We start from the raw sequence: 57,671 nt of genomic DNA, 5'->3' as shown, positions 1-57,671 counted from the left end.
GTTATCCTATAAAACTGGAGCTACCCATGTGGATTCCTGGGTGGATATTGAAGGAGGTTTTGGGACTTTCTTTACCTACTCGGGGTTGGCAAAAAGAATGTTGCCTAATACTCCATTCTGGGTAGATGGAGATACACAGAAAATTTCAGCGAACGGAACTCATTTAGGAACTCATATCCTTACTCCAAGTGAAGGAGTATCTATACAAATCAATGCGTATAACTTTCCGGTATGGGGAATGCTGGAAAAGCTTTCTACTTCATTGTTGGCAGGTGTTCCGTCCATTGTAAAGCCGTCACCTTTTGGATCTTATCTTACCAATGCGGTATTCCAGGACATGATTGAAAGTGGTTTTCTTCCGGAAGGTGCTGTACAGTTGGTTTGTGGCGAACCCGGAAATATTCTTGATTATGTTCAGGATGGAGATTCCGTATTGTTTACGGGTTCTGCGAATACAGGAAGAAAACTGAAATCATTGCCTTCCGTGGCAGGTAATGCAGTTCGTTTCAATATGGAAGCAGATTCGTTGAATTGTTCTATCCTGGGACTGGATGCAAAACCAGGAACTCCGGAATTTGATTTATTCATCAAAGAGGTTCGTAATGAAATGACAACAAAAGCTGGCCAGAAATGTACCGCTATAAGAAGAATAATTGTACCGGAACACCTTATCGGTGATGTACAGCATGCATTGGCAACAGCATTGGATCAAACTAAAATAGGAAATCCTCTAAGCCGTGAAACCAGAATGGGATCATTGGTAGGAAAGCAACAGTATGATGAGGTTCTCCGAAAAGTAGATATTCTGAAAACTGAAACAGAACTTGTTTATGATGGTAAACATGAGCTTGTAGATGCAGACTATGAAAAAGGATCATTCATGAGTCCTAAATTATTCCTGAACGATAAGCCTTTCGAGAAAAATATTTCTCATGATGTAGAAGCTTTTGGTCCGGTTTCTACTATGATGCCTTACAAAGATGCGGAAGAAGCCGCAGCACTCGCGAAAAGGGGGAAAGGAAGTTTAGTAGGATCAATTGTTTCCCACGATGATCAATTTGTAGCTGAAACTTCTTGGAAAATGGCATCGCAACATGGAAGAATCTATGTACTGAACAGAGATAATGCTAAAGAGAGTACAGGACATGGTTCCCCACTTCCTACATTGATGCACGGAGGACCGGGAAGAGCAGGTGGAGGAGAAGAAATGGGAGGATTAAACGGGCTGCATTTCTTTTTACAAAAAACAGCTATTCAAGGGTCACCTGATATTTTGACGGCAATCACCAAAATTTACCAACAAGGGGCAGAGAAAAAATATGCAGATAAGCATCCATTTCAAAAATACTTTGAAGATGTTGAAGTTGGAGATTCTCTGGAAACAGCAGGACGAACAGTTACCGATGCAGATATTGTGAATTTCTCCAATGTTTCGTGGGATCACTTCTATGCACATACAGATGCTACAAGCTTAACGGGAACTATTTTTGATAAGACGGTTGCTCACGGATACTTTATCCTTTCTGCTGCTGCCGGACTATTTGTATCAGGTAAAAAAGGACCGGTAATAGCAAACTATGGTCTGGAAAATTGCAGCTTCTTTAAACCGGTATATGCTGGAGATACAATTACTGTTTATTTGACAGCTAAAGAAAAAATAAACAGGGGAGTCAAAGGAAGAAATATTCCATCGGGAGTCGTTAAATGGTTAGTGGAAGTAATTAATCAAAGAGATGAGGTGGTTTGTGTGGCTACTATTTTAACTTTAGTTGCAAAAAAATCTCCTTTTGTTGATCTTAATATTAAAAATATTCAGAAAATTTTAGGAGGCCTGACCCAAAGTACAAAACCAAGCTGGGGTAATATGTCTCCACAACAAATGATTGAGCATCTTGAGCATGGCGTTTTGGTAAGTATGGGAGAACCTGAAGCTGAAAAATGCTTTACTCCTGAAGAACAGCTCGAAAAATGGCAGGATTCCCTTTACAATCACAGGAAAATGCCTAAGGATTTCCCGGCACCTTACTTGGCTGAAGATGAAAAGCTGTTGGAATTAAGACATAAAAATTTTGATGCGGCAAAAGAATCATTCATAGAAAACCTGAAAAGATTTTCAATTTATTACAAAGAAAATCCTCAAGCAGAACATCTGAATTTTGTGTTCGGAAAACTAAATAAAGAAATGTGGGAATTGATGCATAGGAAGCATTTTACTCATCATTTTGAACAATTTGGATTGATCTGATAATATTAAAAGGAAGCTTTATAAAGCTTCCTTTTTTTGGGTACTGATGTCTTGTTTTTTTAGATATCTCAGATACCAGTAAACCAAAATGGGAAGTGCAAAGATTTGAAATAGAAATATAAAAAGTGAGATGAGACCTTCAGGCTTATGCTCATTGGCTTTAATCAAAACCTGTTGTCCCAGAGGTCCGTTTGAGAAAATAACAATATTAAAGATATTCCATCCCAGGTGAAGTCCAAAAGGAAGATAAAGTGATTTTGTTTTTGCAAATGCAAATGCAAGCATCAATCCAAATATTCCGGTCATAAAAAAAATAATCACCATTTGAATAGGGTTTCCAAATGCATTATAAGAAAACAAATGGTAGACACCAAAGCAAATGGCAGAAAGATAACAGGCGATCTTAATTCCCAATTTTTCAATGGCTAAGTAAAGTAATGCTCCCCTAAAAATGAGTTCCTCAAATATGACTGATCTTAAAGTCCACCAGACGCTGGTGAATATTGTCTGTAAGGTCATATGTTTATTTAATATCCAGCTGTTATCGCTGAAAGTCTTATTCATTACATGATAAAGTAAGCACACCAATGCTGCTAACAGGAAGCCTGTTGTCCAGTTCATAATTCTATTTCTGGTGGGTTTAAATCCTAAAACAAAAAGTGTTTTTTTATCGATATACCATAGCAAGAGCCCTGAAATAATAAGTTCAGCAAGAATTCCGATCATGGGTAAATAGTTTTTATATCGTATTTTCAGCACGATAAGTTCGATGACTAAAATAATTAAAATAATTGAAAATCAGTAGGTAATAGTATTTTGTATATATTTTTGTTTTTCAAAGTCCGTCTTCATTTGATCCGGATTAAATAAATAGTAATTTTAATTTTTAAATGAATTGATAAAAAATAATATCATGAATGAAAGCTGGCTACAAAAATGGGATGAAATGAAAGACCTTCTGGTTTGTCCTACAGATTTAGAAGCTTATTTTACTTCAGACGAGATTTTCGGAAAAAAAATGGAAGTAATACATGTTGGAAATGTTTCTATGCCTTCTGGAAAAGTAATAGTAAGAGATCCTTTGGTCTATTTGAATGCAGCAGAAAAACCTTACTTTATTAACTCTCCGAAAGGAAATTTTCCGGTACAAATAGCAGTAGTAAAATCTGAAGATTGGGGGAATCGCTATGCAGCGGTAAAAGTTTCATTTACGGATAAAAGGCCTGTAATTTATCGTGAGGCTTTAATAGGACATGAAGAACTGGAAGGAGTGGGAGAAGGAGAATATTTTGGATTTTCTGTAGACGCTGGTCTTGCTTGTATTACTGATGCGGAGGTATTGCCTTATTTCGATAAGTTCCTTACCCAAAAAAATGTGGGTAACATTTACGATGATTATTTTGCCGATATCTTTGCTCAGAGTTATAAAAACAACCCCAAAAACCAGAGGGAGTTAGGGGATTGGATCAATTGGACAATACCAGGTACATCTTATCAAATTCCGATGTTTGCCAGTGGGTTCGGTGATGGCGCTTATCCTGTATACTTTGCTTACGACGAAGATAATCAGGTATGCGGGTTATATATTCAGTTTATTGACATTGAACTGGCCCTTTCCGAAGAGCAGGAGGATGAAGAAGATTGCTAATGATGGGAGCTAGTTTTGCTGATAAAGTTATTGACTTTAATAGAAACCTTAATTATAACGGTAAGCTGCCACATAATTTTGAGGTGTTGAATCCATATTTTGACAATCCGGAAACGATGGCTGTTATGGAACAGTTTTATAAAAAGTATTATAATGATTCCATACAAAGAAAGTTTATGGTAGGAATTAATCCCAGCAGACATGGAGCTGGTGTAACTGGAGTACCATTTACAGATACAAAACGACTTGAAAGTGTTTGTGGGATAGCAATGCAATCTGCACGTACGCATGAGGTTTCATCTGTTTTCATGTATGATATGATCGAACAGTATGGAGGAGCCACTGAATTTTACAAAGATTTTTATATAAACTCTCCTTTTCCCTTAGCAATCGTAAAACGATCCGGAAATGGCTGGCTTAATGCCAATTACTATGATGATAAGGAGCTATTTTCTGATGTTAAAGATTTTATGATTGAATCCTTAAAAAAGCATATCAGTTTAAATCTTGATACTTCAGAAGTATTTGTTTTAGGAAAGAAGAATGCAGATTTTATCTCAAAACTGAATAAAGAAGCAAATCTCTTTGAAAAAATGACCATTCTTGAACATCCCAGATATATACAGCAATATAAACTAAAAGAAAAGCAAAGCTATATTGATAAATATATACTTGCATTAAAAAACAAATCCCTTGAATAGCTCAAGGGATTTTCCATTTGTGCAGTAGAATCTTTCACGGTACAATGATAGCTTATGATATTATTTTCACGGTTATTAGTTTTTATCGTCGTAAGCTATTTCTTTATGATCTTATTTGATCCCAAAGGAATTTTAATTAGATATGCTCTTGCAGGGAACTTAGAGATATCTTTTTCATTTACTCCTTTTTTAATTTCTGTGCTTTTTAAGAGCTGGCACTGTAGCAGGAAAAAAGCAGCATATTTAGTATCTCAAAGGAACAATAATAATGGGACCCGAAAGTAGAGTAGAAAGTACCAAATTGATGCATCCGTATTTCTACGTAATAGGCTTAAAATAGAATGACATGCTGATCACTATTTTGCAGGTCAATTTGTTGTGGTTAAATTTTCGTTAACAGGCTGTAATTCGTATTTTTGTAAGAATCCAATTTAAATTAAAATGAACGAATTTGTAGTCTCAGAACTTAAAAACAATATCGCAGAAATCACCTTTGGGACCCCTAAAAGTAACTCACTTCCTGGAGCGATTCTGGAAAAATTAGCACAAACGATCTTAGATGAAGGTGCAAAAGATGAAGTAAAAGCTATTCTTGTAAAAAGCAGTGGTGAAAAAGCTTTTTGTGCCGGTGCCAGTTTTGATGAACTTCTTGCTATTGAAGAATTAGATGCATCTACAAGGTTTTTTGGAGGATTTGCTAAGGTACTGAATGCGATGAGAAATTGTGGTAAAATAGTTGTGGTAAGAGTTCAGGGAAAAACGACAGGTGGAGGAGTAGGTATTGCCTGTGGAGCTGATTATTGTTTTGCAACAAAGGATTCTGCCTTGGCTTTGACTGAAATTAATTTAGGTATTGGTCCTTTTGTAATAGGCCCGTATGTTGAAAGGAAAATAGGAAAATCACAATTCTCTGCAATGGCGATTGATGCCGATTTCAGATCTGCTGAATGGGCTGAACAACATAATGTTTATCATTCTGTTTCAGAAAATATCGAAGAAATGGATGCTAAACTGGATAAATTTCTACAGATATTAGCTTCCAGAAGCAGTGATGCTCTTGCACTTATTAAAAAGGTATCATGGGAAGGAACAGAACACTTCAATGAATTAATGCCGGAAAGGATTCATATGAGTGCTAGTCTCATCCTGGAAGAATCTGCAAAGAAAAATATTGAGTCTATTAAAGAAAAATTAAGAGTTAAGTAAAGGCTTACTTCATAAATAAAAAAACCGTTGAAATAATCAGCGGTTTTTTTATTTAAATAATCTTCGAAATATTTTTAAGTTTCAGAAAAATATTTAACTTTGTATTTCAAAGTTCTTTATATGGATTCAAAAAACTACCACGAAGATCTATCCCACATCCGGTCTATGATGGAACGATCTTCCAGATTTATTTCATTGAGTGGATTGTCTGGTGTTTTTGCCGGACTTGCTGCCATTGCAGGTGCAGTGTATGTGTATTTTGTTTTTCAGAGAGAAGGAATCGATTATTTTGATGGTGATCGAAATATCTACAATCCTTCTTTAGTGAGAGAATTAGTGATTATAGGAACTTTGATCTTATTTGTTGCGGTACTGAGCGGATACTTTTTTACAGCGAATAAAAGCAGAAAGCAAGGATTGAAAATATGGGATGCTACGACAAAACGTCTGCTATTAACGTTTTCTGTTCCATTAATAACAGGAGGCGTGGTATGTCTTGGTCTTTTATATCATCACCTTTTTCCATTGATTGCCCCAGCGACATTAATTTTTTACGGTTTAGCACTGGTGAATGCTGAGAGATATACTTTAACTGATGTCAAATATCTGGGCTATTGCCAGATTATACTAGGGTTGGTTTCCCTTTTCTTTCTAGGATGGGGATTAGTAGCATGGACGCTGGGATTTGGTTTTTTACATATAGTGTATGGCCTCATCATGCATAAAAAATATAAATAATGATTTAAATTTGCAGCTCTAAAAAAGTAATACTGTATACTATACCTACCACCAAAGATTATGATTAAAATAAATCAGCTCAACAAAGAATTTGAAAGTCGGGTAAGATTAGGCATTATGTCTGTTCTTATGGTTAAAGATTGGGTTGATTTCTCGGAAATGAAAGGATTATTGGAGATTACTGATGGTAACTTGGCCAGTCATAGTAACGCTTTGGAAAAGGCTGGATACATAGAAATAAAGAAGGAATTTGTTGGGAAAAAACCTAAAACCTCTTATAGGGTTACACAGAGTGGAAGACAGGCTTTTTCTGATCATTTAGATGCTCTTGAAAAATTAATAGGCAGATAAAACTATATTTTTTTATCAATTAACTTTGTAATTCAAAGTTCTTTGTTTTAATTCAATATGTGAAAATAGTACATGACAAGAAAAACATTTTTAAAAAAGCTCTTTCAGCTCGCTGTAGTAGGATCCTTTCCTGCTCTATACTCATGGCAGGTAGAGCCTTTTTGGGTGGAGTTTGTTGAACGTAAGCTTCCCATTAGAAATTTACCGGTGAACCTTGAAGGTAAAATTTTGATGCAGATTTCCGATTTGCATGTAGGTAACCGATTTGACTGGAATTTTCTTATTGAATCTTTCCATAAGGCTAAAAAATTTAATCCGGATTTTGTAGTGTACACCGGTGATTTTGTAAATCACGGAACACTGGAAGAACAAAACGATTTAAAAATAGTAATGGAAGAAGCCGTATATGGAAACCTTGGAACATTTGGAATTTTGGGAAATCACGATTATGGACCAGGGTGGAAAGACATTGAGCTCTCCAGGAGTATTTGTCGGATTTTAAATAGCTACGGAATTGAAATGCTAAATAATGAGCAAAATAACCGGTATGGAATCAACTTTATTGGATTTGAGGATCTGTGCTCACCCAATTTTGATCCCTTGAAGGTTATGAAAGATTTAGATCAGTCTAAAGCGAATCTGGTTCTTTGCCACAATCCTGATGTTTGTGATAAAGATGTATGGAACGGATATCAGGGATGGATCCTAAGCGGGCATACCCATGGCGGACAATGCCGGATTCCCGGTTTGATCACTCCCATACTCCCTGTTAAAAATAAGAAATATGTTTCCGGAGAAATTGATTTGCAGGATGGCAGAATGCTTTACATCAACCGGGCAATCGGACATTCTTATCAAGTTCGGTTTATGGTTCGTCCGGAAATTACTGTTTTTACCTTAACAAAAGCTTAAAATAATATGGATAATAAAGAAATTGTGAATATAGGAAAATATGTTTTCTGGCTTTCATTTTTGCTTGGGAATATATGCCTGTTCGGATACCTTGTCAGCAGAATTGATGTATTTGCGATAGGAGGCTTCTTATTGCTCATTTTTGGATCTATCTTGAATTTATTGGTCATCGCCGGACTTTTAATTTATGGGTCGATATATCATGCCAAGCTTCATGCTTGTTTACAATCAATCGGAATATTATTAATCAATATCCCTATCGCCTGTCTTTATACTGTTATTGGAGTTAATCTTAATTAAATAATCAACTATGAAAAAATTACGTGTTCAGTTTTTACTTTTTGTATATGATAAAACTCAAAAGTTTTACAGAAGATATTTTAAGAAAAAGAAAAGACAATGGCAGTTCAACGAAAAACAACTGCTTAGTTTCAATGAAGATACCTTAGGCCGTAAACTGGGGGAATTTTATAAGCGTCATGGATTTACCATGATTCCTAAAATGGAAAATCACGATGTTCATCATTTGATTACAGGTTGCGGAACTAATTTCGAAGATGAAATTGCCATGCAATATCTGCTGTTGGGAAATGGAAAACTTAATGCCCATCTTCTGGCAGCAATCATATTAGGAACTTTGATTTTACCGGAATATTCAAAAATGTACCTGCAGGCATTTCGGAAAGGTCAAAATATGAGGTCCTTTCATCATTGGGATTTTGAAGCTTTGCTATGGCAAAATTTTGAAAATCTGAAAGATTTTATTCAGCAAAAAAATACAATAACTTATTATTAAATATCATGAAAACACATCACTATATACTCCTTACAACCGTCTTATTTATTATTCTTTTTTATAACGAAAATGTAGGTTTAAATCTTGGACTGTTAGGTATTGCTTATGCGTTACTAACATGGTACAAAACACCAAAGTCAAACAAAACAAAAGTATTTTTCATGCTTTTTTTCACAAGTATTTTTTCTTCAGTAGCTTTTGCCTGGTATGGAGATTTTGCTTCTTTTGTGGCGGTTGTAAGTTCACTTCTGCTTTTATCTTACAGATCAGGAAATAAAAGACTAAAAATTCTCTTCTTGATTCCTGTTTTTATAGTGAACTGCTTTACTTTTTTATGTCGATTTTTTAATTTTGATAGTTGGCTTCCCCAAAAAAATATTTCGGGGTTAGGACAGAAAATATTTGCCTTTATCCTGATTCCATTGGTATTAGTTGCTGTTTTTTTTGGAATTTACTCTGTAGGAAGTGATCATTTCGCCAGCTTGTTTACGGATATCAAAATAGATATTGATATTTGGCAACTGTTCTGCATAACAGTATTGGGGATGTTTATCGCTTTCAATTATTGGAATTATGCTGTAGAAAAAATCATTTATAAACAAAATCATTTTTTAGATGATACTTTTCACACGAAAGATCGAATCGTACAATCAACATATTCTTTTCTTGATATTGATGCAGAAAGGATGAGCGGCATAATCTCGTTTTTAGCATTAAATGTATTATTGATCTTTTTTATCATCACTTATAATTACGAACTATTCTACGAAGATTCAAAAACTCCCGGCCAGCTTTCAGAAGAAACCCACCAAAGAGTAAATGCTGTGATCATGTCTATTATTATGTCTATTCTGGTGATTATGTTTTATTTTAAATCCGGATTTAATTTTGATCCGAAAGCCGGGCTTATGAAAAACCTGGCTAAGATCTGGATTTTTTTAAATGCGGCACTGATTATTTCCACGATGATAAAGAACTCCGAATACATTATCAATTATGGTTTTACATATAAAAGGCTTGGAGTATATGCTTTCCTGACTCTTTCATTGATTGGTTTGACAATGACGTATATTAAAATTCAATACAGAAAAAGAAATGCTTTTCTGTTTAATACAATGACATGGTATTTTTATGGAACAATTTTGGCTTGTAGTTATATCAATTGGGGAGGATTAATTACTTCTCACAATATGAAGCGCAGTGATTTTAATGCAGGTTATCACTTCACAGAAATCAACTTTAGTGAGAAAAGTTTACTGAAGTTTGCTGCCGAAAAAAAAGATATTATACTAAAAAAACAAATTATAAGTAAAGTAAAACAAAAGAAATCATTTTCTTTCTTGTCAGAAGTGCTTTACTATGAAACACTAAAAGAATAACTATTATGAAAAAGTCCTTATTGCTGATCCCATTGATTATTGTTTCTTGTAAAAAAGAACCAAATGTAAACGAAACAGCCAACAAAGATTCGATCATGATTTCAGAACAGCCGGGTCCAGAACATTCAGTAGATTCAGCTGCTATAAGAAAAAAAGATTCTATCATTAATAATTCTCCCGTCACCAAACATGTCTTAAAAAAAGGTGTGATGAGAAGTGAGAAAGATGGGCAAATAATAAGAACTGCCGATGCCTCACAGCTTCCATTTACAGTAGGAGAGCAATTTACAAAAGAAGGACAGGAGCTGATTCTCAAAATCACAAATTATAATAAAAGTGATATCAAGGCATCCATTTCTACAAAAGAAAAAGATTTTAATATTCGTTTCAATCAGATAAAATTGCCAAATGGAGAATACGATGGTCCTTTTGGAAGAGATATTTTTTATCAGATGGCGGGCAAAGGTGAAGTATGGTTAATTATAGGCAAAAGTAACATGGCTTCCGGAAACACAAAAGGAAGTTTTTCAGTAAGCGTCGAATAATAATTCTTTGGTATAGTTTCTGCAAGATAATTTTTGTATTAAGATTTATTATTATGAAAAATATATTTTTAACTGCAGTGGCAGCTTCTGTTGCCCTTGTTAGTTGTGGAACAGTACAGTCATTGGTTCAGAATACGTTTCCTTATACGGCTAATGTATTAGTATCCACAGGAGTGCCTGCTGATAAAGAGGTGTCTTCTACGGCTACTGCTTCTAATGTACAGACTTGGTTTGGTGGGAATAATAATGCTAAAATAAAAGATGTGAGATTGGCAGATGCAAAAATCTCTGTGGTTTCTCCTTCTGGTGGCAACTTAAGTGCTTTTAAAAACATTAAAGTTTATATTTCTTCAAATGGTACGGGTGAAAGACTTGTTGCATCAAGATCCAACATCTCTTCAAATAGTTCCAGCTTAAACCTCGATCTTAATAATAATGGATTTTTGGATGAGGTCGTAAAGAGCAACGGACTTACAGTAAGAACAGTTTATGAACTGAAAAATCAGACAAGTTCAGATATGAACTTAAAAGTAGCATTGAATTTCAGCAGTATACCTGCGAATTAGTTTTTATAAAAGTTTATTAGGAAAAAGGTCTTTCAAATTTTGAAGGACCTTTTTTATTTGGGATTAAATATAATTTAATGTATTGATATAAAGTGTCTTACATTTTTGTTTGGCTATCCATTACAATAGTGACAGGACCATCATTAACTAAAGAAACCTTCATGTCTGCACCAAAAATTCCGGATTCTGTTTTTAGTCCTGATTTTGCAATTTCTTCTTTGAAATAATCAAAAAGGGGAATTGCTTTATCGGGTTTTGCTGCCTTAATAAAGGATGGACGATTTCCCTTTTTATAATCAGCTATCAACGTAAACTGGCTGATACAAAGGATTTCTCCTGAAATATCTTTTAATGAAAGATTGAGCTTATCATCTTCATCAGCAAAAACTCTAAGGTTCAATATTTTTTGTACGAGCCAATCTGCATCTGCTTTCTCATCATTTTCATCAATTCCAATGAGTAGCATAAAGCCCCTATTGATCTCGCCGACGATTTTCTCTTCTACTTTTACATGAGCTTCTGAAACTCTCTGTATTACAACTTTCATAAATTAATAATAAACATTTAATACTCTGGTATTGGGATTATAATTGTAAGGATAAGTTTTCGGAGGTACATTCGTTCCTGACGAAGGTTGGCCGGTAAGTAAAATCCATTTAGCGTTATCCTTTGGACAAATGATACTAATATTGTCTTTTACTTCAAGTGTAGTATCATTATCAGGGCATATATGAGGTGCATTTCTATCAAATACCATAAACTGATTATCTGATCTACGGACAATAATTAAACCCCGTGTTCCTGATTGTTGCTCATCCACATAGATCCATCCACCTACATAGTTCAAATTATTATATGCAGCTAAATTAAGGTTCAAGGTTACGTTAATTGGAGTATTGGGAAAGCAGCTTACCGTGTCTTCTCGACTTCCGCAAGAATTAACAGATATATTGCTGATTATCAGTAAAGTGGAAAAGAATAAGATTGAAAAAGTTTTTTTCATTTCAATTTAAATTTTTATATATTTGTAAAAATTAAACGATTACAACACGAAAACATTGTCCGGCAAATGTCGGATTATTTTTTTATACTAAAACTAAATTTTGAAAATTATGGCAAGCTATGTTACAAAGGAGGGGTTAGATAAAATGAAAGCTGAGCTTGAGCAGTTGGAAACTGTAGAAAGACCTAAAATTACTCAACAGATTGCAGAAGCTAGAGACAAAGGTGATTTGTCTGAAAATGCAGAATATGATGCGGCAAAAGAAGCTCAGGGGATGCTTGAAATGAGAATTTCTAAACTGAAAGATGTTATTTCAGGGTCTAAAATAATAGATGAAAGTCAGCTAGATACTTCAAAAGTTTCCATTTTAACAACTGTGAAACTAAAAAATAATGCAACGCAACAACAACAGATATTTACTTTAGTTCCTGATAATGAGAGCGACCTTAAAAGCGGCAAGATCTCTGTAAATACACCTATTGCAAAAGGTTTGCTAGGTAAAGTTGTGGGAGAGACCGCAGAGATTGTTTTGCCGAACGGAAATAAATTATCTTTTGAAGTACTTGAAATTACCCTGTAAGGATAAATTTATACATGTATAATTCTCTGAAGTAAATTTTTTGATGCATATGAGTACTATATTCACAAAAATCATTAATGGCGAAATTCCTTCCTACAAAATAGCAGAGGATGAAAATTTTGTTGCGTTTTTAGATGCAATGCCTTTAGTTAAAGGACATACATTAATAGTCCCTAAAAAAGAAGTGGATCTGATCTTTGATCTGGAAAGCGAGGAGTATAAAAACCTTTGGGGATTTTCACAAAAGGTTGCCAAGCAGATTAAAAAAGCAATTCCTTGTATTAGAGTAGGGATTGCAGTGGTAGGCCTGGAAGTTCCTCATGCACATATTCATTTAATACCACTCAATACAGTGGAAGATATGAATTTTAAAAATGAGAGACTGAAATTAACGGATGAAGAGTATACCGAAATTCAAAAATCAATTATTAATTCTTAAAAAATCAAGAAATCGTAAAAAAGAAATTTTTTACGATTTTCTTTAACATATATTTATATAAATAGTATGAATTCAAACCAATGTTCTTTTTGTGGCAGAAAAAGAAATGAAGTGCAGATGCTTATTTCTGGTCAGAATGGCTTTATCTGTGAAAACTGTATAGAACAAGCTCATGCGATAGTAAAAGACAGTGCTACTAAAACTGAATTTTCACCTGCGGAAAATATAGATACGCTAAAAAAGCCAAAGGAGATTAAAGAGTTCCTTAACCAATATGTGATCGGACAGGATCAGGCAAAAAAACAGCTTTCGATTGCTGTATACAATCATTATAAAAGATTGCTTCATGCACAGGATGAAAATAGAGAAGTAGAGCTTGAAAAGTCCAATATTATCATGATCGGTGAAACAGGAACCGGAAAAACTTTGCTGGCCAAGACTATAGCAAGAGAACTTAATGTTCCTTTTTGTATAGTAGATGCTACGATTTTAACCGAGGCCGGATATGTAGGAGAAGACGTTGAAAGTATTCTTTCAAGACTTCTTATGGTTGCAGATTATGATGTGGAAAAAGCTGAAAAAGGAATTGTATTTATTGACGAAATAGACAAGATTGCCAGAAAATCTGATAATCCAAGTATTACCAGAGATGTTTCTGGGGAAGGTGTTCAGCAGGGGCTTTTAAAATTGCTTGAGGGAAGTATTGTAAATGTTCCACCACAAGGAGGAAGAAAACATCCGGATCAGAAATATATCCAGGTTAATACCCAAAACATACTATTTATTGCTGGTGGTGCTTTTGATGGTATAAAGGAAATTATCGAGAGAAGAATGAACAAACAGGCAATAGGTTTCAGTGCTGAAAAGATAAATAATGTAGATGAGGATGAATATGTATTAACAAATATTAATGCAATAGATCTTCGTTCTTTCGGATTAATTCCCGAACTTTTGGGAAGATTTCCAATCATTACATACCTCGAAAAATTAACAAAAGAAACGATGGTACGTATCATGAAAGAGCCCAAAAATTCAATCGTCAATCAGTTTATTGAGCTTTTTAAAATGGATGGCACAGAATTGGTATTTACGGATGGTGCTATTGAAAAGATCGTGGAGGAAACCCTTGATAAAGGATTGGGAGCCAGAGGACTTAGAGGAACTACCGAAAAAGTCTTGGAAGACTACATGTTTGCAATAGGTGAGGAAAAGAAAATAGTATTAACTGAAGATAATATTATTGTTAATAAATGAAAATAATTTTTTTATTATGAAAAAAATCATACCTTTGCGGGTGAGATTGTATTATAACACACACAAATAATTTATACAATGAGAAAAAGTTTATTTGCTATAGGTCTTTTAGCAATTAGTTATTCTGTTCAGGCGCAGATATTATGTCACGTAGACGCTAATGCTAATATGTATGTAAGTAAAGGTACCCTAGTTTATAGCGGGGGAGGTTTACAAATGAAAGCTAATGGTACTATAGAAAACCATGGAAACTTTATGGTTTCTGGTACAGCAACTGATCTTGTCAAGACGATTGATGCGTCAAATGCTGATAAGACAGAAGCAAACGGCGGAGGTAATTTTATTAACAAACTTAATGAGCCTACGGCTTATGCATCTGTTAATACCAATAGCTCTACTGCTACTCCCGTTTATACTTACGGACAATTATTCATCACAGGTATTCCACAAGCAAACATTACTGGAATTGTAGATCAGGAATTCAGACAAGTTCGTCAGGGTGATTATCAACAAATTGGGATGCCGTTCTATTTTAAAACTCCAGCTACTTTAAATGCTGAATTTGGTAAAACATTCACCACAGTAAGAAAATCAAAGAATGATATCCTGTATTGGAATAACAATACGGTACAGTTTGTTCATTTATCACCGATCAATGGTATTTACAAGTTTGGTGATGCAGCACCTACCTATTCTTATTGGGCATTAGGTGGAGCCGGCTTAGATGTTAGTTCTATTACACGTACCGTAAAAGGGCGACCTGTGAGTGATATTGCAACAGGAGTTATTGGAACTAGTGTTACATTACAAAATGCTGGAGCTGGAATCAACTTTGGGGCAGGTGGAAATAATCTAAATTCATTTAGAGAAAAATACAATACCTATGCATATGACCCATTCGAAATTCCTTCAGGTGGAGCATTGTGGACAGGTAATTATGCTAGAAACATGTATCAATTTGGTAATCCATTCCTAACCAACCTTGACTTATCAAAAATTGCATATAACGAACCGGCTGCTAATGGTGACGGAGTAAACCTTAGTAATATATATGGTGTAGTACTTGATGTTTCCGGGGTTGTAAATAATCAAGGTGGAACAACTACCGGAGGTTATAAATCGGTTACGTTTAATGCTGGTGTTCCAACAGGGGATGTTGATTATTTGATGATCAGACCATTTGGAACTTTTACGATTAAGCTTAATAACAATAATAATACGGATGTTCTAAACTTTGGCAATCTTAGGAGGTTTAATTATTATAGCAGAGCAGCGAATACTGATTATAATGTTAATGCAAGCAGAAGTGCTGCAGGTAGCATGAGTCAAGGCACTGTAAAGCAATTAGGAATTATTGCTCTTGATGCTAATGGTGTAGAAATTGGTAAAACTTATTATGTGGTTTATCCAAATGCAACTACTGGACATTCAGCAGCTGCTAAAACACAGTATGCTGCATCAACAGCAGATGTTGTGGGTACTTTTGAAGAAAATAAGGCTGGAGGTTATGATAATGATTATACTTCAAAGTATTGGTTACGTATCAATGAAGCCAATGAAAATGATTTTAAAGGAAAAAATGTGATGTTAGCAACTTACAGTTCTAATATAAAATCTTTTAAATTTGAAATTAGAGAGAATGCTGAATTGGTAAGTAAGGGGACACACCAATTATCTTCAGGTACAGGTTTCTATTACAAAGCTCCAAACGGAGAAGTAACTGAAGCAAAACAAGGAGATATAATTCCTGCCAAAGGAACTGAGTACAGTTTATATTATGGTGCACCTGAGGCCTCAACAGCAAGAAATCTTGCAATGGATGGAGCAGCAGTGAAGCCTTCATCAAGAACTAAAGTAGTTTATAACCCGGATATTACAAATTATATTGTAAGATTTGATCCGGATTGGAAGAAAGCAGATATTGAAGTTTATGATATGAGTGGTAAACTGGTAATCTCTAAAAAAGCAGTAAATACTTCTGCAGATTTTGTAATTGAATTAAACAATTCTATTAAAAACTCTTATGTAGTAAAAATTGTTTCAGATAAGGGAGAAACTGTTAACACTAAAATCTTAAAATAAAATATATGAAAGCTTTAAATAAACTATTATATAGTCTTTTTATTTTTGTTTTTTGTGTATTGAATGCACAAGGAACGGGCCCTGGAGGACAACCTCCTGAGCCAGGTGGACCTCCTACTGGCCCCGGTGGAGATTCAGTGCCAATTGATATGTATATTTATTTACTATCAATAGTCGCAGTAGCATTTATTGTATTTTTTACAAGAAAATATAAGGGTCAAAAAATATAAAAATTTAATTAAAATATTGAAAACTCTCTGATTAATCAGAGAGTTTTTTTATTTTTACATTATGAAAAAGATATTTGTATTATCAGCAGTTTTATCTGCTTTTTCTTTACAGGCACAATTCACAATTACCGTTCAGGCACCGGCTGATTTTAAAGATCAAGATGCAATTCTATATACATTAAATGGTTCCAAAGATGTTATTTTTACAAAAGAGCAGAGTAAGAATAATGTATGGACTTTTAAATATCCGCAGAACTATGTTGGTATGATGAAAATGTATTTTCCTACTACCAATAATACATTCAATTTCATATCAGAAAATAAGAATGTAAACATTAAATTAGATACTCAGGGTAATAAGATTAAAGATATTATTTACCAGGATGAGTCGAATAGTTTAATGAGTAAACAACAAGAAGGTTCTCAGAAAAAAGAGCTTATATTACCGGCATTAGCACAGATTAAAGAATACTATAAAGATAATACAGATTTTGGAAAAGCTCTGAAAGCAGAAATATCAAGATTATCAGGAGGCCTTGGAGAAGTGAACTCCACGGACCATCCGTTTATTTATTACTATAATACAAACTATAGTAAATTTTTAACTAATGACCCTAATAAAAAGGTATCACAGGAAGAAATAATCAATTTTATTGATAAGTCTAATGATATGCTTGAGACATCATCATTGTTGAGACCTGTATTGGTATCTTATCTTAATTCTGGTGGAAACAGCAATGTTGGAGCTTCTGTAGATAAATTACTTGATCGGTTAAAGGTGGAAACACCACGGGGTCAAACGGTATTATCCGAATTGATTGACATTTTTGATGTGTATGAAATGGCTGATTTAAAGAAAAAATATCTTGATCAGGCTAAAGATCTCAAATGTACGATTACAGACAGGTTAGCATCAACGCTTAAGGCAAATGCCAATGTACAGATTGGTGCAACTTTTCCTAATTATAAATTCCAGGCTCCGGTTAATACAAATGCCAAGTCTATTTATGATGTAAAAGCAGATAAGAAAATCATTGTTTTCTGGTCTTCCACATGCTCTCATTGTGAAACTGAATTGCCAAAACTTTTGGAGAAATATAATGATTTAAAAGCGAAGAATGTTCAGGTAATTGGGCTTTCTTTGGATGTAGATAAAGACTCTTACAATAAAAGAATTACCGCGTTTCCTTGGATTAATGATTCCGAGCTAAGAGGATGGAATAGTAGTTATAGTGAAACTTATAATATTCATGCAACTCCGACTTATTTTATTTTAGATGCTAACAATAAGATAATCAATAAACCAGACCATGTTGCCGATGTTTTGGAGTTTTTTAAGCTAAAATAATTTTGGAGGTTTAGAAATATTTTATATATTTGCACCACCAAAAAGGCGAGGTAGCTCAGTTGGTTAGAGCGCAGGATTCATAACCCTGAGGTCACGGGTTCAATTCCCGTCTTCGCTACTATAGAAAGGAAAAGTAAATTATTACTTTTCCTTTTTTGTTTTAAAAGATGATACCCATTAATATTTATTCTCATTCTTGGTTCCGAATCTCCGTAGTTTTCTTAGAATAAATCTCAATTAAGCCGTATAAAAAGAATTTTGTAAGCGTTTATATATAAAATGTTTTTATGAACTAGTTATGGCTAAATAACACAATTGACGTGCATATGATTATGTGATAAACATTACTATTGATATGTGATTACTATTGTAAGATTATATAAAAACCCACAACTATTAGTTGTGGGTTTTATATATTGTGATTTGGCTCTATTAGCTTTGATATCCCAATAGTTTTCTGATTTGATAGAAAAATCTTTCAATGAGTCTTAGATCCTGAGTAACAATATCAGCATTACCTCTAAGCTCTTTATCAAATGTGAGATTTCTGTTATATGATGTTTTTAAGCCTTTAGGAAGTAGAACATCTACGTAGTAATTTCCCTTTTCATCGGCAGAGAGAGAGATATTCTGTACTTTACCTTCTACAATACCATACTCCTGAAACCTGTAATTATCCAGTTTGATCAAAACCTTTTCTCCGGGAGCAATTTTTCCAGAGTTAGTAGGAGGGACATACATTCTTCCAACTAAATTCTCTTTATTCCGAGGTAATATAGATAAGATCGCATCCCCTGTTTTTACAAATTGGTTTTCTCCAAAGAATTGCTGAAAGCTGGCAATACCATCTGTAGAAGAAATAACAAGGAAGTTCTGCTCCCACTGTTTCATCGATTTTCTTAATTGCTCAAACAATTGCAGGCATTGTGAAGAGTAATTAATTTTATCCTTTTCCGTATTGATAGCAGTCCCGCTTTTAGTTTTGTTAAGGTTGGATATTGCTTCTTCCATTTGAGATAAAGAAATGGTAATATTTTCCAGATTTTGTTGAGCCTGGATGTATTTTATTTTTTCCCCTTCAAGTTCTACGGAAGCGATGACTCCCTGGTTAAAAAGTTCCTGTGATCTTTGATAGCTTTTTTTTGTAAGCTCATATTTAGCTTGTTCAAGTTTCTTTTGTTGTTTTGTCGTGGCAATCCTTACCCTGTATTCAGAAATACTTTGGTTAGCAGCAAGATTTTCAGGAGCGTAGGGCTGAAGTCTTGTAAATAATTCCTGATCCTGAAATGCTTTTGCAAAATTGTTATAATCTCCCTGAAGCTCTCCTAATTTATAATGAGACGTTTCATTTATAGGAAAGGAAGCTAAGTGAGTAGGAGAAAGAGAGTCGATGATTTTTTTCAGAGCAAGAACATCTTTATAATTGGCAGCAGACTGCATAACCATAAGGACATCATTTTTCTTAACCTCCTGATGGTCCTTGATAAAAATTTTTTCAATTTTAGAATTTGTTCTGGCCTCTAATTTTTCAGGTGGGTTTTGGGAAGTAACCACAATAGGAGCTGACACAAACTCAGGATATTTTATTATATAACTCATAATTAAAATGAGGATAAGGATAATAAATATGATGGTGTTTCCCCAGCGTATCATCCAATGGGGCGGTCTTGTAAGAATATCCTGAACACTTTCCGAACGAAGCTCTATATTATCTAAAATTTCTTTTTCCATATTAAAATAAACAATTGAAAATAAAAATCCTCAAATAGAGGATTTTGCTTTAATCTCTATAATGCTAAAAATTATAGGGGTAAATTATAATCACATTTGGGATCATTTCCCATTTCAACACCTGGAATTACTCCTCCCGGGCAATATCTGTTGCATGCATTCCACACTTTATCATTTCCTATAATGCAAAAACAATTGCATGGGTATGCAGGAATTGGGCCTGCACCATTTACTTCTTTTAAAACTTGTCTTTTGATTTTTTTTAAATTGTTCATAATTAATATTTTATGGGATTAGTATAGTGAAGTTAATAAAAAACACAGATTAATTTCCTAATTCAAGCTGATTTTTTACGAGTCTGTAATATTCCCCCTTCAGAGCAACAAGCTCAGTATGGCTTCCTTCTTCCACTACCTTTCCTTTATCTAAAACAATAATCTTATCTGCATGCTTTACGGTGGAGAGTCTATGAGCAATGACAATGGCTGTTTTACCTTTGAAAAACTGTTCAAGATTTTCCATAATTACTTTTTCATTGTTTGCATCCAATGCGGAAGTTGCTTCATCAAAGAAAATGTATTCCGGGGATTTATAAACTGCCCTTGCGATGAAGAGCCTTTGCTTTTGTCCACCACTTACGCCCACACCTTCATTTCCTATTTTGGTATTATAGCTTAGTGGAAGTTCTTCAATAAACTCTTTTATATTCGCTATTTCTACTGCTTTCCGTAGCTTCTTTTTATCAATATGATCTTCACCTATCGCGATATTATTAGCAATGGTATCATTGAAGATATAGCCTTCTTGCATAACAACACCACAATGATCCCTCCAGAATCTGGGTGAAACATTTGTTAGTTTTGTGTTACCAATTTTAATATCTCCCTGATTGGGTTCATAAAATTTCATTAACAGTTTGAGCAAAGTTGTTTTACCGCTTCCACTGGCTCCCACAATTGCTGTTGTTTTTTGATATGGAATACTCAGATTAAGATTTTCAAACACATAAGAATCCGAGCCTATATATCTGAATGAAAGATTTTCTATGTCAATATCCTTTTGAGGAAGGTCTGAAACATATTGTTCATCTTTATTCTCTTCGTCCTCTTTATCATGTATTTCTCCTAGTCTTTCAAGGGAAATTTTAGCATCCTGGGTTTGTTTGATAAAATCAATGAGCTGTAAAAGGGGACTGTTAAGCTGGCCTATGATATACTGTACAGAAAGCATCATCCCTAACGTGAGGTTTCCATCTAAAACCAGTTTAGCGGAAAGAAAGCTTACCAGAATATCCTTCATCTGATTAATAAAGTTACCTCCTACAGATTGCCATTGTTCTAGAGAAAGAGATTTGATCCTAATTTTAAACAGCTTAACCTGAAGGAATTCCCAATCCCAACGTTTCTGTTTCTCTGCATTATGCATTTTTATCTCCTGCATTCCATTGATCAGTTCGATAACTTTACTTTGTTCCTGAGAAACCTGGGAAAATCTTTTATAATCCAGCTCTTTTCTTTTGCCTAAAAAGAATGTGATCCATCCAATATATAAGATAGCTCCCACGAGGTAAACAATAAACAGTCTGTAATCATAAAGAAGTAATACTATACTGAAGATAATTAGGTTAACAAGTGAAAATAACGTGTTAAGTGATGAATTGGTCAGAAGCTGCTCAATTCGATGATGGTCATTAATTCTCTGCATAATATCTCCTGTCATTCTTGTATCAAAGAAACTGATAGGGAGTTTCATAAGTTTGATAAAGAAATCCGAAATAATAGAGATGTTGATTCTTGCAGAAAGGTGAAGTAAAATCCAGCTTCGAATAACTTCAATTCCCATCCTTCCTATAAAAAGCATGATTTGTGCAAGTAAGACCAGGTAAATAAAATGCAGATCCTGGTTTTGTATTCCCACATCTACGATACTCTGAGTAAGAAAAGGGAATAAAAGGGATAATAAACTTCCTGCCAGTAATCCTACGGCAAGCTGAATAACCAAAGACTTATATTTAAATAAATATTTAGAAAGAAAGGAAAAACTAGCCTTACTTTCCTGATCATCAAATTCTGTTTGAAAGAAAGCTGGAGTTGTTTCCAGGATAAGAACAATTCCTTCCTCTGTATTTTCAGTGGCATTTTCACCAATCCATAATTTGATAAACTCGTCTTTATTGTAGGTGATGAGTCCATAACTTGGATCAGAAATATATACTTTATTATTTTTATCAACTTTATAGACTACGACAAAGTGATTCTTATTCCAATGTACTATACATGGAAAAGGAACTTCTTCAACAAAAGTATTAAAGTCCACCTGAACTCCTAATGAACGGAATCCTAAATCCTCAGCAGCATCACTCAGCCCTAATAAACTACTTCCTTCACGTGTAGTTTCAGAAAGGCTGCGGATTTGTTGTAACGATATACTTTTACCATAATGTTTGCTGACTATTCTAAGACATGTAGGACCACAGTCTTTAGCGTCAGGTTGCCTGTAAAAAGGAAATTTCTTCAAAATTCAAAATCATTTAAAAATGCCGTCATATTTTGACGACATTTTTTATTAATATTTTTTATACTAATTGTCATTATTTCTAGTAATTGCCGTCCATCAGTAAACATCTTTTGGACATTATTACCCCGCAAATTTCTGAAGGACAATAATCAGAATATAACACAAGTCTTCCGTTGGATAATGGTCTGCTGATTAAAGATTCTATTTGAATGCTTTTAGGATTCTGATGTGAAAAAAGTGGTATGTTTTTCATGCTATTAGTTTTCGATCAGTGTAAGCACTGTGATGACTTGTATAATGATGGTTATTTTTTTCCTAAATTAGTGAAATTTGTTAAATTATTGTAATTATTTTAAATTTCATCATCCTCAATTAATTCATCAATGAAATAATGAATATCCTCACGATCATATTTGTCAGGAAACTGAAATCCGTTAATAATTAAAATAGGAGTAAAGCTTAATCCCGCATTTAGATTTTCTTTTGACATCTCGTTTAATGAATTAAGATCCTCTAATTGGCCATTAGTACCTGCCAGATCTCTGATTTGTTTCTCATCTTTATTTTCAAACCAGGTTTCTACTATTTTTAAAAACTCACTTTCATGCTTGTTCTTATAGATACTCATAAAATCTGATAGGAGGCCTGTTGCTTTTTCGTTGGATTTTTCTGCAAAATAATTGAATCTTATCTGGGCAGAAATTTCATTCGGATATTTTTTTAAAAGGCTTTCTAAAATTTCATGTGCTCCCTTGCAAAAACCACAATAAGGATTTGAAACCACTGAAATATGGATTTTTGCATCTTTATTTCCCAGTGAAAAAGTTTCATTATCACTGAAAGTAATTTTTTCCTTATCTAAAAGCTCTCTTTTAAATAGATCATAATTTCTTTTAAATCTTAAATTTTTTGCATTCGACTTTTGAAGAGATTCCTTATCTGTAAGCAAAGTATTGAAATAAGAAACGGCAAAAAAAGTAATTCCCCATAATAATATGCTTAAAATGGCAATATTTGCATTGAAGTAAGAGTTTTCAAAAAAGAATAATGTTAAAATAAGTTGAGCTACAAGAACTGAAATGATTAATAGGCAAACTCTACAAAAAGTTTTTTCTACAAAAGCCTGAACATATAGTGAATAACCAATGGCAATAAGGGAAACAATGGTAAAGCCCTTTATTACATAACTTGTTGCAGGCAAAAATAATCCCAATACTGTAATTCCAACAAAATAGATTAAGGAGAAATCAGAAAATTTCAATCCCAGAATACTTGTTTTATCTTCATTAATAATTTTATTACAAGAATTCTTAATCTGATTTGCTGATGTATCACCACAAATGCTACCAATTACTGCTGATGTATTCCCAAATTTTTGATTAAAAATTTCCAGTGAAATATAGACTCCCACTAATGATAAGAAATTAAAGAGGATTTCAAACCATGAAAAATTCAGAATGGAATATAAAAGGATTACGGCAAGAATTGCATATATAAAAGGTCTGTAATTTGATATTTTTTGTTCTGCATTTTCTGTTTTCTCAAATAACAAAACAAAATTGGTCGCATTTTTGTGAAGTTCATCTTTATTTAATGTCTTTGATTTATCAGAATAAACGGAATATTGAGTTCCCGTTTTCTTAACCAAAGAGAAAGAATTATCTACAATTGCAATAAATTCTTCAGGAAGTTCATCCCAATATTCTTTATCCAATTCATAAGCATCATTTCTTACACCCAAAAAGTTGAGCGTATCACTAAAAGCAAGTGCTGAAGGGTAATTGGGATGCGAATTAAACTGGAAAATGAATTCCTGCTTATCAAGTTTTAAGTAGTTGATTAGTTTATCTAAGGTCATGTTAATTTTTTTATCTAAAATACAAAGATGTTTTAATAAAACAAATATTTCTTCCTTTATAGGTGACTTAAGACTGATTTTTGAATTTCGTTGCTTGTTATGTGTTAATAGAGATTTAGTAAATTATTGTTAATCATTTATATATGCTAAAATGGAGATTTGCTGAATTTTTGCAAGATGACATATTTAAAGGGTATGTACAGCTGCGGATGTGTTTTTGATAAAAATAATGCCATCAAAGAAGTCACTAATATTAACGTCTTTAGTATAGGAGTCTTCCCTTTCAGGACCATAACCAATAAACTTCATTTTCAGAAGCTTCTTCAGATTAGAGTTTTGATGTAAATCGATGAAGAACATAGTGTCTTTGTTTTGTGAGAAATAATATTCCCATGATTTCTCTACGATAGGGTTAAGGGTATAGGATTTAAAACTATTGTTTTTTGTGTCAATTCTATCAAGTGTTGCACTATAAGTTCCCTTAGCGGTTAAAGTTCCCAATGCATAATATTTATCACCGTAATGTTGCTTTAGGTATCCTCCCATAGCTAGATCTGTAATATTATAAGGAAATTGAAAAGAAATGTGCGCAGAATGTGCCCATATGATGACTTTCTTTTTTTCTTCCTGAATTTTTGAAATCATATTTGCCATTAATTCATCTCTTGATTTTTCCTCTGTCTTCTTCTTTGCTGCATAAAAAGTTGAAAAAGCGTAGGTACAATTGGCAAGGGCTAATTCTAATGAAGACTTAGAGGATTTCATTGTATTTTGCTTTGTAAATGCATCAATTTTTTGTGTAAGTTCATATCCTTCATTCCCATTTTCTATGAGAGTATTCATATCAATCTTAAAATTTTTGTCATTTTGTTTATTCCAGATAGAATCCTGGATATTTCCAATTTCTTTTAGCCTTAAAAGATCCTTATTTATATCTTCATTATTTGATCCAAGTTGTTGCTGCAGAATTTTAATTGCATTAGATACATAATTAAAATCAGCTCCATACAAAGTAATTTTATCTGAATGTTTTTGATTGTAAAGTCTAATCCATGTAAGGAAATTTTTAACTTCGTCTGTTTGCCATATGGATAAAAGATTATTCTGCATCACAGTAGACAAAGGAACTTCAGAATTTAATTCCTGATTAAGGAAATAAGTATCGCCGAATGCATTTTCAAAAATTATTGTTTTATAACCTTTATTGACAAGTTCCTTTATTAATGCTATTCTAACATCATTAAATTCTTTAGTGCCATGTGTTCCTTCCCCTAAACCAATAATACTTTTTGTATCAAAGGCATTTATTACTTGTTTCAGGTTTTTCCCTGTTTCCATATTTATAGAAGTATGTTTGTATTCCTGTGATTTTATAGTGGAATTATTAATCCATATAAATAGGAGGATATAAACCACTTTAAGTCTACTTAGCATAATATTTTTGTTTATTTCCATTTCAAAAGTATTTGTATAAATAAAGATAATTTCATCATTCATTCTTCTAAGCTGTATTACCAGAAGAGACGTAATTCCCTTTAAAAACCTTATTTTGCTAAAATCTCAACCGGCTTTTTTACTTTATTCTGATTGATCTTTTGATTATAATATCTTTTAAGGATATGGTATAATGAAAATTCGTATAGTCTTTGTTTATTAGTAAAAAGCCTATTGACACTCATATGTATAATACTTTCTACTAATTTATCATGAGAAAGCTGATGCAGGATTATTTCTTCCCTTATTAAGCTAAAGTAATGATCTATAATTTGAAACAATATTTCTCCTTCTTCTATATCTTCTACTTTCTTTTCATCTATAAGATTCTTATAATAGATTCTCTTTTGATTATAATCCTTATCTAGCTGGACGATTGTTTCCCTGCTGAACGAAAATTCGTTAGTAAAGTAATCACAAACATTGCTTGTATATTGACAAGCGTCTTCCAAAGAAATATTAAATGCTTCTATATATTTGTGTACAATATAAATTCCCACTTTCCATTTGATCTCTTCAGGATTTTGATAATTATGAGTGATTACTGTTAACAATTCTGTCAACATCATGCTGTCGTGAAAGAATATACTTTCAACAGGCTCGATAGTTTTCGCCCCATACCTTTCTAATTCTCTTTTATAAGTATTTTGAGAAATATCTATGATTCGTTTATCTTCATATAAGGCATTGAATACTTTATTTAAAGCTAAATGAGCTATTGTTGATTGTTTATTGCTGAAAATTCTTAATCTTATATGATAGTCTGGATCATTATATCTAATAAAAAACCACTTGTCAATACTTTTGTTTTCTATTAATACATCAAGTTCTTCCTTTAGATCAGTTAAAACTTTATCAGATTGATTAGATCCCATATAGATATTATAATATGTCCAATCACTTCCAATTATATAATTTCTTTGAGCACTCAATTCTTTTTCAGAACAATAAATATCATTAGAACTTATCTGAGTGGGAATTTGTTTTTTGAAAAAGTAAAGCATTTCATTATGATACTCATTTCCGTCAGTATCTTTGATCGCTTTATATTCTTCCAATATAGACTCTTGGATATTAATTACGGAATGTTTTTTAGCTTCTTCAATAAATATTTTCAAAGATGTAGCATGATGTGAATTAATCATCATTTCATTATCAAACATACTGATACTAAAGAAGGCTGGAATTCCTTTTTCTTTTGTATACTTTTCCCATGTTTCCAACAATTCGTGATCTGAAGAAGTATTTTCCAGGGCCTCAATAACTGATTTTGGTATTTTCCAGGATGCCTTTCTTAAAATGATGTTTTTATAATTTATTCTTGGGATTCTTTCGAAGAAGTCGGGTAAAAAACCTAAATCCAATGCATAGCTTCCAGTCCCCTGAAGTTCCTGAAGTTCGGCTAAAAAGGTGAAAATTGGTAATCCTTTTGCTTTGTAATTTAAAGCACAACTTAAATAAGGTAAGACTTCTTTTTTCTTTTGTTTTGACCTTAGTATAAATTCATCATTAACAAGTTTTATTTCCAAATCTGAAATTGGGATCTGATATTCTTGATCTACACTTGAATTTACTAAATAAGGTATCTCATATTTTCTTGAATTTGCCCTGTGCATAACATTTCCTAACCGATCCTGAGGAAGGTGGTTGAGCTCAGCAACAATTTTATCATGATGAATTTTTTCCTCGGCATCCACAATGTCATGATAAAGATCTTTGATTTGATCATCTATTGTTGAAAATCTTCCAATAAGGAAGTTGGCTGTAGGTCCCCCAGCGTATTTTAAGAATATTTTTTTATTATTTTCTTCATTGCTAACAAGAGATGTTGATACACAAAACGTTGCATTAAGTGATTTTTCGTCTTTAGGGAATTTTTTAAGTTCAGATTCTGTGATCTCAATATCGCTGGAATGACTAGATAAGCCAGCTAGTATTTTGTCTTTCCAAAAATCGTGTAAACTATTGTCCCATGTAATTTTTGTTAGAAGTGATCTATTTCTAGCTGTGTATTGGAAATCATCAACCAAATAATTTTTATGGGTACCACTTTTGTCTCCATATCCAATACCATATTCCATATCAACGGCGTCTGGTACAGGGACCCATTGGTTTTCATATCTCTTAGCAAAACTCTTTTTAAAGGCTTTTAGTTCAGAATTTTCTCTGCCTTTTAAACTGAGTCTGGTTAAAGCGTCCATTGCCTCGTATATAATCTTAATGTTTTCAGAATCAAAAGATGAGTTATTAGGCTCTTTTATTAAATCAGCTTGTAATAATTTACTTTTTGTAAAATATAAATTCCCAATACTTCTTATAGATTGGTATAGCTCTTCCAGTTCTTGGGTGTGATTTTCAAAATTTTGATTATCTAAGGTAGCTACCTTATCCAAAATATCTTCTATTTTTTTCTTTAGCTTCTGAATTTCAGTATTTTTTCCTTGACATTCACTATCAATTCTCATTAACGTGGAAATAATAATATTTTCATGACTTTCCCCAGTCGTAGAAGGTTTTAATTCAGACATGAAGATTTGAGCGTCAATTAATTCTTTTATAAAGGATGATCTTTCTTCATAGGAGTAGTCTTTAATTAAATCAAAATCGATCATCTCATGAATATAGCGTCCGTCTCTGGAAAACTTTAAAAGCTCCTCGATAATTTCAGAATACTCTACAGATGATAAATCATAACTTTTTCCTCCCTGTTCTAAGCTAACCTCTACATATCTGTATTTATTACCAAGTTTGTATAATGAGTTATTGGGCTTATATTTTAAATATGGAAAAACATATTCCTGCTTTTCAACATAGTCAGATAATTGATATAAGAATTCCATATCAAATTTAACTTTGACATGATTATAATCTGAGTTTGCATTGGGAATGCAAAGTTGGGTATTTTGTTGATGAGATTCTTCAACGACAGAAATTCCCGAAAAGGTACCGAAAGGAGTAGATCTGGTAGACATTCTTGATAAATATTTCAATACTGACTTTTCCAGTTTTTCTTTCTTTTTAAAATCTGTAATTTTATTGTTCAGGTAAAGATTTATTTGTTCTGATAATTCTGGCGAAGCATAATGGATTGCTATTCTAATTTGATCATCTTGTCTTATGACTTCCCAGATATCTGTAGTAGGCTCAAAAATTTTTTTAAAAAATGATAAAGGCAATGCCGGAGTCCTTATGATGGCTTTATTAAAATGTGTATAAGTCATATCCTTAGTTTAATAATAAAATATTATCCCAATCTGAATCTAGATTACTGTTTTCTCGCATTAATAGCATAATTGCTATTCCAATTTTTCCATTGAGTAATGATATAGTACTTGTATATTCATCATCTCCAACATAAGTTCTATAACTATGAGACTTTTCGTCTACTGAGTAAAAATCGAGAGTAGTTTCAAACCATTTTTGGGATGATTCCTTTAATTTTTCATTCGAGGTAATTTTATACAATTTTTCGTAGATGTATGAAACACCTGCAGTACCGTGGCAGATCATGGCATCTTTAACAACGAATCGTTCATGGTCTCTCTTCAATGCATTAATTGCAACTTGCTCTGCTATAGAATAGAGATAGGAGTCTTCCAGAAAGACAGCACTTTTTAATAATCCCAATGCAATAATATTGTCTCCGTAACACCATCCTAATGGAGCGTTATATGTACTTTCTCTGTTTGTATAGATAATACTTGGAAATTGACAAGAGTTTTCTTTTTTATAAAATTCCAATATCTTATTTGAAATGGCCTTAATTATGGATCGGACATCATGAGATATCTGGTTTGAATATTTTATAAGGAGACATAAGTTTGAAATGAGTCCATGAGCCATTCCTAAATTATATTTAGCTGTATAATCTCCTGATTCATCAAAGAATTCCAAACTATTATCTTTTTTTATTTGCTCTTCTACAATGAAAATATATTTTGAAAAAAAACTATCAATTTTTTCTTGTAATAAGACATTTTCACTTGCCCTCTCTAACAGACAAAGTGCAATTCCCAATCCGCCATGTAAGAAATCAAACTTTTTATTGTGAAGGCAGGCATCAATTTCTTGCAATAAAATGGTGTCAAAATCTTTTAAAACGACTTCAAATTCTTCTGAAATTATTTTTTTCTTTTTTAAAAGATTCAGGGCATATCCTATTCCTGCCAAACCATTGCAAAATGAATTGCTACCAGAATAATTATCTTCATTGATATCTTGAAAAATTTGGGTAATTACATCTCCAATTTTATCAATGTATTGAGAATCTTGGGTGTTCTCATATAATAAATAATATAAAATCAATACACCGGCTCTACCATTGAATAGAGAGTTATCATTAGTATTACATACATTCTCTGTTATATCTTGTTCCAGCTCGTGTATAATATTGCTGATATTTATATGTTTTGTTTTCATAGTTAATTATGATAAAGTGGTGAGTAATAGTTTTATTAATAAAAGAGCAACAAACAGCATATTTGAACTTAATTAGAGTAATTCGGTGTTGTGACGTATTGAGTTGTTAAAAATCAGTACAACAGATATAATCTATAAGCGATTAATATTATTATATTAAGGAATTAACCCCGTATAAACGGGGCTAGTTCCAAAATATAATCTCTTATACTTTTATTAATCTTAACCTTGAGGCTCTAAACCTTCTTCTTTTGGTCCAAGTGGTTTTGTAGTAGAAGAATCCATTGTAGAAGTACACCATCCACAAGTGAACCCAGCACATGTGCTACCTCCAAAATTTCCTCCTTTTACATTTGACATTCCCTCTGCACTTAGTTGAGCGATTTTTTCCTTGTTTAAGCTTAATTTGCCTAATGATACTTGTTTTTTCATTGTTTTAATTTTGATTTTTAATAATAATTTATTCTGTCATATAATCCCTGACATCCGGGAGTGTTTGCTATTAGCGTAATATTCTTGTCTTTGTGCGCACAATTAAAAAATATTATTTGTTAACCAATTTTTGTTTTTGATTACAGAGCAAACTTACAGAACAAAACATCCCGAAAAAAAGGAATAGGATGTGTATTTATAAATGTATAGGCATTGATTTATAAATATATTTTATTTAAGTATCTGTTAATTAGGTTTTTGTTAAGGATTTTGAAGTTTAATTCTGATTATGGGATTTTTCTACCTCTTTAATATAAATGGAAAGTGTAGTTCCTGTTTTTTTCTTAAAAGCAATGGAAAATGCTTGTTCATTATTATATCCCAATTCCTCTGAAATGACAGAAAGCTTGTAAGATCTAAACTTTTTATCATGAACTAATCTTGTTAACGCATAATTAATACGAAGATCATTAAGGTATGATGCGAAATTTTTTTCCTTATATGTATTAATAACATCCGATAAATAGGCAGAATTTGTTTTTAAAGTTTTTGCCAGACTACTAAGTGTAATTCCCTTTTTCAAAAATTGTTGCTTGGTCTCGAAATTTTCTAATCCCTTTAAAATAAACTGTACAACATCTTCAGGAATTGATTTAGATTTAGATTCAATTTGATTAAATGGTATCTTTTTATCAGAGATCTCAGTAATTACGACATTAGGCTCTGGTTCTGTAAACGCATTATTCTTTTCTTCTATGGAATGAATTAATTTCTGAGCAATTTCTCTATGCCGTTTTTCCGAGTTTTTAGATTTTTTATAGAGATATAAGAGGACTAAAAGACCAATAAATAATATACTTATTGAGATGTAGAGAATTTTTTTTCTGTTTTGTAGGTCATTAATTATATTCTCTTTTTCTTTTAATAATTGAGGAGTATCATATCTTCTAGGTAATTCTCGCGAAATATATTTAAATTGCGAATCTAATAATTTATCAACCTTTAAGAATCGCTCGATATAGTAAAGTTGTTTTTCTTTATTATTTTTTTCTTTATAATAATCAATCAAGTAAGTATATATATCACGAAGTTCAGGAAAAGTATTGTTGCTTTTTTGTTCTATAGAGTCAATTGCAATAAAGTTTTCTGCTGCTTTATCCTTATTTTTCAATCCATCATAGGCTTTTCCCAGATTTAATAATGTATAGCTTATATTTAGATCATTTTCATTTTTGGCAAAAAACTCTTTACATTTTAATAATTTTTCAATGGCAATATCATATTTGTTTAATTTCAAATTATAAAAGCCATCTAAAAATAAATATTGGTGATATTTGTAACTATTCTTATTTTTTAGTGCTGCTTGAACACCTTCTTGTATTAATATTCTAGCAGAGTCCATTTTATTAATCTCAATATAGGTGTCAGCTAAATTATAATGGATTCTACCCTGCTCAGCTTCGTTGAAGTAATTTCCATGATACAGGTAGAATCTTAAAATTTTTGCAGCTTCTGCATGTTTTCCAATATAATTATTTAGGTAAGCAACGCTAATATTTGCAATAGCTATTTGCCTTTCATTATTTTTTTCTTTCGCATATTTTAGACCTAGCATATAATTTTCAAATGCTAGTTTTAAGTTATCATGTCTTAAGTAAAGATTACCACGTAATAAGTAAATTCGTGCAGGATATATTTTTTGATCAAGATCTTTTTTATAAATCGATATGCTATCTATATATTTTAGAGCATTTTGAAGGTCTAAATTAAAATGCATGAGAACATAGCCTTCAGTTATTTCAGTAGTATTTTTCTCGTTTTTTGCTTTTTGCAAATAATATTTTGAAATTACATTAGCATTACTAATTTTATCGTTACCCACATAATCATAGAATTTTTCTTTTAATTGGGAATATGAATATATTTTTAATGTATCATTTATCTTACCTTTTGAAGGTGAAAGGTTAAATACTAATATGAATAATAATAAATATGCTGATCTCATTGTTCCACAAATAACTGGATGCAAAATTATAATTTTTTTAATAAATTATATCGACAAATAATGAGTTATTCTGTTTGTGTTTAAATGTTTGTTTGTCAGTTATTTATTTGTGTTTTTATTAAGTTAGATTTATAAATTTATATGTATTTATAGATGTGCAATTAAAAAAAATTACTTTATTTGCAACTCTTAATTATAGAACTTAAATTTTAAAAAAAAATGGAAAAAAAGAAAAAATTATCTTTGGAAAAAATTCAGATGGTGAAAATTAACAATTTGAGCAAAATTGTTGGTGGAGGATCTAAGAACACTGTAATAGGATTTGAAAATACGGAAGAAGGAGGATGCCATGATCCGAATAATACAAGCAAGCCAGTTGAGACAATACATGCAACTGCCTAATAATTTAATAAAGAATGAAGTTTAGAATATTTTTGGTTATTTCTATTTTAAATAATTTTTTATATTCACAAACACCATTAGCCCCATCAATCCCTGTTACAGACAGTTATTTTGGGGCTAAAATCGTAGATGAATATAGAAATTTAGAAAATTTAACTGATCCTGACACAAAAAGATGGATTAATATTCAAAATGACTATACAGATCTTATCCTAGATAAAATCCCAAGGAATAACTATTATCTGAATAAAAGACTTGAGCTTGAAAAAAGACAAGGCTATTTTATTTCAGAACTGAAAATTATAGAAAATAATAAATATTTCTACTTAAAAAGAAATGGTGATGAAAAAATAGCTAAACTTTATTGTAGAAATGGGTATGATGGCAAAGAGGAGCTACTATATGATCCAATTAATTTTATATCCTCATCAAAAAGCAGCGGGAAGGATAACGATTTTAAAATCAATCTAATAAGTCCGAGCTGGGATGGTAGCAGAGTAGCAATTTCATTATCAGAAAAGGGTAAGGAGATATCCGAAATAATAATACTGGAAGTAAAAGATAGAACGATCCACCCGGAAATTATTACTCATGCAAATCCATCATCCATTGCAGGTGTTAAATGGCTGGATGATAATTCAGGTTTTTTTTATGTATATTATCCTGTAATTGATCCTAAATCTCAATTATTCGCAAAAAATACTCAGGTAGTCTTACACAAACTAGGAGAAGATCCTAATCACAGAAGAGATGTGTTTTCTAAAAAAAATAATTCTGAATTAAATATAGCAGCAGAAAAGTATCCCGGAATTTTAGCATTTAATCCAGATGATCAATATTATATTGGAATGGTAGTAGATGCGGAAGACTATAGGGATACATTTATTATTAATAAAGACGATTTTTTCAAAAATAAAAAGAACTGGAAAAGCCTGTATAAAAAAGATGATAAAGTTTTTTATGTAAGATTGGCGGGGAATGATATTTATTTTCTTTCAGGTTATAATTCTTCCAATTTTAAACTGTGTAAAACAAGTGCACAAAATCCAAATTTTAGAAATCCTGAAGTTTTAGTTCCGGAATATAAAGATGAAGTATTTAAAAGTTATGTAATTACAAAAGATGGAATTTATTATACCACAACAAAAAATGGAGTAGAAGCTAAATTATACCTTTATAGAAAAGGTCAACAAAAGCTTATAAAGCTTCCCTATGTAAGTGGAAATATAAATCTACAGGCGAAAGGCCAAAAATTTTCAGATATATGGATCAATTGTTCAGGATGGGCAAATGATGAACAACGGTATAAGTATGAGTTGAAAGATGATAAATTTATACTGGAAAATTTAGTTCCAATCATAGATTATCCTGAATTTAAGGATATTGTAGTAGAAGAAATTACAGTAAAATCTTATGATGGTGAAGATATTCCTTTATCTATTATTTATAATAAAGCTTTAAAGAAAGATGGTAAGTCTCCAATGCTTATTTATGGTTATGGAGCCTATGGTGAATCTTATCGCCCTTTTTTTGCAAGAAGTTATTTAATTTGGGCTAATCAAGGAGGTATAATGGCTATAGCACATGTCAGAGGAGGAGGAGAAAAAGGTGAAAAGTGGCATCTTGATGGACGGAAAATTAAAAAAGCGAATTCCTGGAAAGATTTGATATCATGTACAGAATATATGATCAATCAAAAATATACTTCTCCTGATAAAATAGCTGTTTGGGGACAAAGTGGAGGTGGTATTTTAATGGGAAGGGCAATTACAGAAAGACCGGATTTATTTAAAGCTGCTATTATTGAGGTTGGATCTCTGAATACTTTAAGGGGTAAACTGAATGGTATAGGAGGTACTGATGCTGATGAATTTGGAAATATAGATGATCCGGAAGGTTTTAAAAGTCTTTTAGAGATGGATTCATATCATCATATTAAAAAGAATGTTGAGTACCCTGCCACTTTATTAATTACCGGAATGAATGATACAAGGGTTGCGCCTTGGCAATCAGTTAAGTTTGCTGCAAAACTAAGTGCATATAAGAAGCCTAATAATCCTACATTACTGAAGGTTAATATGGATTCTGGACACGGTGTAGAAGATCCAGCTTATAAAATTCATGAAAGAAATTCGCTAATTTATGCTTTCGCTTTTTGGCAGCTAGGTCATCCAGACTATCAACCTGTAGAAGATACAAAAAAATAAATGCCACAATTTCCCTATTCATTTTTTGACCAATATGTGGTCCGCATACCTCACTATTCAAATAAAGAATTTCTAGAAAATTCAAATAAGAAGTTTTTTAATGATGAAGATTTGATGGAAATTTGTAAACGACCTTCTTTTCAGGAATCTATTTATCTAGCATCTCCAAATCTTTACGAAGAAATTATTCAATGGCTGGATTCAGGAAAAAAGCTTGCACCTAAAAAACAAGATAAACTGAAAAGCACTATAATAAAATATTATGGTCGTATGAGTACACGATGTACGCCATTCGGGTTGTTTTCAGGTATAGGATTGGGCGAATTTAAACATACTGTTAAAAAGCATGATGGAGGAAGGAAAATTCGTCAAACTAATTTGGATATGCTTTTTTTGGTTGCATTAGCTGATTATTTAGCTAACGTGCCAGAAATTAAAAGTAAGCTTTTATTCTTTCCTAACAACAGTATTCATATAATTGGAAATAAAATTCGCTTTATTGAATACGAGTTTCATAATGGAAAAAGAGATTATATAATATCATCGGCCCCACTTTCTGACGAACTTAAGAAAGTATTATATTACGTAAAGGAAGGACGAACAATTATTGAAATTGCAGAAATACTAATTGAAGAGGATATAACCATAACAGAGGCTATCGGTTTTGTTGAAGAACTTATTGAAAACCAGGTTTTAATAAGTGAAATAGATCCTAATGTTTCCGGGAATGATTTTTTAGATGAACTAATTTCTGTACTTGATAAAATTGGGGCAAAAGTTGAAATTGGGGTTTTGACATCTATTAAAGATAAGTTGAGTGGCTTAGATGATTGTTTTGGAAATCACATTGGCGTTTATAGTGAGATTGAAAACCTGATCAAAAGTTTTGGAATAGAATACGAAAACAAATATCTTTTTCAGACTGACATGTATTTTTCAGATCAATTTGCATTGCCGGTCTTTTGGAAAAAAGAACTTAAAGAAACAATCAGTTTTCTAAATAAGATCTCTTTGAAAAATAATGATACTAATTTTGATAGGTTTAAAAAAGCATTTTATAATAGATTTGAAAGTGAGGAGATTCCATTATTATATGCTCTGGATACAGAAATTGGTATAGGGTATTTGCAAAATGCCAGTGCCAAAGGAGTGCATCCTTATTTAGATGATCTGGTAATTCCTGAAGAAAAAAGGAAGTCAGAGTTGAATGCCAAGTTCAACCCTGTTCAGGTTATTTTAAACAAAAAAGTTCAGGAAAGCATACTAACAAATAGTTATGCGATTAAGCTTTCCGATCAAGATTTCGAGGGCTTTGATGAAAATTGGGGAGATTTACCAGACACTATCTCCTTCATGGCTGAAATAATAGTTGCTGAAGATCAGGAAAAATTATACATATCCAGTAGCGGAGGTGCAAGTGCAGCTAACTTGCTGGGCAGGTTTTGTTCAGAAAAATCGGATATAAAAAATTTAACGAAAGCAATTGCTAAAAAAGAATCAGAATTAAATAAGAATGTTATTCATGCAGAGATTATTCATTTGCCAGAAGCAAGGATAGGAAATGTGATTAGAAGACCATCTTTACGAGAATATGAAATTCCTTATCTGGCACAATCCACTTTACCTATAGAGAATCAGATTTTTATTGATGATTTATATATTTCTTTTAAGAATAATAGGATTGTCTTGCGTTCTAAAAAATTAAATAAAGAAGTTATGCCTTATCTGAGCAATGCACATAATTATTCTGCTCATTCTTTACCTGTTTATCATTTTTTATCCGATCTTAATGCCCAGGATCGTAGAGTTGGAATATATTTCAATTGGGGGGATTTAAAAAAAATCTATTATTTCCTTCCAAGAGTAGAGTACAAGAATAGCATTCTCTCTAAGGCCCAATGGCGTATTACGGATGAGCATATAATTGACGTGAGCCAGTTAATTAGTGATGAAGAATTGTTTTTACAGAGCTTAAAAGAGTGGAGAGAAATTCGAAAAATTCCTAACTGGATACGGTGGGTTAAGTCAGATAATACTTTGACTTTAAACCTGGATAATTACGAAATGGCCAAGCTTTTTGTACAAACAATAAAAAGCAAAAAATCAATATTCATTGAGGAGTTTTTATATGATGCTGATGATTTTAGTCATCAGTTTATATTTCCTCTTTATAGGAATCAATAGATGGAAACTGAAACTATAAGAAAATTTACTCCTGGTAATGAATGGATATACTTTAAAATCTATACCGGAATAAAAACAGCAGATTATATTTTAGATGAAGCAATCAAGCCTTTAGCTGATTATCTTCTACAAAGCAATATCATTTCAAAATGGTTTTTTATCAGATATCATGATCCTCAATCACATATACGGGTTAGATTAAAATTAAATAGTGCTGGAGGCTATGATGAAATTTTAAAAAAAATAAACAAAAGTCTAGAGGATTATACGGTGAGTGGAGAAATCTCTAATATTCTCATTGATACTTATAGTAGGGAGATTGAAAGGTACGGTGAACATACTATTGAAGACGCAGAAACCTTATTCTCTTTCAATAGTAGTTTAGTTTTGGATTGTTTATATATGGATGATGAAGAGAAAATTTTATTAAGTCTTTTTCATATTGATAAAACATTGGATATGCTTCATCTTTCTATTGAGGAAAAACTTAGTTGGCTTAAAGACTATAATTATGCATTTAAGAAAGAATTTAATTCTGATAAAAGCCTCAATAGTCAACTGGATAAAAAATACAGAGAAATTAAGCCTAGATTAATTGACTACTTTCTTTCAGATAATTATAGAACAATAAGAAATAGGATTGTTTATAGTATTACTAACAGTAGGCAAGTATTTGACAATATTAATCAATCCATAGAGTTTAAGGGGCAAAGTTTTTTTCAAAGTATATTCCATATGAACATTAATAGACTTTTTGCTTCCGATCAAAGAATATTTGAAATGATTATATATGATTATTTACACAGATATTATAAAAGTATTCTTTTTACAAATAGACCAAATTAGTAATCTTTGTTGATTACGGTCGAATGTTAGTTAAAGCGTTTTGAAAGCCAGGTGTTTAGATTGATCTTTTGAAAGATTAATCTTCGGGTTATGAATTATTCTTATTTTTGTGATAAGAGGCTTTACTAATTTATTTCTATCAAAGATCACAAATATTATAAATATTATTAAAATGAAAATAAAACTGGTAATTATCGTATTGTTCTTTATCAATACCATGTCAGCACAAAAAATATACTTTCCAGCAAAGGCTGCAAATGATTCCTTAATTCTCGAAAAAAATATTTCAGATTTTGCTGCCAAGTCAGTTGGGAAATATGAAAAATCTAAAGGATTAGATTCTTTGGAAAAGCAACTGAAATTGGAAATTTTAGCAGGTCGTTTTAAAAACGCCGTTACAACTATTGGGAAATACAGAAATGTTTTTGCAAACAGTAAATATGCCTGTACCAGATTTGTTAACTATGAAATATATGCTTTAGCTAAAGATATTGAAAAAAATGAAAGAACGGTTTTTCCAAAAGCACTGGAAAAAGCTTTTAATATTAAATATGCTGAGCTTCCTGAAAAATATTCATTCCGGGTGGCTGAAATCTTTAGTGAAGATATTCCATTACAGAGAACTAAATTGAAAAAAGGCTTGATGGCACTGAAGAATGATAGTATTGCGAATGCGGCAGCATTGGGGCTTGCTATGAGTTACCTGGATCTAAGGGTTTCTTCTCAAATTCAATCTAAAGTGACAGACCTTTTAATTTTAAAAGACAAAGAAAGATATACGATTGAGTCATTTAATTTAAAAACAAGCGGTGGGGGCAATGTTGAAATAACAATTATGCGTAGGAAAGGGAATGAAAAACCTTTGCCGGTTATTCTTACCAATAATATCTATGCCGGAAAATATGATTATGCTGTTGGAAAAAGAGCTGTAGCATACGATTATGTCGGAGTGGTTGTAAATACGCGTGGGAAGAGAAATAGTCCGGATGAAATAGAGCCTTTCGAGCATGAATCGCATGATCTTTATGATGTAGTCGACTGGATCAGTAAACAGCCGTGGTGTAACGGAAAAGTTGGGATGATTGGTGGTAGTTACTTAGGCTTCAGTCAGTGGGGAGCCGTGAAAAAACTACATCCAGCGCTAAAAACAATTGTACCTCAGGTTTCCGTAGGAATTGGAATTGATTATCCGATGACTAATAATGTATTTATGAGCTATATGCTGCAATGGATAGCATATGTCACTAACAACAAATTAACAGATGAATCTGATTTCCGGAATTTTGCAAAATGGGATTCTATTAATACAGCTTGGTATAAAAGTGGAAAGTCCTTTAGAGCTCTTAATTCTGTAAAAGGTATAAGAGATAAAATTTTTCAAAGATGGCTGGACCATCCAAGCTACGATAAATTTTGGAAAGACATGGTCCCTTACAAAGAAGATTTTTCAAAAATTAATATTCCTGTTCTTACTACAACGGGGTTTTATGATGACGATCAGCTTGGAGCGATGTACTATTTCCGGGAACATCTTAAATATAATAAAAATGCCAATCACTATGTTGTAATGGGGCCTTACGATCATGGAGGAGCTCAAAGTTATGGTGTAAATATATTAAGAGGATATAAAGTAGATCCTGTGGCCAGAATCAATATAAGCGATCTCGCTTTCTCTTGGTTTGATTATATTCTGAAAGACGGGATGAAACCTGAACTTTTAAAAGACAAGATAAATATTCAAATAATGGACACTAATGAGTGGCTCCATGTACCTGCCTTAGAAAAATCGCATAATAGTAAACTAAAGCTTTATTTCACAAAAAAAGAAAATGAACAATTGGTTTTGACTAAAGATAAATCTGGTGTATTGAATTCAACAAAACAAACAGTTGATTTTAAAAATAGAGACGATAAAGATGTATATTTTAAAGTAGGAAAAAGTGATAGTATAAAGATAAATAATTCTCTTGTTTATCAGACAGAGGTATTGGATAAAGATCTTATTATTAGTGGTGCATTTAATGCACAGATAAAAGCGGCTTTGAATAAAAAAGATATGGATATTACAATATCCTTAATCCAGATAAAGCCAGATAATAAAATATTCTTTTTATCCGACTTTCTTGGAAGGGCCAGCTACGCTGAAAACAGAGAAAAAAGACGTCTTCTTGAGCCTGGAAAAATTGAAACCATTCCGGTCGTAAATTCGATGTTTGTTAGTAAAAAAATACCTAAAGGAAGTAAATTGGTTGTAATTTTAGGAGTAAACAAGAATTCAGCATATCAGGTCAATTATGGTACTGGAAAGGATGTAAGTGAAGAAACAATTGATGATGCTACAGAACCATTGAATATTGAATGGTATAATGATAGTTATATAGAAATTCCAACTATCGAAAAGTAGAGTTATTTATATAAAAGTGATAAATTCTAAATTTTGTTTTATTGCCTTATTTGATTATTTTTTTAATTATAATTCAGTAATTGATATTTTTTTTTATTGAAAAGTAAAATTTACTACAGAAAACATATATTTGGTGTAAACTCAAATAAACTTAAAAAATCATAAAGTTTTCATAAAGTTTTACAAATAAATAAAAATGTTTTTGTTTTTATAAATATTGTTGTACTTTTACATCGCCTTGAATGAGGGAACAAGTCAAGGTAATAAATTTTTTTTCATCATTTGTGTTTTTAGAATCGTATCGCCTGATACGATTCTTTTTTATTGTTCATAATTCAACAGTAAATCAATGAAATAGGAATAGGTTACGGAGCCTTCCTGTTGATTGCTTTGTAAAAATAAATTATTCGTAAAACCAAAGAAGTCATCAAGCCATCCCTGATGTTTTAAAATAAAGCTCTTTTCATATAAGCGATCCCTTTTCATCCCAGAAGAATAATTTTTTATTACTGCTTTTGCAAACGCAGGGTCTTCCTCTGCAATAAACCTTAAAAGACTTTTTAATGTAAAATATTCAGTGCTGTATCGCAAATCTGAATTTTTAGAGTTGATACCAACCAGATATCCGATGAAGTTGGCTTCTTGCTCTCTTGCGAAACCTAATTGATGGGAAGTTTCATGGGCTAGAGTAAATGGAATAAACGAAGAGGGAAGCTTGGAATTGTACTGTGCTTCTGCAGTAAATGGATTATAGTACCCCAGGATGCCTGTGAAATTCATTATATCCTTGAATAAACTCGGTTTGATTGAATTTACGGCCGCTACTTTTTTATCTGAAATGTACTGGGGAAGCATTAATTGTTGCGAAAGAATTTCTTTTTGAATGATTTTTAAATTACGGATCACAAAGATTCCGTTTTTATCCTCGGACACAAGTTGTCGGGTAGATTTACATTTTTCAAGATATATCAAAGCTAGCCTTCTGGCTTTTTCTATATTGGGTCTTTCCTGGTTTCTTAATTTTTTAATTATCGGGGTCTGAAAATACAGCATTCCCCATGAAACCTGATAAGAAAAATAAAAGAGATTAATCACTACTAAAAATTTTAGTAAGGAACTATTTCTCTTTTTCCTATTGAAAAGCTGGAAAATAAGGTATACACAGACAATGCCCAGTAGGACGTATAAAACATCTCCAAATGAGAAAGGGATCCATGAGAATATAATCTGATGAAATACCTTTTGTAGTTCAAAAAACTTTTCAAAAACAGAAATGAATAATTGTGATTTTGAAAACGCAAAAAACAAAAAGAATTGGGCAAGTAATATACCTGCCCAAAATCTTTTTTTCTTATATGTATGTATATTTTTAGTGTCCACTACCTTTTGAAATTTTGTCAAGATCAATTCCCTGAGATCTTAAGATTCCACTTACACGGATTGCATAGAATGCCAGATAAGCAAAGCAAATTACACCCACAATATAACTGAAATGAATAGAGGTGAGGTCGGCTACATAACCTTGAATAATACTTACTATTCCCCCTCCCATAATCATCATGATCAGGTATCCGGAACCTTGGTTTGTATGCTTGCCAAGACCATTGATAGCCAAAGCGAAAATACAAGGCCAGAGTGTTGAACAGAATAATCCTACGCTTGTGAAGGCATATACTGAAACCATTCCTGTAGTAAACATTCCTATTAATAAAGCGGTAATTCCTGCGCAGGAAAATATAAGAAGCATCCTGGCTGGATTTCCCTTACTCAGAATGTCACAGATGATCATTGCTATGATGATAAACGCATAAACATAAAAATGATTGAGATCGTGTTTTGCGATTGCATTTACTAGTAAAAATACACCAAAAGCTAAATAAGGAGCTAGAAATCGTAAAATCTTTTTAAATCCGGCACTCAGATCAAAAGCTTCAACAGCACCGGTCCAACGACCAATCATTAGAGAAGCCCAATATAAGGATATGTAAGGAGCAACATCTTTTGTTGCAAAACCTAAATGTTTCTCCATATAAGCAGGTAAGTTACTCGCTGTAGAAACTTCTACACCCACGTAAACAAAAATAGCGATCATTCCAAGTACCAGCTGTGGATATTGAAAAGCTGATTTTCTATGTTCTCCCGGAACAGCGTCATCTGTGTCTTCTAAATTGGTTGGAGTAACTGCTGGAAGAGAGGAGAATTTAAGCATGATTGCAACTAAAACAAAGGCCACTCCTAATATTAAATAAGGCGTTTTTACACTTTCTATGCTCGCTTCTGTATTGGCAGCAGCGGCAGATCCGAAAATAGCAAAAGAAACAATCAGTGGTCCAATTGTAGTTCCCAGGTTATTGATTCCTCCTGCCATTGTTAACCTTTGTGATCCGGTTTCAGTAGGTCCTACCTCAATTGCCAATGGGTTGGCTACGATTTGTTGTAAAGAAAAACCTAATCCAACAATAAACAAACCTGATATCATCAGTGGGAACGATCCCAAATTGGCTGCTGGATAAAATAATAGGGTTCCAGCGGCAGAAATAAGAAGCCCGGCAATTAATCCATTTTTGTATCCGATTCTATTAACCAGGTCTTGCTTAATACCTTTAGAAATAACCATATAAATTAAAGAACCGACAGTATAGGCGACATAAAAACAGATCTGCACCAGCATACTTTCGGTTTGACTTAAGTTAAAAGCTTTTTGGAAGACTGGGATCAAAATATCATTACTTGCTGCAACAAATCCCCAGAAAAAAAATACAGTGACTAATGGGATAAACTGTCCCCAATTAGTTTGTTTAGAATAATTCGACATGTTTGTTAAAGATTTCTTAATAACAAATATAATTATTTCTTTTAAATAGAGCGTTCTAGCAAGGTTTTTTTTATTTCGTTAAAAGCTTGCGTTTTCATATCCTTTTGAGATGCCGAAGGCTCCATAATATCATTGAAATAAACCTTTACTTTACCGGGGTGGCCTTTAGAATTATCGAAGGGAAACATTTCTTTCAAGCCAATAAAAGTAAAGACTGCTATCGGAGACTGATGTTTTGTAGATAAGGTAAAAGGTCCGTCTTTGAATTCGTCCAGAAGAATAGACGTGTCGTCAGGCACACCGCCTTCCGGAAAAATAACAATACTATTTCCCTCTTCCATTTTTTCAGCACATCTTCTATAAACATCTGCACGGCTTCTGGCACTACTTCGGTCTACCATAACGCAGATCCTTTTATAGATGGTGCCGAAAATAGGAATTTTCACTAACTCCTTTTTTCCTACATAACAAAGAGGGTGATGTGGAAATAGAATGCATGGAAGCATAATATCCATTATAGAGGTATGGTTGGAAATAACTACATATTGTTTTTTTCTGTCAATCTTTTTATCCGTAAGATTAATCAGCTCATAGCGAAGCCCCATACCATAAAACATTCCGTAACACCAAAAGCGGATAAACTGATAGGCATATCTGTAGTGTTTTTTGCTAAAGGATAAAATATAAACAGGTATTCCAAAAATGATCGTTAAAAAAAAGGCTAATATCAGAAGCCAGAATCTCCACAAATAATTTAAAATCTTTACCACAAACTAACCATTAAAAATTACTTTCTTCTTGACAGAATAATTAAGAATTGAAACCAATAAAATCGCAGCGATCTTACTCAGAATTTCTGGACTCAAGGTATAAAAAATTAAATTGATATTATCTTTAAATATAAAGCTGTAAAATATTTGAAAGAAACTAAGGCTGAGTAGTGTTGAAATAAAAGAGATAATCATAAAATAGGCAAATTCTTTTCTTTTTGAATGCTTTCCTCTTTCAAAAACAAACCAGATGCTTAAAAAATAATTGCTGATAATTCCGCAACAGGTAGAAAAAATATTACTCAATGGATAATGGATTCCATGAAAATTGGTTTCCGAATGCAAAAATTGAGGAAGATATGTGCTGAAGATCTTAAAACTTCCTATCTCCATAATAGCACTGAGTCCTCCTGCTATTATGAAGAACAATATTTGTTTCTGACGTAGTATTAATTCTCTCATCGAATTTATCTGATGTGCAAATTTATAACTATATGTTAAACAGTAAAAAAAGATGTTAAATATTTTTTTTAAATCAAAAATAGTTCTAAATTTAATTTCAGAAGTAAATAAAAAGTACCTGATAATAAATTCATTTTCAGCCAGTTGTGTTGATGGTTTTTTCTATCTTGTAATGCCCGATTGAAAGCATTCTCCACAAATTTATAACCCAATTTATAACAATATTTGTATGAAAAGTCAAAACAAATACAGAAAATTCCAGCTCCAACAGAAAAATATTGAAGCTCTTGAGAAGGAAAATTCCCGTTTCAGGAGAGTATATTCTGAATATGAAAATATGTCTGATGAGCTTTGGAATCTTGAAAATTCCAAGGGTGAACAGGTGCCAGATGATTTTATCAATGCGATGATGTTACAGGCTTCTTATCTGGAAGATGAAATTCAGGACTGGCTGATACAGTTCAATGAAAAAAAAGATGATATAAAACATTAGTTATACCAGTCACGTTGTGGCTTCTTTGTGAAGCTATTTAGAGATAAAATTCATAATTTAGCATCCTTAAACTAAAATGTAATATATGGTTGCTATTGTTGATGGCGGTTCTACCAAATGTGATTGGGTAATTTTAGATGACTTTAAAAAGGTCTTTATGAAGACGGAGACTATTGGTTTTAATCCCAATAATATTGCCGCAGAACTTATTGTACCCGAAATTGAAAAAAACATCAACCTTAGTGCTGTTAAAAACTCAATAACAAAGGTTTTTTTCTATGGTTCAGGATGTGGTATCCCTGAAAACTGTGCGACTATCGAAAGAGAATTAGGTAAATTTTTTACTAAAGCTGATGTTTTAGCAAAAGAAGATCTGATGGCTGCTGCGTATGCCGCTTATACTGGGAAGCCTGCTATTGTTTGCATTCTGGGAACGGGATCCAATTCTTGTTATTTTGACGGGGAAAATCTAAAAATAAAGTTACCGTCTCTGGGATTTCTTATTGGTGATGAAGGTAGTGGAAGTGCTATTGGTAAACAATTGGTACGTCGCTTTTTCATGCAGAAACTTCCTCAGGACCTACATGTAGAATTTGAGGAAATCTATCAGTTAACAATTGAGGAGGCATTAAAGAATATGTACCATACCTCAAGGCCAAATGCTTATTTGGCTAATTTCAATAAATTCGTTGTAGAACGGAAGGATCACCCATACTTTCAAAAAATGGTTTTCGAGGAGATGAGAAATTTCTTTGAATACCAGGTTCTTCCTTATGAAGAATCCAAGGATGCCGAAATTAACTTTATCGGATCTATTGCTTATTATTATGAAGATATTCTTCGCTCTGCAGCTGCAGAACTTAATTTAAACATTGGTAATATTGTACAAAAACCGATTGAAAGTTTAGTAAATTACCATATTAAATATATACTATAAAAAAATACACTCTATGTCAAATAAAATCCATCGCGACGAAAAGAACTTTAATCAAGCCGCATTAGATTACCACAAAGCTGAACCCAAAGGGAAGATCGAGGTGATCCCTTCCAAACCCCACTCTTCTCAAAGAGATTTGTCTTTGGCATATTCTCCTGGAGTGGCTGTTCCTTGTATGGAGATTCACGAAAAGCCGGAGACTGTTTATGATTATACCGGAAAAGGTAATCTTGTAGCTGTAATTTCTAATGGTACAGCTGTTTTAGGATTAGGTGACATTGGACCGGAAGCATCGAAGCCTGTAATGGAAGGAAAAGGGCTGTTATTTAAAATTTTTGCTGATATCAATGTTTTTGATATTGAGATCAATGAGAAAGATCCTGATAAATTTATTCAGATTGTAAAAGGGATTGCTCCAACTTTTGGAGGAATTAACCTTGAAGATATAAAAGCTCCTGAAGCATTCTATATTGAACAGAGATTAAAGGAGGAATTGGATATTCCGTTGATGCATGATGACCAACATGGGACGGCTATTATCTCTGCTGCTGCACTGATTAATTCTTTACAGATTGCCAATAAGGATATTGAGGACGTAAAAATGGTGGTAAATGGTGCCGGTGCTGCGGCTATTGCTTGCACCAAACTGTATATTTCATTAGGCCTCAGGAAAGAAAATGTTTTAATGTGCGACAGTAAGGGAGTTATCAATCATAAGAGAGAAAACCTGACTCCTGAAAAACTAGATTTTATCGCTCAGACGGATATTGAGAGTTTGGAAGATGCTGTAAAAGGATCTGATGTCTTTGTCGGGTTATCTAAAGGAAATGTAATGACCCCGGAAATGCTCAACAGTATGAATGAAAATCCTATTGTTTTTGCATTGGCAAATCCTGATCCGGAGATTGCTTATGACATTGCTATTGAAACACGTAAGGATGTAATTATGGCAACTGGTAGAAGTGATTTTCCTAATCAGGTTAATAACGTACTTGGTTTTCCTTACATCTTCCGTGGTGCACTTGATGTACAGGCGAAAGGAATTAATGAAGAAATGAAGCTTGCAGCTGTTCATGCAATTGCAGATTTGGCAAAAGAACCAGTTCCTGAAGCTGTTATTTTGGCTTATAATCTTCAAAACCTTCAATTCGGTAGAGAGTATTTTATTCCAAAACCATTTGATAACAGGTTAATTACCAGGGTTTCCAGTGCTGTGGCAAAAGCAGCTATCGAAAGTGGAGTTGCTGGTAGAGTTATTTCTGATTTTGAAGAGTATGAACATCAGCTTCTTGATAGAATGGGAAGAGATGAAAAATTGGTAAGGATGATGCAAAGCCGTGCGAAATCCAATCCAAAAAGGGTGACCTTAGGAAATGCAGAAGAATACAACGTATTGAAGGCGGCTCAGATTCTTTATGAAGAAGGAATTGCTTATCCAAGTTTGTTGGGCGAAAAGAAATACATCAAGGAGCAAATGGAACGTTACGGAATTAATCTGGATGTACCGATTATTGATCCGAATGATGATGATCAGGAAGAAAACAGGAAAAAATATAGAGAAACGCTTTGGAAACTTCGTCAAAGAAAAGGAATGAATGAATACAAGGCTAAAAGGTTTGTGCGTCAAAGGGATTACTTTGGTCCTTTAATGTTGAAGCATGGCGATACAGATGCGCTGATTGTAGGTTTTTCTAAAAATTATGCATCCGTTTTACGTCCTGTTTTAGAGATTATTGAAAAAGAAAAAGGAGTAGATAAAGTGGCAGCAATGATGATGATCCTTTCTGAAAAGAAACCGATTTTCTTTGCTGATACATCTATTAATAATAATCCTACTTCGGAAGATCTTGTAAATATTGCAAGAATGGCGGAGATTACTATTAAATCTTTTGCTATTGAACCAAGAATTGCAATGCTCGGATTCGAGAATTTTGCTGCGATCTCTGAAACTTCTAAAAAAGTTGCAAAAGCAGTAAGTATTTTACATGAAAAGTATCCTAAAATGATTGTAGATGGTGAAATTCAACCTGATTTTGCTATGAATGCGGATCACCTTAGTGATTATCCATTTTCAAAATTAGGAGAAACTCCGGCAAATACATTTATATTCCCTAATCTTGAAAGTGCTAATTTATCTTATAAAATTATCAGAGGGATGAAAGTTGCCCAAGTGATTGGACCTATTCTTATGGGATTAAAACAACCTGTGCATGTTTTACAAATGCGTTCAAGTGTAGATGAAATTGTAAATCTTGCAACAGTGGCGGTTCTTGATGCCCAGAGAAGAGAAGCTAAAAAATAATATCTTTAAAAAAAATCTTCGATTTAAATATTTAAAAACTCCAAATTTTGGAGTTTTTTGTTTTTCAACCAAATGGTTGAGTATCACCTCAAAAATTAAGTTAAAAATCATTCGTGCGTGAAATGAAAACATTAATTAGTTTAAATTACTATATTTGGGAGTTTTAAAAATTAATAATGATATTTTCTTTACAAGGCATTGTTCAAGAACTTACGCCAACTTATGCTGTAATCAACGTTAATGGAGTTGGTTATTATACAGGTATTAGTTTAATGACCTCGCAAACTCTTACTCTTAATAAAGAGACTTTTTTATTCATTCAGCAAATCATTCGTGAAGATGCTCATTTGTTGTTTGGCTTTAACAGTCGTTTAGAAAAAGAGATGTTTAATTTGTTAATAAGTGTTAATGGTGTAGGAGCGGTTTCAGCACTTATTTTACTATCTACTTTAAGCCTTGATGAGATTGCCACAGCTATACTTTCGAGAAACAGTGCCCTCATTCAAAAAGCCAAGGGTATTGGCGCTAAAACAGCAGAAAGAATCATTGTGGATTTGAAAGATAAAGTCCAAAAATTCAATGGTCTTGAGGAAAATATTTCTACACAGGTGAATAATAAAATCAAGGAAGAATCGTTATCTGCATTAGAAGTTTTAGGAATTCCTAAACGGATGAGCGAAAAAATCGCCGACCGCATGATGAAACAAAATCCAAGCATTTCGGTAGAAGAATTGGTAAAACAAATTTTAAAAAACCTTTAACATTTGGTGGCAAATAATAAGTATCTCAATATATTTTTGTTCCTGTCGTTCTTATGTATGTCAGTAACTACCTTTGCACAGGTAAGACGTGACACTGCAATTATAAAGAAGGACTATGAACTGGCTGATCCTACTCAATTTGAAGCCTTTTACGATATAAAAACCGGAATGTATTATGTATATCCGAAAATAGGAAATACAGTAACCGGACCGCCGACTGCAATGTCGCCTCAGGAATATAAGGAATTCATGATGGCAAGCCAGACCAAGGCTTATTACAAAGATAAATCGGATAAATATAATCTACTCTTCAGAAAAGATAAAAGCGATGCACAGAGAAGAGGATTAATTCCGGCATTAACTATCCGAAATAAACTTTTTGAAACAATTTTCGGAAGCAATAAAATAGAAATTATCCCTACAGGATTTGCTTCCTTTGACTTTGCAGGATTGTATCAAAAGATTGATAACCCTTTAATCTTACCGCAAAACAGAACCAGTTTTACCTTTGATATCAATCAGAGAATTCAGCTCGGTTTACTGGGTAAAGTAGGAGAAAATTTGCAGCTCAAGGCCAACTATGATACTCAAAGTGGTTTTGCATTTGAAAACAGGATGAATTTAGTCTGGCAGTCTAAAGGAAGCTGGAAAGACCTGCAGACTAAAGGGCTTGGAGATGTGAATTCACCCGGAGCAGGTTCAGAAGACAGGATCATTAAAAGGGTGGAATTTGGTAATGTAAATATGCCGCTTTCTACCAGTTTAATCAGGGGCTCCCAATCGTTATTCGGGGTGAAGACTGAGTTTCAATTAGGGAAAACTTTTGGAACAGTAGTCTTATCTCAACAGCAGGGAGAAGCAAGAAATATAGTTGTACAGGGTGGGGGTGCTGTAAACACCTTTAAAATAGACGCAATTGATTATGAAGATAATCAGCACTTCTTTTTAAGTCATTATTTCCTGGATAATTATGATAATGCCTTGGCTAATTATCCGCAGATCAACTCCAGAGTTAATATTACAAGGCTTGAAGTATATGTTTTAGATCAGGGCAACAGTAATCTGGCGGCTCAAAAGAGCATTGTTGGTATCAGGGACCTGGGAGATATGGGTGGATCACTACCAGACAACCCTAATAATAATCTTTACCAGACAGTTTCCACCACAATGGGACCTATACCACGTGATGCAGGTGTAAACTATGCAGACCTGATACAGGGACAATCACTGCCTGTTGCAACCGGAGGTACAGAGACTTATAATAATAATGTTCATTATATTTTTAATAAAAAAGCGAGAAGGCTAAATGCCAGTGAATATACATTACAGCCACAGCTAGGATATATCTCGCTAAATCAAAAATTGAATGATAATCAGATTTTAGCGGTATCTTATTCATATACGGATGGAACAAATAAAGTATATAAAGTTGGGGAATTTTCTGAAGAAAGTCCTGTACTGATTACAAAAGTCCTGAGATCAACGAAAATTGATGTTTCGTCTCCGATGTGGCCTCTGATGATGAAGAATATTTATGCTTTAGACGCAGGACAGATAAGCCAGGATGGATTTATATTGAATGTTCTTTATAGAGATGCCCAGACAGGAGGTAAGGTTAATTATCTTCCTAACACAAGTGTTAAAGACACTAATTTATTGAAACTCTTAAACTGGGACCGTTTGAATATGAACGGCGATATACAAAATAATAGTGGTGGAGGAACAGGTGACGGCCTTTTTGATTTTGTCAATGGAATAACCATAAGGCCGGAAACAGGAAAGATCATCTTTACGAAAACACAGCCGTTCGGAAGCTATATGAGCAATGTACTTGGAAGTAGTGATCCTACCTATGTGCAAACAGATATTTATAACCAGCAAAAACAATTTGCAACCTATGTTCCTAAACGATACACCTTAGAGGGACGTTACAAAGGAACTGCAGGACAGGGAATTTCTTTGGGAGCTGTCAATGTGCCACAAGGTTCCGTAAAAGTTTCTGCGAATGGAGTACAGTTAACGGAAGGGATTGATTATACCGTAGATTATATGCTGGGAACGGTTACAATTATAAATGAGAATGTAAAACAATCTGGTCAGGCAATTAACATCTCACTGGAAAACCAGTTAACTTTCAATACGCAGAGAAAAAGATTTTTAGGATTAAATTTAGAAAGAAGATTTAATGAGAATTTTATCTTAGGAGCAACTGTTGTCAATTATTCTGAGTCTCCGCTCACTCAAAAGGTAAATTATGGACAAGAGGCAGTAAATAACACTATGGCCGGCATCAATTTGATGTACAACAATCAGGTTCCATTCCTGACAAGATTGACCAATAAAATTCCGATGGTAAAGACTGAAGCTCCATCTAATTTAAACTTTAAAATGGAAGGTGCTTATTTGCTTCCTGGATTGAATAAGGGGACAAATGATCAGTCTTATATTGATGATTTTGAGCAGACAACATCCAAAATATCATTAAAAGAACCAGCTGCGTGGAGTTTAGCCTCAAAACCCGAAAAATCAGGAGGAGTATTTCAGGGAGCAGGGGCAGGTAATGACATTACTAATGGATATGGAAGAGGACTCTTATCCTGGTATACAATTGATCCGAGATTTTGGGGAATTGGAGGAAGGGCTCCCGCAGGAATTACACCTCAGTCCGTATCTAATCATGCTTCTAGACGAGTACAATACTCAGAGATCTACAATAACAGGGATTTTGTAGCTGGTGAACAGACCTTTTTAAATACTATGGATATCTCTTATTATCCAGCAGAAAAAGGGCCTTATAATGTAAATCCTAATAATGAAACTACTCAGCAAAGATGGTCGGGGATGATGAGACCTATCAGTGTATCCAATTTTGTAAACTCTAATATCGAATATGTAGAATTCTGGATGATGGATCCGTATGCTGACGGAAACACCCTGGGTGTGGATCCAAAGTTACTACTTCATTTAGGTAATGTGTCTGAAGATATTTTAAAGGATGGGTATATGCAATATGAAAATGGATTACCGACACCATCCACACCTTCTGTAACAACAAGCTCAAACTGGGGAATTCAGCCAAAGCAACCACCTATCCTTTATGCCTTTTCAAGTGAAGGACAAGAGAGAACAGCGCAGGATGCCGGATATGATGGTTTGACTTCGGATCAGGAAGCCATGAGGTTCGGAAACACATTCACCAATCCGGTGACAAACCTTGCTGACCCTGCAGTAGATGATTTTGTGTTTTATCTATCAGCAAAATTTACAGGAACGCAGGCTTCATCTTTGGTTCAGAGATACAAATATTTCAGAGGACCAGAAGGAAACTCACAAAGCAATTCACTCGAGGTAGCATCTCAGACTCCTGATGCTGAAGATATTAATAAAGATTATAACCTGGATCAAAGTGAAAACTATAACGAATACCAGATTAAACTGGACCAGCAAAGTTTAGTTTTAGGACAAAATAATATTGTTGATATGAAAACTGTTCAGGCACAGTTTCAAAATGGACAAACTGCACCTGTAAAATGGTATTTATTCAGAATTCCTGTTTCTTCATATGTAATGGATGCTGGGGATCATGATCCGGGAGTTTTAAATAATGTACGATTTGCAAGAATGTTATTGACCGGATTTGATAAGACTTCCACACTGAGATTTGGAACCTTTGATTTAGTAAGATCAGACTGGAGAAAATATCCTAAAAATACTGCAGTGTCAATAGCTGATGGCGATACGAATCCAATAACAGAAGAAGGAACAGTGAATGTCCCTGATCCGCAAAATTTAGAAATTGGAAGTGTAAATATTGAGGAAAATGCTTTAAATCAACCTCCTTATGTTTTGCCTCCAGGAATAGATAGGCAAATTCTTAGTGGTAATGCAGGAGTACAAAGACAAAATGAAAGTTCTTTATATTTAAGGGCAAATCAGCTACCAAAAAGTGAATCAAGGGGAGTATTTAAAAATACAACCTTGGACATGAGAAGATATAAGAAATTAAAACTTTTTGTGCATGCCGAAGATCCTTTAAGAAGAGAAGAGGGCATGGATCCTAAAACTAAATTTTTTATTCGTTTTGGAAGTGATGCAGCAGATAATTATTATGAGTACGAAGCTTCCTTAAAAATAACACCTAAAACAGCAACTACGCCAATGGAAATTTGGCCAATGGAGAATGAAGTTAATTTAGAAATTCAAAACTTTGTAGATGCTAAAATAAGGAGGGACAAGAGTTCTCCAAATAATATCTCAAAAAGAATTAGGGATGCGGTTTTTGGTGAGGCCGACAATTTAAAGAATATTTATATTAAAGGACGACCAAGCTTAGGTAATATTACAACTATAGTTATCGGTATTAGAAATGGGATTGATAGAGATGCGCCTGGAGGACCTATTGATAGAATATTATGGGTAAATGAAATTCGACTTTCAGAAATAGATAATCAGGGAGGATATGCTGGAAATGCAAGTTTAAACTTTAACCTTGGCGATTTTGCAGTTGTTAATACAAGTGCATCTTACACATCTGTTGGATTCGGGAATATCGATTCTAAACCGGCAGAAAGAAATCAGTCTACACAATCAGCATTCAGTATTAATACGGCGGTAAACCTAGATAAATTTCTACCTGAAAAAACCGGGGTTAAAATTCCGGTTAATTATTCCTACTCACAAACCATCGAAGATCCAAAGTATAATCCTTTAGATACAGACGTTGAGTTTAAAAAGGCGGCAAATAGAGAGCAATTGAAAAAAGTGGCGAGAACATATACTCAACAGAGAAGTTTGGGAGTTGTTAATATGCATAAAGAAAGGGTCAATCCTAATAAAAAGCCTAAGTTCTATGATGTAGAAAACCTATCCGTTACGGCTGTTTATAATGATGATTTCTTCAGGGACATTTATACAAAGAAAAACTACAGGCAGTATCTCCGAGGGTATATAGATTATAATTATACTTTTAAACCTTGGGTTATTAAGCCGTTCAATAAAATGATCAGTGATACGGCTAAGTCTACTAAATACCTGAGATGGGTCAAAGAGTTTAATTTAAATCCTATACCTACAAGATTCTCTTTCAGAACGGAAATTGACAGGAATTATAATGAACTTGAATTCAGAAGTGTAGATGCTATAATCAATGGTAACTTCAATGATGAGTCTCAGGCCATAAGAAACAGAAACTTTTATTTTGGATGGCAATATGGTTTAGGGTTTAATTTTACTAAATCCTTAAAACTGGAAATCAACTCTGCAACAAGAACATTGAATGATAATGTAGATGTAAACACAATGGATAATTCTTCCATTTTTGGAAATGTATTCAGATCGGGAAGACCCGTCTTGTATAACCACAGGGTACAATTGAATTACAAACTTCCTTTCCAATATTTACCATATCTTGATTTTATTGATGCAGAGTTGGGCTATGGATTTACTTATAACTGGAATGCCAGATCTACAGCTTTATTGTACAATCCACAAGGAAGTTTAGGATCTATTGGTCAAAATACAAATGTTATTCAGGCTACTGCGACAGCTGATTTTCCAAAATTCTTCGGACAGTTCAAATATTTTAAGAATATAGCGACCAAGCTTTCAAAACGTAAACAGGAAATTGACTCACTAAATAATGTATACACACAACAATGGGAAAAGAAAAGATATAAGTTTAAAAACTATAAATTTAAAAACAAGCTGACTGTTTTACAGAGTGCAGCATTTATGCTTACATCGTTCAAACAGCTAGATGTGAATTATTCAGAAAATAACGGAACGGTGTTGCCAGGTTTACTTTCCGCGCCAAATTGGTATGGATATGGGCAGACATTGGGTGGACCTACTATTGGCTTTTTATTGGGCTCACAGGCTGATATACGAAGAACAGTTTTGGAAAATGGCTGGATTAGTGATTCTGAATATATGACAGACCCTTATGTAAGAATGTCAACAAGAGAACTAAGGGCTAACTTGCAGGTTGTACCAATGAATGACCTGAGAGTAGATGTAAGTGTATTACATAATTATAATAGGAATTTTTCTCAATCAGGGTTCAATAATAGACTGAATCTTGGTAGGGCTAATCATGATTATACTTTTGCAAATGATCTGATTACCTATTCTAATTCAGTAATACTTTTAAAAACTTCTTTCAAAGATGGTGCAGCGGTATATCAATCGATCAGACAGAATGCCAGAGCCATTTCTCAGCAAATAGGGGATATCTCTACTATAGGAAATGATGGATTTACTGCAGGGTATGGTATTGCGAATGCTTATGTTTTAATTCCTGCGTTCAGGGCAGCTGTTGAAGGAAAATCACCTAAAGGAATTGGCGACGCCAAAAAAGCGGGCTTGCCTATACCAAACTGGAAAGTTACTTATTCTGGTTTAAGAAATGTACCAATCATCAATGGGCAATTCTCTAAGTTTGATATTTTACATAGTTATAATGCTACCTATACTGCGACAGGAATACAGTCAAGTATTGATTATTTCAATGCAATTTCAACAGGTGGTAGTCTATTAGATGTCAATAATAACTATATCAATCCATTTACTTTCTCTCAGGTAGGATATGTTGAGTCGTTCTCTCCACTGATCGGGGTTGACGTAACGATGAGAAACAACATGCAGTTCGGTATCCAATATAATAGGAATAGAATGCTATTATTAGGATTGGTAAACCAAACCCTTACGGAAGATGCCAATACAGAATATGTCGTTCGGTTGGGGTATATTATTCGTAATTTCCGATTGGGAGTCAATGATACCAGAAAGAGAGGTAAAGGAAAGGGAAGTGATCTTAATATCAGGGGAGACTTCTCATTAAGAGATAGCAGAACCAGTATTACCAATATCCTATTGGATGATTCTCAGATTACTGGAGGACAGAGATTGATGAACATAAAGCTATCTGCGGATTACAACGTTTCTGAGAACTTAAATCTAAGAGTTTTCTACGAACAGATGACTTCTAAATATAAAATCTCTACAGCGTTTCCGCTATCTACAGTTAGAGCAGGATTGTCTGCGACATTTACATTTGGGGACTCCGGAGGCTTTTAAATAGAATAACAAATAAATTACGTTAAAATCATCCCTTTACTAAAGGGATGATTTTTTATTAAATAGGTGATGCTTTTATTTTGAAAGACCCTTTTGTTTAGTAAATAATGAGTAGATTTTAATTGAGTTTATAGCTTGCTGATACATTATAGTTTTATTATTTTTAATTAGTAAAAAAACATTTCAAATAAACAAACATACTTTTTTTGAACCTTATATAATTTTGAATAAATTTGTAGAATAATAAAAATCAAAAAATGAACACACCATCGGAATTAAAGTACACTAAAGATCACGAGTGGATCAAGATTGAAGGAAACGTAGCTACTATTGGTATTACAGATTTTGCTCAGGGAGAGTTGGGTGACATCGTATATGTTGATATCGATACAGTTGATGATGATCTTGATAATGGAGCTGTTTTTGGAAGTGTTGAAGCTGTAAAAACTGTTTCTGATCTATTCTTGCCTATCGCAGGAAAAGTTACGGAATTCAATTCAGAGCTGGAAGCTCAGCCGGAGTTGTTGAATACGGATCCTTATGGTGACGGATGGATCATTAAATTAGAGATCGCTGATGGTGCTGATCAGTCTGGATTACTTACTGCAGAAGAATATCAGGCTATCATTGGATAGGATTTCAAAAATATTTAGTAAGATATTGCCCATTTATTGGGCATTTCTTACTTATATGCTTCTCAAGCCCGGAGAAGAGAACCATGAATATTGGTTTATGTTCAATGGGATCGATAAAGTTTTACACGTCAGCATTTTTGCAATGCTTGGATTTTGCTTTATTGCTGCGTTTCCTAAAATTAAGTTTTCGTATTTTTTTCAGATCATCCTTATATATGCCTTCCTTACAGAGATCCTTCAGGAGGAAATGGGATTGGGAAGATCCATGGAAACTTTAGATATAGTAGCCGATGTTGTCGGATGCTTACTAGGATACTATATATATAAGATGCTTGTCAAGCGTTTTTTTTGATCATACAACTGAAATGACAGATTAAGCTGTTTTTTTAATTTTTCTTTGGAGCAAATCCCGCTATCCACTCATACTCCTCGTTCCTTGCTTTCTTTCAGATCCCTTCCTTACTGCGGGGTAACCGTTACTATCGGGGCTAGAATGTCAGACCTTTTATAAGATATAGCATATTTGTTCAACTGTTTTTTTGATTATAACAAGGATCATTGTTCATTAATTATAGCAACTGAAATTTATACCTTTCTTTTCATAGTATATTTATTCACTTGTTATTTTCATTGAGTTTTTGATCTTTACAGCCAGAAAATTCCATCCCAGGATTATAGTTGAAATCTTATTTCATATTGTGGATAACTATGTTTTTGTTTTAAATCATTTGATACCAGCTGTTTAAGCATTTGTTTTTCCACAATGCTTAATTTAAGTATAAAATGATTTGGATTATGTGATGAATAAGGTGTACTTTTGCCCCACTGAAAACGAGAGATAGTAGGTAGCGCAGAAGAGAGTAATTATAAACGAAAGATTTAAAAAAAATAAATAATAAT

The 57,671-nt window shown here is 33.2% G+C and carries 46 protein-coding genes and 1 tRNA gene (1 of these 47 running past the window's edge); 31 read left to right on the top strand and 16 right to left on the bottom strand.

The genetic code is table 11. The features are described 5' to 3' along the window. A protein-coding gene (gene paaZ / locus AC0INN_RS21300; protein WP_273650630.1) for a phenylacetic acid degradation bifunctional protein PaaZ crosses the window boundary here: on the top strand, positions 1 to 2,245 show its 3' portion. 251 nt of this gene lie to the left of the window's left edge; the window shows 2,245 of its 2,496 coding nt (coding positions 252–2,496); the start codon falls outside the window, past its left edge; it ends in the stop codon at positions 2,243 to 2,245. An 18-nt stretch (positions 2,246 to 2,263) separates the two neighbouring features. On the opposite strand, the gene AC0INN_RS21295 is transcribed toward paaZ, so the two are convergent. Then, a complete protein-coding gene (locus tag AC0INN_RS21295) occupies positions 2,264 to 2,971 on the bottom strand; it encodes a CPBP family intramembrane glutamic endopeptidase (RefSeq protein WP_273650631.1) in 708 nt (235 codons plus the stop codon). Positions 2,972 to 3,158: 187 nt separating this feature from the next. Between AC0INN_RS21295 and AC0INN_RS21290 the strand changes: the two genes are divergently transcribed. The 11 genes from AC0INN_RS21290 to AC0INN_RS21240 all read left to right on the top strand — a co-directional run bounded on the left by AC0INN_RS21290 (position 3,159) and on the right by AC0INN_RS21240 (position 11,087). Then, a complete protein-coding gene (locus AC0INN_RS21290) occupies positions 3,159 to 3,893 on the top strand; it encodes a DUF4241 domain-containing protein (protein ID WP_273650632.1) in 735 nt (244 codons plus the stop codon). Positions 3,894 to 3,895: 2 nt separating this feature from the next. Continuing rightward, positions 3,896 to 4,594: an SMUG2 DNA glycosylase family protein gene (locus AC0INN_RS21285; protein ID WP_172284662.1), complete on the top strand. Its 699-nt coding sequence runs from the start codon at positions 3,896 to 3,898 to the stop codon at positions 4,592 to 4,594. Between the two features lie 441 nt (positions 4,595 to 5,035). Next, positions 5,036 to 5,800 carry an enoyl-CoA hydratase/isomerase family protein gene (locus AC0INN_RS21280; protein ID WP_172284276.1) on the top strand — a complete coding sequence of 255 codons (765 nt, stop codon included), beginning with the start codon at positions 5,036 to 5,038 and terminating at the stop codon, positions 5,798 to 5,800. 120 nt (positions 5,801 to 5,920) lie between these two features. Further along, on the top strand, positions 5,921 to 6,538 hold the full coding sequence (locus tag AC0INN_RS21275; protein ID WP_273650633.1) for a hypothetical protein: 618 nt from the start codon (positions 5,921 to 5,923) through the stop codon (positions 6,536 to 6,538). A gap of 60 nt (positions 6,539 to 6,598) precedes the next feature. Continuing rightward, positions 6,599 to 6,889 (top strand): winged helix-turn-helix domain-containing protein, encoded by a 291-nt coding sequence (locus AC0INN_RS21270; protein ID WP_306615005.1) that lies wholly within the window; start codon positions 6,599 to 6,601, stop codon positions 6,887 to 6,889. 72 nt (positions 6,890 to 6,961) lie between these two features. After that, positions 6,962 to 7,801 (top strand): metallophosphoesterase, encoded by an 840-nt coding sequence (locus tag AC0INN_RS21265; protein ID WP_273650635.1) that lies wholly within the window; start codon positions 6,962 to 6,964, stop codon positions 7,799 to 7,801. A gap of 6 nt (positions 7,802 to 7,807) precedes the next feature. After that, the gene (locus AC0INN_RS21260) at positions 7,808 to 8,101 is read left to right on the top strand and encodes a hypothetical protein (RefSeq protein WP_273650636.1); all 294 of its coding nucleotides are present in this window, start codon (positions 7,808 to 7,810) and stop codon (positions 8,099 to 8,101) included. Positions 8,102 to 8,111: 10 nt separating this feature from the next. Further along, positions 8,112 to 8,597: a Coq4 family protein gene (locus tag AC0INN_RS21255; protein WP_172284268.1), complete on the top strand. Its 486-nt coding sequence runs from the start codon at positions 8,112 to 8,114 to the stop codon at positions 8,595 to 8,597. Between the two features lie 5 nt (positions 8,598 to 8,602). After that, positions 8,603 to 9,976 carry a DUF4153 domain-containing protein gene (locus tag AC0INN_RS21250; RefSeq protein WP_273650637.1) on the top strand — a complete coding sequence of 458 codons (1,374 nt, stop codon included), beginning with the start codon at positions 8,603 to 8,605 and terminating at the stop codon, positions 9,974 to 9,976. 5 nt (positions 9,977 to 9,981) lie between these two features. After that, complete coding sequence (locus tag AC0INN_RS21245; RefSeq protein WP_172284264.1) at positions 9,982 to 10,521, top strand: hypothetical protein; 540 nt, start codon at positions 9,982 to 9,984, stop codon at positions 10,519 to 10,521. 53 nt (positions 10,522 to 10,574) lie between these two features. Then, entirely contained in the window at positions 10,575 to 11,087 is a 513-nt protein-coding gene (locus tag AC0INN_RS21240) for a hypothetical protein (protein ID WP_306615000.1), read from the top strand. Positions 11,088 to 11,184: 97 nt separating this feature from the next. Here the strand turns inward: AC0INN_RS21240 and dtd are convergent, their stop codons facing one another. Further along, on the bottom strand, positions 11,185 to 11,634 hold the full coding sequence (dtd, locus tag AC0INN_RS21235) for a D-aminoacyl-tRNA deacylase (RefSeq protein ID WP_273650641.1): 450 nt from the start codon (positions 11,632 to 11,634) through the stop codon (positions 11,185 to 11,187). Positions 11,635 to 11,637: 3 nt separating this feature from the next. Then, positions 11,638 to 12,090, bottom strand: coding sequence for a hypothetical protein (locus tag AC0INN_RS21230; protein WP_172284259.1), 453 nt, complete (start codon positions 12,088 to 12,090; stop codon positions 11,638 to 11,640). A 109-nt stretch (positions 12,091 to 12,199) separates the two neighbouring features. Between AC0INN_RS21230 and greA the strand changes: the two genes are divergently transcribed. The 7 genes from greA to AC0INN_RS21195 all read left to right on the top strand — a co-directional run bounded on the left by greA (position 12,200) and on the right by AC0INN_RS21195 (position 18,141). Further along, positions 12,200 to 12,670 carry a transcription elongation factor GreA gene (gene greA / locus AC0INN_RS21225; RefSeq protein ID WP_172284257.1) on the top strand — a complete coding sequence of 157 codons (471 nt, stop codon included), beginning with the start codon at positions 12,200 to 12,202 and terminating at the stop codon, positions 12,668 to 12,670. A 49-nt stretch (positions 12,671 to 12,719) separates the two neighbouring features. Further along, the gene (locus AC0INN_RS21220; protein WP_172284255.1) at positions 12,720 to 13,109 is read left to right on the top strand and encodes an HIT family protein; all 390 of its coding nucleotides are present in this window, start codon (positions 12,720 to 12,722) and stop codon (positions 13,107 to 13,109) included. A 66-nt stretch (positions 13,110 to 13,175) separates the two neighbouring features. Further along, positions 13,176 to 14,363: an ATP-dependent Clp protease ATP-binding subunit ClpX gene (gene clpX, locus AC0INN_RS21215; RefSeq protein WP_172284253.1), complete on the top strand. Its 1,188-nt coding sequence runs from the start codon at positions 13,176 to 13,178 to the stop codon at positions 14,361 to 14,363. 78 nt (positions 14,364 to 14,441) lie between these two features. After that, complete coding sequence (locus tag AC0INN_RS21210; RefSeq protein ID WP_172284252.1) at positions 14,442 to 16,445, top strand: T9SS type A sorting domain-containing protein; 2,004 nt, start codon at positions 14,442 to 14,444, stop codon at positions 16,443 to 16,445. A gap of 5 nt (positions 16,446 to 16,450) precedes the next feature. Then, the gene (locus AC0INN_RS21205) at positions 16,451 to 16,675 is read left to right on the top strand and encodes a signal peptidase (protein ID WP_172284250.1); all 225 of its coding nucleotides are present in this window, start codon (positions 16,451 to 16,453) and stop codon (positions 16,673 to 16,675) included. A 61-nt stretch (positions 16,676 to 16,736) separates the two neighbouring features. Further along, entirely contained in the window at positions 16,737 to 18,023 is a 1,287-nt protein-coding gene (locus tag AC0INN_RS21200; RefSeq protein ID WP_273650642.1) for a TlpA family protein disulfide reductase, read from the top strand. 44 nt (positions 18,024 to 18,067) lie between these two features. Continuing rightward, positions 18,068 to 18,141: transfer RNA gene (locus tag AC0INN_RS21195), tRNA-Met, on the top strand. 314 nt (positions 18,142 to 18,455) lie between these two features. Here AC0INN_RS21195 and AC0INN_RS21190 read toward each other — a convergent pair. From AC0INN_RS21190 to AC0INN_RS21150, 9 genes are all read right to left on the bottom strand, one after another. Beyond that, positions 18,456 to 19,754: an HlyD family secretion protein gene (locus tag AC0INN_RS21190; RefSeq protein WP_172284246.1), complete on the bottom strand. Its 1,299-nt coding sequence runs from the start codon at positions 19,752 to 19,754 to the stop codon at positions 18,456 to 18,458. A gap of 71 nt (positions 19,755 to 19,825) precedes the next feature. Next, positions 19,826 to 20,029 carry a hypothetical protein gene (locus AC0INN_RS21185; RefSeq protein WP_172284243.1) on the bottom strand — a complete coding sequence of 68 codons (204 nt, stop codon included), beginning with the start codon at positions 20,027 to 20,029 and terminating at the stop codon, positions 19,826 to 19,828. A 49-nt stretch (positions 20,030 to 20,078) separates the two neighbouring features. Next, the gene (locus AC0INN_RS21180; protein ID WP_273650643.1) at positions 20,079 to 22,271 is read right to left on the bottom strand and encodes a peptidase domain-containing ABC transporter; all 2,193 of its coding nucleotides are present in this window, start codon (positions 22,269 to 22,271) and stop codon (positions 20,079 to 20,081) included. A gap of 352 nt (positions 22,272 to 22,623) precedes the next feature. Then, positions 22,624 to 24,129, bottom strand: coding sequence for a vitamin K epoxide reductase family protein (locus tag AC0INN_RS21175; protein ID WP_273650644.1), 1,506 nt, complete (start codon positions 24,127 to 24,129; stop codon positions 22,624 to 22,626). A gap of 186 nt (positions 24,130 to 24,315) precedes the next feature. Continuing rightward, positions 24,316 to 25,563, bottom strand: coding sequence for an erythromycin esterase family protein (locus AC0INN_RS21170; protein ID WP_273650645.1), 1,248 nt, complete (start codon positions 25,561 to 25,563; stop codon positions 24,316 to 24,318). Positions 25,564 to 25,673: 110 nt separating this feature from the next. Beyond that, a complete protein-coding gene (locus tag AC0INN_RS21165; protein ID WP_273650646.1) occupies positions 25,674 to 28,844 on the bottom strand; it encodes a lantibiotic dehydratase in 3,171 nt (1,056 codons plus the stop codon). Between the two features lie 4 nt (positions 28,845 to 28,848). Further along, positions 28,849 to 30,042, bottom strand: coding sequence for a lanthionine synthetase C family protein (locus AC0INN_RS21160; protein WP_306614991.1), 1,194 nt, complete (start codon positions 30,040 to 30,042; stop codon positions 28,849 to 28,851). Positions 30,043 to 30,264: 222 nt separating this feature from the next. Further along, complete coding sequence (locus AC0INN_RS21155; protein WP_273650648.1) at positions 30,265 to 30,474, bottom strand: class I lanthipeptide; 210 nt, start codon at positions 30,472 to 30,474, stop codon at positions 30,265 to 30,267. Positions 30,475 to 30,751: 277 nt separating this feature from the next. Beyond that, positions 30,752 to 32,503 carry a helix-turn-helix domain-containing protein gene (locus AC0INN_RS21150; RefSeq protein ID WP_273650649.1) on the bottom strand — a complete coding sequence of 584 codons (1,752 nt, stop codon included), beginning with the start codon at positions 32,501 to 32,503 and terminating at the stop codon, positions 30,752 to 30,754. Positions 32,504 to 32,698: 195 nt separating this feature from the next. On the opposite strand from AC0INN_RS21150, the gene AC0INN_RS21145 reads away from it, so the two are divergent. From AC0INN_RS21145 to AC0INN_RS21125, 5 genes are all read left to right on the top strand, one after another. Then, positions 32,699 to 32,881, top strand: coding sequence for a hypothetical protein (locus tag AC0INN_RS21145; protein WP_172284227.1), 183 nt, complete (start codon positions 32,699 to 32,701; stop codon positions 32,879 to 32,881). A gap of 14 nt (positions 32,882 to 32,895) precedes the next feature. Beyond that, positions 32,896 to 35,088 (top strand): prolyl oligopeptidase family serine peptidase, encoded by a 2,193-nt coding sequence (locus tag AC0INN_RS21140; protein ID WP_306614988.1) that lies wholly within the window; start codon positions 32,896 to 32,898, stop codon positions 35,086 to 35,088. Further along, a complete protein-coding gene (locus AC0INN_RS21135; RefSeq protein ID WP_273650651.1) occupies positions 35,089 to 37,272 on the top strand; it encodes a lantibiotic dehydratase family protein in 2,184 nt (727 codons plus the stop codon). After that, positions 37,273 to 38,118, top strand: coding sequence for a thiopeptide-type bacteriocin biosynthesis protein (locus AC0INN_RS21130; protein WP_306614986.1), 846 nt, complete (start codon positions 37,273 to 37,275; stop codon positions 38,116 to 38,118). It begins immediately after the preceding gene. A 172-nt stretch (positions 38,119 to 38,290) separates the two neighbouring features. Next, positions 38,291 to 40,522, top strand: a complete 2,232-nt coding sequence (locus tag AC0INN_RS21125) for a CocE/NonD family hydrolase (protein WP_273650653.1) — start codon at positions 38,291 to 38,293, stop codon at positions 40,520 to 40,522. Positions 40,523 to 40,843: 321 nt separating this feature from the next. Here AC0INN_RS21125 and AC0INN_RS21120 read toward each other — a convergent pair whose 3' ends face one another. From AC0INN_RS21120 to AC0INN_RS21105, 4 genes are all read right to left on the bottom strand, one after another. Next, positions 40,844 to 41,830, bottom strand: a complete 987-nt coding sequence (locus tag AC0INN_RS21120) for a DUF3810 domain-containing protein (protein WP_306615071.1) — start codon at positions 41,828 to 41,830, stop codon at positions 40,844 to 40,846. 61 nt (positions 41,831 to 41,891) lie between these two features. Further along, positions 41,892 to 43,337, bottom strand: coding sequence for an MFS transporter (locus AC0INN_RS21115; protein WP_172284214.1), 1,446 nt, complete (start codon positions 43,335 to 43,337; stop codon positions 41,892 to 41,894). A gap of 41 nt (positions 43,338 to 43,378) precedes the next feature. After that, a complete protein-coding gene (locus AC0INN_RS21110; RefSeq protein WP_172284212.1) occupies positions 43,379 to 44,107 on the bottom strand; it encodes a lysophospholipid acyltransferase family protein in 729 nt (242 codons plus the stop codon). A gap of 3 nt (positions 44,108 to 44,110) precedes the next feature. Then, positions 44,111 to 44,569 carry a GtrA family protein gene (locus AC0INN_RS21105; RefSeq protein WP_273650654.1) on the bottom strand — a complete coding sequence of 153 codons (459 nt, stop codon included), beginning with the start codon at positions 44,567 to 44,569 and terminating at the stop codon, positions 44,111 to 44,113. Positions 44,570 to 44,798: 229 nt separating this feature from the next. Here AC0INN_RS21105 and AC0INN_RS21100 point away from each other — a divergent pair, with 229 nt between their 5' ends. The 7 genes from AC0INN_RS21100 (at position 44,799) to AC0INN_RS21070 (ending at position 57,123) form a co-directional block, all read left to right on the top strand. Beyond that, the gene (locus AC0INN_RS21100) at positions 44,799 to 45,062 is read left to right on the top strand and encodes a hypothetical protein (protein ID WP_172284208.1); all 264 of its coding nucleotides are present in this window, start codon (positions 44,799 to 44,801) and stop codon (positions 45,060 to 45,062) included. A gap of 85 nt (positions 45,063 to 45,147) precedes the next feature. Continuing rightward, positions 45,148 to 45,999, top strand: a complete 852-nt coding sequence (locus AC0INN_RS21095; protein ID WP_172284206.1) for a BadF/BadG/BcrA/BcrD ATPase family protein — start codon at positions 45,148 to 45,150, stop codon at positions 45,997 to 45,999. Between the two features lie 13 nt (positions 46,000 to 46,012). After that, positions 46,013 to 48,301 carry an NADP-dependent malic enzyme gene (locus tag AC0INN_RS21090; protein ID WP_273650655.1) on the top strand — a complete coding sequence of 763 codons (2,289 nt, stop codon included), beginning with the start codon at positions 46,013 to 46,015 and terminating at the stop codon, positions 48,299 to 48,301. A 176-nt stretch (positions 48,302 to 48,477) separates the two neighbouring features. Further along, positions 48,478 to 49,062, top strand: coding sequence for a Holliday junction branch migration protein RuvA (ruvA, locus tag AC0INN_RS21085; protein WP_172284202.1), 585 nt, complete (start codon positions 48,478 to 48,480; stop codon positions 49,060 to 49,062). Positions 49,063 to 49,119: 57 nt separating this feature from the next. Then, positions 49,120 to 56,136 carry a T9SS outer membrane translocon Sov/SprA gene (sov, locus tag AC0INN_RS21080; protein ID WP_273650656.1) on the top strand — a complete coding sequence of 2,339 codons (7,017 nt, stop codon included), beginning with the start codon at positions 49,120 to 49,122 and terminating at the stop codon, positions 56,134 to 56,136. A gap of 257 nt (positions 56,137 to 56,393) precedes the next feature. Continuing rightward, complete coding sequence (gcvH, locus tag AC0INN_RS21075) at positions 56,394 to 56,771, top strand: glycine cleavage system protein GcvH (RefSeq protein WP_273650657.1); 378 nt, start codon at positions 56,394 to 56,396, stop codon at positions 56,769 to 56,771. Next, positions 56,713 to 57,123 carry a VanZ family protein gene (locus AC0INN_RS21070; protein ID WP_373428031.1) on the top strand — a complete coding sequence of 137 codons (411 nt, stop codon included), beginning with the start codon at positions 56,713 to 56,715 and terminating at the stop codon, positions 57,121 to 57,123. The genes gcvH and AC0INN_RS21070 overlap by 59 nt, the downstream gene beginning before the upstream one ends. Positions 57,124 to 57,671: the final 548 nt, after the last annotated feature.

Source organism: Chryseobacterium subflavum (assembly GCF_055762745.1).
This window is presented reverse-complemented; position numbering and strand designations above follow the sequence as displayed.

Bases quoted from the DNA above. Each gene is read 5' to 3' on its own strand.
- AC0INN_RS21295 (WP_273650631.1), bottom strand. From the start codon at position 2,971: ATGATCGGAATTCTTGCTGAACTTATTATTTCAGGGCTCTTGCTATGG.
- AC0INN_RS21290 (WP_273650632.1), top strand. From the start codon at position 3,159: ATGAATGAAAGCTGGCTACAAAAATGGGATGAAATGAAAGACCTTCTG.
- AC0INN_RS21285 (WP_172284662.1), top strand. From the start codon at position 3,896: ATGGGAGCTAGTTTTGCTGATAAAGTTATTGACTTTAATAGAAACCTT.
- AC0INN_RS21280 (WP_172284276.1), top strand. From the start codon at position 5,036: ATGAACGAATTTGTAGTCTCAGAACTTAAAAACAATATCGCAGAAATC.
- AC0INN_RS21275 (WP_273650633.1), top strand. From the start codon at position 5,921: ATGGATTCAAAAAACTACCACGAAGATCTATCCCACATCCGGTCTATG.
- AC0INN_RS21270 (WP_306615005.1), top strand. From the start codon at position 6,599: ATGATTAAAATAAATCAGCTCAACAAAGAATTTGAAAGTCGGGTAAGA.
- AC0INN_RS21265 (WP_273650635.1), top strand. From the start codon at position 6,962: ATGACAAGAAAAACATTTTTAAAAAAGCTCTTTCAGCTCGCTGTAGTA.
- AC0INN_RS21260 (WP_273650636.1), top strand. From the start codon at position 7,808: ATGGATAATAAAGAAATTGTGAATATAGGAAAATATGTTTTCTGGCTT.
- AC0INN_RS21255 (WP_172284268.1), top strand. From the start codon at position 8,112: ATGAAAAAATTACGTGTTCAGTTTTTACTTTTTGTATATGATAAAACT.
- AC0INN_RS21250 (WP_273650637.1), top strand. From the start codon at position 8,603: ATGAAAACACATCACTATATACTCCTTACAACCGTCTTATTTATTATT.
- AC0INN_RS21245 (WP_172284264.1), top strand. From the start codon at position 9,982: ATGAAAAAGTCCTTATTGCTGATCCCATTGATTATTGTTTCTTGTAAA.
- AC0INN_RS21240 (WP_306615000.1), top strand. From the start codon at position 10,575: ATGAAAAATATATTTTTAACTGCAGTGGCAGCTTCTGTTGCCCTTGTT.
- dtd (WP_273650641.1), bottom strand. From the start codon at position 11,634: ATGAAAGTTGTAATACAGAGAGTTTCAGAAGCTCATGTAAAAGTAGAA.
- AC0INN_RS21230 (WP_172284259.1), bottom strand. From the start codon at position 12,090: ATGAAAAAAACTTTTTCAATCTTATTCTTTTCCACTTTACTGATAATC.
- greA (WP_172284257.1), top strand. From the start codon at position 12,200: ATGGCAAGCTATGTTACAAAGGAGGGGTTAGATAAAATGAAAGCTGAG.
- AC0INN_RS21220 (WP_172284255.1), top strand. From the start codon at position 12,720: ATGAGTACTATATTCACAAAAATCATTAATGGCGAAATTCCTTCCTAC.
- clpX (WP_172284253.1), top strand. From the start codon at position 13,176: ATGAATTCAAACCAATGTTCTTTTTGTGGCAGAAAAAGAAATGAAGTG.
- AC0INN_RS21210 (WP_172284252.1), top strand. From the start codon at position 14,442: ATGAGAAAAAGTTTATTTGCTATAGGTCTTTTAGCAATTAGTTATTCT.
- AC0INN_RS21205 (WP_172284250.1), top strand. From the start codon at position 16,451: ATGAAAGCTTTAAATAAACTATTATATAGTCTTTTTATTTTTGTTTTT.
- AC0INN_RS21200 (WP_273650642.1), top strand. From the start codon at position 16,737: ATGAAAAAGATATTTGTATTATCAGCAGTTTTATCTGCTTTTTCTTTA.
- AC0INN_RS21190 (WP_172284246.1), bottom strand. From the start codon at position 19,754: ATGGAAAAAGAAATTTTAGATAATATAGAGCTTCGTTCGGAAAGTGTT.
- AC0INN_RS21185 (WP_172284243.1), bottom strand. From the start codon at position 20,029: ATGAACAATTTAAAAAAAATCAAAAGACAAGTTTTAAAAGAAGTAAAT.
- AC0INN_RS21175 (WP_273650644.1), bottom strand. From the start codon at position 24,129: ATGACCTTAGATAAACTAATCAACTACTTAAAACTTGATAAGCAGGAA.
- AC0INN_RS21170 (WP_273650645.1), bottom strand. From the start codon at position 25,563: ATGCTAAGTAGACTTAAAGTGGTTTATATCCTCCTATTTATATGGATT.
- AC0INN_RS21165 (WP_273650646.1), bottom strand. From the start codon at position 28,844: ATGACTTATACACATTTTAATAAAGCCATCATAAGGACTCCGGCATTG.
- AC0INN_RS21160 (WP_306614991.1), bottom strand. From the start codon at position 30,042: ATGAAAACAAAACATATAAATATCAGCAATATTATACACGAGCTGGAA.
- AC0INN_RS21155 (WP_273650648.1), bottom strand. From the start codon at position 30,474: ATGAAAAAACAAGTATCATTAGGCAAATTAAGCTTAAACAAGGAAAAA.
- AC0INN_RS21145 (WP_172284227.1), top strand. From the start codon at position 32,699: ATGGAAAAAAAGAAAAAATTATCTTTGGAAAAAATTCAGATGGTGAAA.
- AC0INN_RS21140 (WP_306614988.1), top strand. From the start codon at position 32,896: ATGAAGTTTAGAATATTTTTGGTTATTTCTATTTTAAATAATTTTTTA.
- AC0INN_RS21135 (WP_273650651.1), top strand. From the start codon at position 35,089: ATGCCACAATTTCCCTATTCATTTTTTGACCAATATGTGGTCCGCATA.
- AC0INN_RS21130 (WP_306614986.1), top strand. From the start codon at position 37,273: ATGGAAACTGAAACTATAAGAAAATTTACTCCTGGTAATGAATGGATA.
- AC0INN_RS21125 (WP_273650653.1), top strand. From the start codon at position 38,291: ATGAAAATAAAACTGGTAATTATCGTATTGTTCTTTATCAATACCATG.
- AC0INN_RS21115 (WP_172284214.1), bottom strand. From the start codon at position 43,337: ATGTCGAATTATTCTAAACAAACTAATTGGGGACAGTTTATCCCATTA.
- AC0INN_RS21105 (WP_273650654.1), bottom strand. From the start codon at position 44,569: ATGAGAGAATTAATACTACGTCAGAAACAAATATTGTTCTTCATAATA.
- AC0INN_RS21100 (WP_172284208.1), top strand. From the start codon at position 44,799: ATGAAAAGTCAAAACAAATACAGAAAATTCCAGCTCCAACAGAAAAAT.
- AC0INN_RS21095 (WP_172284206.1), top strand. From the start codon at position 45,148: ATGGTTGCTATTGTTGATGGCGGTTCTACCAAATGTGATTGGGTAATT.
- AC0INN_RS21090 (WP_273650655.1), top strand. From the start codon at position 46,013: ATGTCAAATAAAATCCATCGCGACGAAAAGAACTTTAATCAAGCCGCA.
- ruvA (WP_172284202.1), top strand. From the start codon at position 48,478: ATGATATTTTCTTTACAAGGCATTGTTCAAGAACTTACGCCAACTTAT.
- sov (WP_273650656.1), top strand. From the start codon at position 49,120: ATGTCAGTAACTACCTTTGCACAGGTAAGACGTGACACTGCAATTATA.
- gcvH (WP_273650657.1), top strand. From the start codon at position 56,394: ATGAACACACCATCGGAATTAAAGTACACTAAAGATCACGAGTGGATC.
- AC0INN_RS21070 (WP_373428031.1), top strand. From the start codon at position 56,713: ATGGTGCTGATCAGTCTGGATTACTTACTGCAGAAGAATATCAGGCTA.